The following is a 57333-nucleotide window of genomic DNA, read 5'->3' as shown; positions in this document are numbered from 1 at the left end:
TGTGGGGCGGCCTTCTGCTCAGCCTCGAGCTTGCCGTGATTTCGATTGCCATCGGCGTCGTCATCGGCCTGGTGCTGGCGGTCTGGTATGTCTCGGCCGGACGCGTGGTGCGCGCCATCATTGCGGCTTACGTCGAATTCATCCGCAACGTGCCGCTGATCCTGCTCGTCTATCTTGTCTTCTACGGCCTGCCGACGGTGATCGACGTCGCCTACGACGCGCCGACCTCGTTCGTGCTGACGCTGTCGGTCTATAGCGGCGCCTATCTGGTCGAGGTGTTCCGCTCCGGCCTGGAAGCCGTGCCGCGCGGCCAGCTCGATGCCGGCAAAGCCATCGGCCTGACGCCCTGGCAGCGGCTGGTTCATGTGCGCCTGCCGACCATGCTGCGCATCACGCTGCCGGCGCTGTCCAACACCTTCATCTCGCTGTTCAAGGACACGTCGATCGCCTCGGTGATCTCGGTGCCCGAGCTCACCTTCGGCGCCCAGTGGATCAACTTCAACACCTTCCGCATCGTCGAGGTCTATCTGGTGACGACGGCGATGTATCTGGTGACCGGTTACACCCTGCTGTTCGGACTGCGGCTGGTCGAACGCCGGTTCAGGGCTGCGCGCTGACATGCTGAGCCAGATCCTCTACGCCGTACCGTTCCTCGCCCAGGGCTTCGCCATCACTTTGTGGGTGTCGCTGCTGGTCGTGGTGCTGTCGCTGATTGCCGGCGTCGCGCTCGGCGTCAGCCTGGTCTACGGCCCGGCGCCGCTGCGCTGGGCCGTGCGCATCTTCTCCGACACCATCCGCGGCATCCCGATCCTGGTGCTGATGTTCTTCGTCTATTACGGCCTGCCGGCCATCGGCCTGCATCTGCAATCCTTCTCGGCGGCGGTGCTGGCGCTCACCTTGTTCAAGACCGCGCAGGTCATTGAGTATCTCCGCGGCGCCGTCGGCTCCATTCCCAAAGGGCAGTCCGAGGCGGCGATGGCGATTGGGCTGACCTTCCGCCAGCGGCTCACCTACGTCATCTTTCCGCAGGCCTTCCGGCGCTTCCTGCCGCCCTGGATCAACGGCGTCACCGATGCGGTCAAGGGCAGCGCCCTGGTCTCGCTGCTCGGCATCACCGACCTGATGCAGGCGATCAACCAGGTCATCGGCCGCACCTATGAGGCGATGCCGCTCTACATCCTCGGCGCCTTGATCTATTTCGCGGTCAACTATGCGCTTTCCTACGCCAGCCGGCGGCTGGAACGGCGCTTTGCCTTCATCCGGGACTAGCACGATGGCCACAAGCTCGAACGACAATGCTGCCCTTCTCGACATTGCCGGGGTCTCGAAAGCCTTTGGTTCGGTCGAGGTGCTTCGCTCGGTCAGCCTCAAGGTGGACAGGGGCGAGGTGGTCACCGTCATCGGCCCTTCCGGCAGCGGCAAGACCACCCTGCTGCGCTGCGTCAACTTTCTCGAAAGCTACGACTCAGGCTCGATCCGAATCGACGGCAAGGAGGTCGGTTTTCGTGAGGTCGGCGCGCGCCAGCGGCGCAGCGAGCGCGACCTTGCCAATATGCGCGCCGAAACCGGCATGGTGTTCCAGAGCTTCAACCTGTTTCCGCACCTCACCGCCGCCGGCAACATCATGCTCGGCCTCACCAAGGTGCGCGGCAAGAGCAAGGCCGAGGCGCGCCAGATCGCCGAGCATTGGCTGAGCCGCGTCGGCCTGGCCCACAAGGCCGACAGCCTGCCGGCGGAACTCTCCGGGGGCCAGCAGCAGCGCGTCGGCATAGCGCGGGCAGTCGCCATGGAGCCAAAGATCCTGCTGCTCGACGAGATCACCTCCGCGCTCGATCCCGAATTGGTCGGCGAGGTGCTGGCCGTTGTGCGCAGCCTGGCCGAAGACGGCATGACAATGGTGATGGTCACGCACGAGATGGCCTTTGCCCGCGACGCTTCGAGCCGCATTGTCTTCATGGCCGATGGCGGTGTCAGCGCTGTTGGCCCGCCGAAGGAGATCCTTGCCGAAGAGACCACCAATGAGCGCCTGCGCTCTTTCCTGGCGCGGTTCCGCGCCTCGCATTTCTGACATGGGCGGCCCAAAGCAATTCCAGGAAAAGTGTAAGCGGTTTTCCCGGGAAAAGCGCGAAGCGCTTTCCCTTGGGAATTGCGTAAAACAACAGGCCGGCCCAAGGAGAATTCTTCCATGACGCCTTACATCCGGCTCGCCGAGCTCGGCCTGACGCTGCCCGAGCCGCCGACGCCGATCGCCAATTTCGTCACCCATGCGGAAAGCGGCCGGCTGATCTTTCTTTCGGGTCAAGGGCCGCTGCGCGCCGACGGCACGCTGTGCACCGGCAAGGTCGGCGAGGACGTCACCGTCGAGCAGGCCTATGAGCATGCCCGCCTCACCGGCCTCAACCTGCTCGCCGTCATGCACGCCGCCGCCGGCGATCTCGGCCGCATCGTGCGCGTCGTCAAATTGCTCGGCTTCGTCAATGCGACGCCGACCTTCAGCGACCACCCGAAAGTGGTCAATGGCTGCTCGGACCTGTTCGCCAGCGTCTTCGACAAGATCGGCGGCCATGCCCGCTCGGCGATCGGGGTCGGCTCGCTGCCTGGAAACATCACCGTCGAAATCGAAGCGGTCGTCGAGATCGCCGCCTGACCGTCAAGGGATTGCTGAACATGAAAACCTATTCCGACACCGGCTCCAACACCACGATCCGTGAACGGCTGGGACTGCGGCCGATCATCAACGTCTCCGGCACGATGACGACGCTCGGCGCCTCGATCATCGTTCCCGAGGCGATCAGCGCCATGGCCGAGATCGCCTCGCAATGGGTGGAGATGGACGATCTGCAGCGCGCCGCAAGCGTGATCACCGCCCGCCTCACCGGCGGCGAGGCCGGCTTCATCACCGCCTGCTGCGCCTCAGGCATTACAATGGCGATCGCCGGGGCAATGACCGGCACCAATTTGCTGGCGATCGAACGGCTGCCCGACGACACCGAAGGCCTGAAGTCCGAAGTCGTCATCCAGCTTGGCCATATCGTCAATTACGGCGCACCGATCGACCAGTCGATCCGCGTCGCCGGCGCCAAGGTCATTCCGGCCGGCACGGTCAGCGTCACGCAGGATTATCATGTGCGCGAGGCTATCAACGAGCGCACGGCGGCGGCGCTCTACGTCGTGGCGCACCACACCGTGCAATACGGCATGCTTTCCCTTGAGGAATTCTGCGATATCTGCCACGCCAGGGGCGTGCCGGTGATCGTCGACGCGGCTTCCGAATATGACCTGCGTAGCTTCCTGGCGCGCGGCGCCGACATCGTCGTCTATAGCGGCCACAAATTCCTTTCGGGGCCGACCAGCGGCATCGTCGCCGGCCGCAAGGATCTCGTCCGCGCCGCCTATCTGCAAAACCGTGGCGTCGCCCGCGCCATGAAGGTCGGCAAGGAAAGCATCGCCGGCACGATGGCGGCGCTCGAAGCCTGGGAAAAGCGCGACCATGCCGGCATCCGCCGACGCGAGGAAGCGGCGCTCCATCTGTGGAGGGATTCGCTGCAGGGAATACCCGGCATCGTCGCAAACATCATTCCCGACCCGACCGCCAATCCGCTCGACCGGCTGCAGATCTTCGTCTCCCCCGAAAGCCGCTTCAGTGCCGCCGGCCTCGCCTCGGCATTGGCGGCCGAATCGCCGCCCATCATCGTGCGCAACCACGAGGTCGAGCGTGGCCATTTCTTCCTCGACCCCTGCAACCTGCACCCAGGCGAGGCCGAGATCGTCGCCGAACGCCTCCGCGCCGTGCTCACCGCGGCCGACAGGCCGGCGGATGCGATGAGACAGCCGCGAAAGGATTCATCCGGCGCCCTGCGCTGGCCGGACTAGGCTGCGGCGGCCGCCATCCTTGCGGGCCAGCCCGAATTCCGCTAAGGCGCGCCTTTACCGCCGGGAGCATGCGCTTGACCGACCACCGCGCCGACGTCGCCATCATCATGGGCAGCCAGTCCGACTGGGCGACGATGCGCCACGCCGCCGAAACGCTGGAGGCGCTGGGCATTCCGCACAAGCGGCTGATCGTCTCCGCCCACCGCACCCCGGACCGCCTCTATGATTTCGCCAAAGGCGCCAAGGCGGCCGGCTACAAGGTGATCATCGCCGGCGCCGGCGGCGCCGCCCACCTGCCCGGCATGACGGCGGCGATGACGCCGCTGCCGGTGTTCGGCGTGCCGGTCGAATCGAAGGCGCTGTCAGGCCAGGATTCGCTGCTCTCCATCGTCCAGATGCCGGCCGGCATTCCGGTCGGCACGCTTGCCATCGGCAAGGCGGGTGCGGCCAACGCCGCCCTTCTGGCGGCCGCCGTGCTGGCGCTGAACGACGAAGAACTTGCCGCCCGCCTGGATGCCTGGCGCACCGCCCAAACCGCCAGGGTCGCCACCGAACCGACGGACGCGCCGTGAGCCTGCCCGCGGGATCGAGCATCGGCATCATCGGCGGCGGCCAGCTCGGCCGCATGCTGGCTGTTGCCGCAGCGCGCCTCGGCTACCGCACAATTATCCTCGAGCCGCAGGCCGATTGCCCGGCGGCTCAGGTCGCCAACCGCCAGATCACCGCCGCCTATGACGATGCGGACGCCCTTGCCGAACTGGCGGCAGTCAGCGCCGTCGTCACCTACGAATTCGAGAATGTGCCGGTGGCGGCCGCCGGCGCACTTGCTGCCAAGGTCCCGGTTTATCCGCCGCCGCGAGCGCTGGAAGTTGCCCAGGATAGGGTGGCGGAGAAGCTATTCCTGAACGGCATCGGCATCAGGACAGCGGATTTCCGCTCCGTCGACAATGACGACGAGCTGACGGCGGCGCTGAGAGAGTTCGGTGGCAGCGGCATCTTGAAAACCCGCCGCATGGGCTATGACGGCAAGGGCCAGCGCGTCTTCCGCAACATGGAGACGGGCGGCTTTGCCGGCACATGCGAGACCATGGGCAATGTGCCGCTGATCCTCGAATCCTTCGTCGCTTTCGAGCGCGAAATCTCGGTCATCGCCGCGCGCGGGTTGGACGGCGCGGTCGCCGCCTACGATCCGGCTGAGAACGTCCACCGCGACGGCATCCTGCATACCTCGACCCTGCCGGCCCAGATCAGGCTGGAGACGGCGGCGACGGCACAGGGGTCGGCAGCGAAAATCCTGGCGGCCCTCGACTATGTCGGCGTCATCGGCGTCGAGTTCTTCGTTCTTGCCGATGGCACGCTGCTGGCCAACGAAATGGCGCCGCGCGTGCACAATTCCGGCCACTGGACGGAAGCCGCCTGCATCGTTTCGCAATTCGAGCAGCATATCCGCGCCATTGCCGGCCTGCCGCTGGGCAACCCTGGCCGGCATTCAAACTGCGTCATGGAAAACCTGATCGGCGACGATGTGCTGCGGGTGCCCGCTTTGCTCGCCGAGCCCGATCTGATGCTGCATCTCTACGGCAAGGCGGAAGCGCGCCCAGGCCGCAAGATGGGCCATTTCACGCGCATCAGCCGCCGTAGCTAAGCCATTCCGGCACTTTGCGCGAGGGCGTGGCTCGAGCCCTATTGCAGCTCGTCGTTCAGATCTCCGTCCTCGTCGGGGCTGGCGCAACTCGCATCGCCTTCCCTACAATTGGCGCCCGCGGTGAGCTGTTTGATGCGCTGGTCCGTCAGTTCGGTCAGGCATTGTGAAACCTCCATCGGATGGATGGAGCCGCCTTCGCTGTCTGTCGTCGTATAGGCGCATTCGGCGTCGCGGAAGGCGATCCAGGCGCGTTGCGCGACCTGCAGCAGCTTCCTGCCCTTGTCGTCGTTGCGACCGACGAGATCCTTGTAGGCCTGGTTGAGCTTGGCATCGGCCGCCTGATAGTCCTCGCCGGCGCAGATGTTCATCATCTGCTGGCTGTCGTCGTTGCGGTCGCATTCCTGCGCCTGCGCGGTGGACGCCGCTGCCACAACGGCAAGGCAGGCGGACACAAACAACAGGCGCATGGAGGTCTCCAAATCGGCTTGCGGGTGCCGCACCATTCCAGCCCGCCTTCGGCCGCGCAATGGCGTGGAGCCGAGATGGCGGATATTTGATGGCCAAAGCCATTCTCGGCCTCTATCCAGCACGCTTGCGGTTGACACGGGCAAGGCTCCTCGTTTATGAGCCACCGCAAGTTCAAAGGCGCGCTTTTCAGGCGCGCCTTAATAATTCGGCCCGGACAGGGCCCAGACCGACGGGCAAGACCATGAAGATCAAGAATTCGCTCAAGGCGCTGAAGGCGCGTCACCGCGACAACCAGCTGGTTCGCCGCAAGGGCCGCGTCTACATCATCAACAAGACCGCTCCACGCTACAAGGCGCGCCAGGGCTGAGTGTTCGGCCGGAGGCTCGTTGCCTCCGTCCATATGATGGTAATTGCCTGGTTCCAGGCACTTTCACGCTAATTTCAGTTTGACGATCCGCCGTCCGGGGTTAGATTCCGGCGATGCGGATTCTTTTTGCATTTTTGGCCACCCTGTTTCTTTTCGGCGTCGCTCCGGCGTCGGCGGACGATCCGCCGGCAAAGCCGCCGGTTGCCCTGACCAGGGAAGCCAGGCTCGACCAACTGTTTGCCGAGCTGAAGCGCGAGCGCAACGAAAAGGCGGCCGAGCGCATCGCCGGGCGCATCTGGGGCGAATGGTTCCAGTCCGGCAGCGCCTCGATCGACCTGATGATGCAATGGTCGCAAAAGGCGATGGACGACCAGAAGTTCGACGTCGCCCTCGACTTCCTCGACCAGGTCGTCATCCTTCAGCCAAAATATGCCGAAGGCTGGAACCGGCGCGCCACCGTCCATTACATGATGAAGAATTTCGGGAAATCGATGTCCGACATCGACCAGACGCTGCAGCTGGAACCACGCCATTTCGGCGCGCTTTCCGGCCTGGCCCAGATCATGGCCGCCACCGGCCACAAGCAATCGGCGCTCGAAGCCTGGCAGAAGGTGCTTACCATCTATCCGATGATGCGCAGCGCCCAGGACCAGGTCGCGGCAATTTCGGAAGAGCTTGCCGGCGAAGGAATTTGATTAGGCAGTAGGAATTAGGGATTAGTCAGTAGTCAGTAGAGAAGATTGGTTGAGACGCCACCTCCCTACTCCCTACTCCCTACTCCCTACTCCCTACTCCCTACTCCCTACTCCCTACTCCCTACTCCCTACTNACTCCCCACTCCCTACTCCCTACTCCCTACTCCCTACTCCCTACTCCCTACTCCCCACTCCCTACTCCCTACTCCCTAGAACTTATCCCCCTCCACCCCCGTATCTCCGCGCATGAACCTCATTTACGCCGCCTGTGCTTTGCTCCTCGCGCTCGTCTTTGCCTTGGCCGGTGTCACCCGCGCCGGCGCGTGGCTGATCGAGTGGCGAAACCCGCCGGCCGGCGAATTTGCCGACATCGACGCCACCCGCATCCACTATGTCCACGTGCCGGCGCCTCAAAATGCCGAGCTGCCGGCGATCGTCTTCATCCATGGCGCCAGCGCCAACCTCAGGGATCAGATGCTGCCGATCAGGCCTTTGCTCGAAGGCCGCGCCGAGATGGTCTTCCTCGACCGGCCGGGCTTCGGCTGGTCGGCGCGCGGCCCCGGCAATGAGAGCCCGTCGGGGCAGGCCGACACCATCGCCAGGCTGATGGACCGTCTCGGCGTCCACAAGGCGATCATCGTCGGCCATTCGTTTGGCGGCGTGATCACCGCCGCCTTTGGCCGCGAACACCCGGAGAAGACGCTCGGGCTGGTCTTTCTGTCGCCGGTCAGCCACCCCTGGCCGGGCGGCGCGACCGCCTGGTACTACAAGCTGACCGCCACCCCCATCATCGGCTGGCTGTTCTCGGAGACATTGACCTATCCGGCAGGCACGCTGCGGATGGACGGCGCCACGGCCTGCGTGTTTTCTCCCAACAAGGTGCCGGAAGGCTATGTCGGCAATGCCTCGATTCCGCTGGTGCTGCGTCCCGGCGCTTTCCGCGCCAACGCCATCGATGTCGCCGGCCTCTACGATTATACGCTGAACGCCGCGCCGCAATACCGCGACATCACAGCGCCAACGATCGTCATCTCGGGCGACCGCGACAAGGTGGTCTATGCCTCGATCCATTCGGTCGGCCTGGTCAGGGACATCCCCGGCGCCGAACTGATCTGGGTCCACAATCTCGGCCACAAGCCGGATTGGATCGCCTCCGACCTCGTCGTCGGCGCGATCGAGAAAGTCGCCGGCAAGGTCGTCGACCTGCAGGCAATGGTAAAAACCGTGGAAGCACGCATCGCCGGCGATGCGTACAACGATGCACAGTGCCCCGACATTACGGTGCCCGACGCGCAACTCGCCCCGACGTGACGGCCGCATGTATGTCCTGAAGCACGGAATCAAGAAAAACCCCGAAGCGTTCTGGGCGCTGCCGGATCGCATCTTCTTCGGCTACGGCGCCTGCCACATCCTTGCGGGCACCTTCCTCAGCCATCCTCCCCTGGACGGATTCTACGGCGAACGGATCATTCCGGGCGAGGATTTCTACGGCAACCATATCTACATGACGAACGGCGTGATCGCCTTCGACTATCACGGCTATTCCAGCAGAGAGCGGCTTCTGCAGCACCACGGAAGGGGATGGGCTTCGCATAGCGCAGGCTGGCACTGCACGCTGGAAAGGGTCGATTTCGACCTGCTCGACACCGCCGACCTCAACCCGCGAAAGATGCGCGGCCCGGATCAGTATCTCTATGACCCAATCCCTCGCGCACACCGCTTCCTTCAGCGTATCGATCACGCCGAAGGTGCGGCAAGAGCGCTGCGAACTGTGATGAGTTGAAGCCTCTGTCAACCTATGTTGCGGGTGGCCTGCACGTCCGACCCGACATAGGCGATGCGCAGCATGTTGGTCGAACCCGGCGTCCTCAGCGGCACGCCCGCCGTGATGATGACGCGGTCGCCCGGCTGACCGAACCCCTCTTCGAAAGCGATGCGGCAGGCGCGGTCGACCATGTCGTCGAGGTCGCTGGCGTCGGGCGAGACGACGCAATGCGTGCCCCACAAAAGCGACAGCCGCCGCGCCGTGTTGAGGATCGGCGACAGCGCGATGATCGGCACTTGCGGCCGCTCGCGCGCGGCGCGCAGGCCGGTGGTGCCCGACGCCGTATAGGTGATGATCGCCGACAGTTTCAGCGTCTCGGCAATCTCGCGGGCGGCGAGCGAAATGGCGTCGGCGCCGGTTGCTTCCGGTTCCGAGCGCTGCGCGTTGATGATGCCGGCATAGGTCGGGTCGGTTTCGACCTTGGTGGCGATGCGGTTCATCATCGCCACCGCCTCGACCGGATAGGCGCCGGCAGCGGATTCGGCTGAAAGCATGATGGCGTCGGCGCCCTCGAACACGGCGATCGACACGTCGGAGACCTCGGCGCGGGTCGGCACCGGCGCGGTGATCATCGATTCCAGCATTTGCGTGGCGACCACCACCGGCTTGCCGGCGCGGCGCGCGGCGCGCGTGATCTGCTTCTGGATGCCGGGCACGGCTTCCAGCGGCATTTCCACACCGAGATCGCCGCGGGCGACCATCAGCGCGTCGGAGAGTTCGATGATTTCGGCCAGCCGGGCGACCGCCTGCGGCTTTTCGATCTTGGCCATGATCAGCGCCCGGCCGCGCGCGATCTTGCGGGCTTCCGCCAAATCCTCCGGCCGCTGCACGAAGGACAGCGCCACCCAGTCGACGCTTTCCGCCAGCACCGCATCGAGGTCCTTGCGGTCTTTTTCGGTCAGCGCACCGACCGGCAGGTCGGTGTCGGGCAGGCTGACGCCCTTCTTGTCGGAAATGGTGGTGCCGGCGACGACGGTGCAGGTGATAGACTTGCCGTCGCTCTTCACCGCCCTGAGCTCCAGCTTGCCGTCATCGATCAACAGACGGTGGCCGGCCTCGACCGAACTCAGGATTTCGGGATGCGGCAGGTAGACCCGCATCGATGTGCCGGGCTCGGGATTGTTGTCGAGGGTGAAGGTCTGGCCCGGCGTCAGCACCTCCTTGCCGTTGGCGAACTTGCCGACGCGCAGCTTCGGTCCCTGCAAATCGGCCAGGATGCCGATCGGACGGCCAACTTTCTCCTCGACCGCGCGGATGCGGCCGACCAGCGTGCGCATCAGCTCGTGATCGGTGTGGCTCATATTGATGCGGAAGACATCGGCGCCGGCTTCGAACAGCTTCTGCAGCATCTCCTCGGACGAGGAGGCAGGACCGATGGTGGCGAGGATCTTGACCTTGCGGCTACGTCTCATTGACTGTTTGTTCCCGGGGCGGCTGGAGCGCCTCCCGTTGTGGACTCATCGGTCAGCTGGACCATCCAGCTTGCCTGCTCGCCCGTGTCATATTCCTGGAATCCGGCGCGCTGGAAGCCCCGGGCGACGCAATCGGAAACGCCTGCGATCTTGAACTCTTTTTCGGCCACGCACATGTTGATCGGGCCATCCCAGCGCCCGCCGCGCTCGGCGTCTTCTGCATAAAGATAGTAAAACCTCGATGACAGCGGACCTTCGATCAGCGTCTTGCAGCTCGATCCTTCGATGTGCCACCACCCCTCGGTGATCCAGCCTGCCTTGGCGCGGTAGCCGATGCCAACGCCGACCAGGTTCTGCGTGGCGTTGCAGACGCGGAAATCGGCGCGGGCAGGCGAAGCCGCGACCAGCGCGGTGAGCCCTAGCGTCAGGGTCAGGAGCGGCACGGCAAAGGCGGTGCGCGCACGCGGCCTGCCGGCGGAACCCATCCCGAAACCCCTCAATAACGTCATCTGCATCTCTCAACGCCCCTTTTCGGAAAAGTCCGGGCGCATGTCAACGCGCCGTTCTGTCCAATTCCAATCGATTTAGAAAGGCCCCCGACACGCGATACGCCGCGCGTCACAGGATTTTCGCAGAAACCGTGGCCAAACAACGGCATTGCGCAACAGTCCTCTTCGTGGGAATGACGATACCACCCTCCCCGGAAGCCAGCGAACAGACCTTTCCAGCCAATGACCCGATCCACAGTTTTCGCGCCTTTCGATATCGTCGAAGGCGACCGCAAGCGAGGCATCGTGCTTGTCGCCGACCATGCCCGCCGCGACCTGCCGGAGGAGTATGGCAGTCTCGGCTTGCCGGCGGCGGAACTCGATCGCCATATCGCCTACGACATCGGTGTCGAGACGGTGACGCGCGAACTGGCGGCGGCGCTCGACGTGCCGGCGGTGATCGCCAATTTTTCGCGGCTGCTGATCGATCCCAATCGCGGCGAGGACGACCCGACGTTGATCCGCCAGCTCTATGACGGCACTGTCGTGCCGGGAAACTACCCTATGGCGCCGCAAGAACGCGAAAGGCGGCTCGACGGCTTCTACCGGCCTTATCAGGACGCGGTCGGCGCCATGATCGCGTCGGTGGCGCACGCCTCAGGCAAAGCGCCGTTCATCTTCTCCGTACACTCCTTCACCCCTGTCATGCAGGGCTTCATCCGCCCTTGGCATGTCGGCATATTGTGGGACCTCGACGACCGCGTGGCGCGGCCGCTGATCGACATGCTGGCGCAGGATAAAAACCTCGTCGTCGGCGACAATGAACCCTATGACGGCGCGTTGCGCGGCGACACCATGTTCAAGCACGCCATCGTCAACGGCTTTGCCCATGCGCTGATCGAGATCCGCCAGGACCTGATATCAGACCGCAAGGGGGCGCTGGCCTGGGCGGAACGGCTGGCGCCGATCGTTGACGCCATCGACCGCCGTCCCGATATACATCAGGTGAAGATGTTCGGCTCGCGCACCGGGCCGCTGTGAGGATCCAAGGCAATGACCGAACTCAGCGATGACCAGAAACGCGATTTCGAGGCCGCGGCCTTCCGCCGGCTGGTCGAGCATCTGCGCGAGCGCAGCGATGTGCAAAACATCGACCTGATGAACCTCGCCGGCTTCTGCCGCAACTGCCTGTCGAACTGGTACCGCGAAGCGGCCGAGGCTGAGGGCGTCGATCTCGGCAAGGACCAGTCGCGCGAAATCGTCTACGGCATGCCCTATGCGCAATGGCAGGCGCTGAACCAGACCGAGGCTTCGGACGCCAAGAAAGCGGAGTTCGAGGCAAGACGGCCGAGGGATCACTGAAGTAGCGCGCGGTTCACAGGATTGACGTCGGCGGGACAGCGCCTAACGGTTTCCCCTTAGATGTGGCCCACAAGCTTTTCGCAGCCAAGCGCTTGACGAGAAATTGAATCGATCTAATTTGCCGCGCAAAGCCATTCCTTGACCGGATTCGGGCCATGAACGCGCAAGACACCATGCAGAGCGCCCTTCAGGGGCGATGGGCCGTAGCCGCGATCTTCCTCGCCAACGGATTCCTGACCGGCAGCTGGGCGCCGCAGATTCCGGTGTTCCTGACCCGGCTCGACATCTCGAAATTCACCCTCGGTCTGCTGATCCTTCTGTTCGGCGTCGGCGCGGTCGCGGCCATGAGCTGGTGCGGCCATCTGATCTCCAGGCATGGCTCGCGCACCGTGTTGCGCTGGTTCGGCCTGTGCGGCAGCCTCGGCCTGCTGATCGTGGCGCTGGCGCCCAACGTCCCGCTGGCGGCGATCGCCATGATCATCTTCGGCGGCTCGATCGGCGGCATGGATGTCGCGATGAACGCCAATGCGGTGGTGGTCGAGCGCCGGCTGTCCCGCGCCATCATGTCGTCCTCGCACGGCTTCTGGAGCCTCGGCGGTTTCGCCGGTGGCGGTCTGGGCGGTTACGCCATCCAGACTTACGGCCACCTCGCCCATGCGGCTGTAGTCACGATCATTGCTTTTGCCGTCATTGCCGTGGCGGTCGGCTACCTCATCGCCGAGGACAAGCCGCAGGCCGCCGAGCATCACAGATTAACGCTGCCGGCCAACCCGCTGGTCTATCTTGTCGGGCTGATGGCGCTGCTGACGATGATTTCCGAGGGCGCCGTGCTCGACTGGGCAGCGCTTTATCTCCGGCAGGAGCTCGGCGCCGACCTCGCCATCGCCGGCCTTGCCTACGCCGCCTTCTCCGGCGTCATGGCTGTCATGCGCTTTTTCGGTGACGGCGTGCGCAACCGCTTCGGCGCGGTGGCCACGCTGCGCGGCTCTGCCGTCGTCGCCGCCGCCGGCATGCTGGTCGCCGGCCTGTCGCCTTCGCCCTGGATCGCCATCGCGGCTTTTGCCCTCTGCGGCTTCGGCATCGCCAACATGGTGCCGATCATCTTCTCGGCCGGCGGCAACCAGGAAGGCATGTCGTCGGGCACCGGCATGAGCGTGGTCACCACCATGGGCTATTCCGGCATATTGGTAGCGCCGTCGGCGATCGGCTTCGTCGCCGAGCATTCCAGCTTCGGGCCGATCTTCGTCGCCATGTCGGGGCTGTTGATCGTCGTGCTTTTGATGGCCGGGCTCGCTCACCGCGCCGAATTCGCGGCCGCCCCCGCCGAATAGCGCTTCAGCTCCTCATAGAGGAAATCCGCGACGCGGCGGATGCGCACGCTGGTGCGCACGTCGCGATGCATGGCCAGCCACACCGGCAGGCTGGGCAGTGGCAGGCCGGGCAGCAGTTTCTCCAGCGACGGGTCGCTGTCCGCCAGCGGCTCCTGGCCAAGACCGACGCCGTTTCCCGCCCGCAGCGCTTCCCACAGAACGATCTGGTTGTCGGCCCTGAAGCGGAAGCTGCTCCGGGTGACGGGGATGCCGGCCTGGGTAAAGCCCCGGATCATCTCGTCGCTGCGGTCGAAGCCGATCAGCGGATGGTCGACAAGGTCGGCGGGCTTGAGCGGGCGGCCGTGCCTGTCGAGATAGGATTTCGCCGCGCAGCAGCAGAGTTTGATATCGCAGACCTTGCGCGCCGTCAGCTCGTTCTGCGCCGGCTTGACCATGCGGATGGCGATATCGGCATCCCTTCGCAGCAGGTTCTCGACCTGGTTCGAGGCGACGATCTCGACCTCGATGCCGGGCTCCTCGATGCCGAGCCGCGCCGTCATCCTCGGCAGCACATAGGCCGCCACCACCTCGCTGGCGGCAATGCGCACCGTGCCTTCGATGGCCTCGACCGAGCCCAATGCCAATAGTGAGAACGCGCTCGCCTGCTCGCTCACCGCCTTGCCGCGTTCGAACAGCGTGGCGCCTGCTTCCGTCAGCGCATAGCCGCGCCGCCCGCGCCGGAACAAGGTGACGCCCAACGCCTGTTCGAGCTCACCGATGTGACGCCCGAGCGTCGGTTGGCTGGCCGACAGTTTGCGCGCTGCGGCCGACAGGCTGCCGGTCTCCGCCACGGTGACGAAACTCTTGATCAGGTGCCAGTCGATGTCTTCCATTCATTTATGAATAACAAATCTGCATCCATAGTCAATTTTCATTCGCGTATGAACGCATCATATTCGCCGTGCAAACACAGACACGGAGAAGAAAAATGACCAACATCGCAATTCTAGGCGCCAATGGCCGGCTCGGCCGCGTGGTTGGGAAGGCCTTCATCGACGCCGGTTTCGACGTCCGCGCCGTCACCCGCAGCGGCAAGGTCCCAGCCGAACTCAAGGGCGCCACCGCCGTCGCCGGCGATGCGCTCGACCGCGAGGCGCTGATCCGCGCCACGCAGGGTGTCGACATCGTCTTCAACGGTCTCAACCCGATCTACACCGACTGGGGCAAATGCCTGCCGATGGCGGAGAACGTCATGGCCGCCTGCCATGCCAACGGCGCGCTGCATCTTTTCCCCGGCACTGTCTACAACTACGGCTCGCCGATGCCTGAGGTGGTCACCGAAGACACGCCATTTCGTCCGACCACCGAGAAGGGCCGCATCCGCTCCGCCATGGAAGCGCTGTTTCGCCGCGAGGCCGATGCCGGTCGCGTCCGCACCATCATCCTGCGCGCCGGCGATTTCTTCGGCGGCACCGGCAGCGGATCATGGTTCGACCTCGTCGTCGCCGCCAAGATGAACAAGGGCGTCTACACCGCGCCTGGCCCTGCCAACCTCGTGCACGAATGGGCCTATTTGCCGGACTTCGCCATCGGCTTCGTCGGCCTGGCGCGCAATCAGGGCAAGCTCGGCTTCTTTGAGGCGCTCAACTTCCCCGGCCACGCCGTCACCGACATGGACATCAAGGCCGCGGCCGAGAAAGCGTTGGGACGTCCGCTGAAACTGACCTTCATGCCTTGGTGGGTGCTGCGCGCCGGCAGCCCGTTCGTGGCGATGTGGCGCGAGATCGTCTCGATGTCCTATCTGCGCTTCGAACCGCACCGGCTCGTGTCCGACCGGCTGGAAGGCATCATCGGCGAAGTCCCGCACACCCCGCTGGACGAGGCCGTGGCCGAGGCCTTGAAGGACATCGGCATCAGCCTCGACCGTGCAAAAGACGCCGCTTAAATGCATGTCGCCCAGAAGTGTGCGCGGTTCTGGGACAACGACATGCATCAAAACAAAGACTTTAGACAAAAATCTCTCTCGCGGTGCTGGCCCAATCGCTGGAAATCAGCAACCGGATGGTCATTATGAGGAGACTGTTTATAACGGTCGGCGAGATCACCATCACCAAGGGGAGACGATGCGTTACATACGTCCGCTTTCAATCGAAGACGCCGTTGGCCTGCTGGCCGACGCTTCCGGCACATCAGCCATTCTCGCTGGAGGCAGTGACCTCCTCGTTCGGATGAAGGGCGGGTTTGTCGATCCCGACCTGATCGTCGACATCAAGGCGATCGAGGGCTTGAGCGAGATCAGGGAGACGGCCGACGGCTTCAGCATCGGCGCCACCGTCCCCTGCGCCGTCCTGGGCGAGAGCTCGGTTCTGAAGAAGGCCTGGCCCGGTGTCGTCGAAGCGTCGAAGCTGATCGGCTCGAAACAGGTCCAGGGCCGCTGCACCATCGTTGGCAATCTGTGCAACGCATCGCCGGCCGCCGACAGCGTCCCGGCCTTGGTGGCCGCCGCCGCAAAGGCCGTGGTTGCCGGTCCGTCGGGCAAGCGCACCATTCCGGTCGAGGCTGTGCCGATCGGGCCTGGCAAGACCTCGCTCACCAAGGGTGAGATCGTCGAGGCGATCCTGCTCGACAAGCGCGCGCCGCGTTCGGGCGACGCCTACCTCAGATTCATCCCGCGCACCGAGATGGACATCGCGGTGGTCAGCGCCGGCGTGAACCTGACGCTCGACGAGCATGGCGTCATAACAGCCGCCCGCGTCGCGCTGGGCGCCGCGGCCCCGACCGTGCTTCTGGTGGAAGAAGCAGCCGAGGCTCTCATCGGCAGGAAGCTGGATGAGGCGGCACTTGAGCGGCTCGCCAAGATCTGCGCTGGGGCCTGCCGCCCCATCGACGACAAGCGCGGTACCATCGAGTTCAGACGAAAAGTTGCGGGCGTGCTGGCCGGACGGGCCGCGACGACCGCCTACGCACGCGCAGGAGGCAAATGATGGCCGGTGTAGCAGTTTCAACGACAATCAACGGCGATCACGTCGAATACCTTTGCCAGCCCGACGAGACGTTGCTCGACGTCCTGCGCGACCGGCTCGGGCTGACCGGCGCCAAGGAAGGCTGCGGCACGGGCGACTGCGGCGCCTGCTCGATCATTCTCGACAATCGGCTGGTCTGCTCCTGCCTTGTGCTTGGCGCTGAAGCCGAAGGCCGGCATATCGAGACCGTCGAAGGCATGGCGCATGGCGATCAGTTGCATCCGCTGCAGCAGAAATTCCTCGAGCATGCAGCGCTGCAATGCGGCATCTGCACGCCGGGCTTCCTCATCGCGGCGAAGGACCTTTTGGCCAAGAACCCCGATCCGACCGAGGAAGAAATCCGCTTCGGCCTCGCCGGCAACCTCTGCCGCTGCACCGGCTACGACAAGATCGTGCGCGCGGTCCAGGATGCGGCCAATGTGATGAAGGGAGCGCACGCATGAACTTCGATCCACGCTTTTCGGGCCGCAAATTCTCCTCCGTCGGCACGCGGCCTATCCGTCCCGACGGCGTCGACAAGGTGACCGGACGCGCCCGTTACGGCGCCGACTTCAACATGGCGGGACAGCTGGTCGGGCGTGTCCTGCGCAGCCCGCATGCGCATGCCAGGATCCTCAAGATCGACACTTCGAAAGCGGAAAAGCTGGCCGGCGTGAAAGCGGTGATCACCGCCGCCGACCTGCCCGATCTCACCGATGGCGATGCCGCCATGTACGACGTCCTCGACAATTGCATGGCGCGCGGCAAGGCGCTCTATGACGGCCACGCCGTGGCCGCGGTCGCCGCCGTCGATGCCCGCACGGCCAGGCAGGCGCTGAAGCTCATCGAGGTCGAATACGAGCTGTTGCCGCATGTGACCGATGTCGACGAGGCGATGAAGCACACCGCGCCGTTGATCAACGACACGATCTTCACCGAGGGTCTCGAGGAAAAGCCGGCAAAACCCTCCAACGTCACCAAGCGCAGCCAGTTCGGCCATGGCGATGTCCATCAGGGCTTTGGGCACGCCGATGTCATCGTCGAGCGCTCCTTCAAGACCGAACAGACGCATCAGGGCTATATCGAGCCGCACGCCTGCGTTGCGAGCGTCTCGTCCGACGGCACCGCCGACCTCTGGGTCTGCACGCAGGGCCATTTCGTCTACCGCCAGCATTGTGCGCAACTGCTCGGGCTGGAAGCCTCGAAGCTGCGCGTCACCTCCTCGGAGATCGGCGGCGGCTTCGGCGGCAAGACCCATGTCTGGGCCGAGCCGGTGGCACTCGCTCTGTCGCGCAAGGCAGGACGGCCGGTGAAGCTGGTGATGACTCGCGACGAGGTGTTCCGCGCCTCAGGCCCGACCAGCGCCACCTCGATCGACGTGAAGATCGGCGCTCGCAAAGACGGCACCATCACTGCCGCCGAAGCGACGCTGCGCTACACCAGCGGTCCCTATGCCGGCACATGGGCCGAGATCGGCGCCATGACGGCATTCGCCTGCTACAAGCTCGACAACGTCAAGACGGTCGGCTTCGAAGTGCTGGTCAACCGGCCGAAGACCGCGGCCTACCGCGCGCCCTCCGCACCGATGGCGGCTTTCGCGGTGGAAAGTGCCGTCGACGAGCTGGCCAAGGAGCTCGGCATCGATCCGGTCGAGTTCCGGATCAAGAACGCCGCGCAGGAAGGCACCCGCTCGTCCTACGGTCCGGTCTACGGCCCGATCGGCATCGGCCCGACGCTGGAAGCGGCGAAGACACATCCGCACATGAAGGCGCCGCTCGGCAAGAACCAGGGCCGCGGCATGGCTTGCGGCTTCTGGTTCAACTTCGGTGGCCAGACCTGCGTGGACCTGAACATCGGCATGGACGGCTCGGTGTCGCTGGCTGTCGGCACGGTGGACGTTGGCGGTTCGCGCGCGTCGCTGTCGCTGGTGGCGGCGGAGGAGCTCGGCATCGACTATGCCCAGCTCAAGGCGGTGGTCGCCGACACATCCTCGCTTGGCTACAACGACATGACCGACGGCAGCAGGGGCACCTTCTCGTCCTCGATGGCGACCATCTCGGCCGCCCGCAACGCGATCAAGATCCTGCGTGAGCGCGCCGCCCAGACGTGGGACATCCCCGTCGACGACGTGGTCTGGGAAAACGGCCACGCCATGGCCAAGGGCGAAAAATACGGCAATCTTGCAGCCCTGTCGCTGAAGGAGATCGCCGCCGCTTCCGGCAAGACCGGCGGGCCGATCGCCGGCCACAGCGAACTCGTCGCCGACGGCGCCGGCGTCTCCTTCGCCACCCATATATGCGACATCGAGGTCGACCCCGATACCGGCTCGACCAGGGTGATCCGCTACACAGTGATCCAGGATGCCGGCAAGGCGGTGCACCCCACCTATGTCGAGGGCCAGTACCAGGGCGGCGCCGCGCAAGGCATCGGCTGGGCGCTCAACGAGGAGTATATCTACGGCAAGGACGGGCGCCTCCAGAACGCCGGCTTCCTCGACTACCGCATCCCGGTCTGCTCGGACCTGCCGATGATCGACACGCAGATCCTCGAGATACCCAACCCCAACCACCCCTATGGCGTGCGCGGCGTCGGCGAAACCTCGATCGTGCCGCCGCTGGCGGCGATCGCCAACGCCGTCTCGAACGCCGCCGGCGTGCGCATGACCCACATCCCGATGTCGCCGCCAAGGGTTCTCGCCGCGATCGAGGCGGAACGGGGAGGCTAAGGCCGAAATGAGGTTCTTGCCCTAATGGTCGAAGTCACGCTCTGGGGCGCGCTGGGCCAGCTCGCCGGCGGCCAGAGCAAGGTCGAGGTCGAGGCCAAGGACATAAGGGAGCTGTTCAGGAAACTGGCTGAACAGTATCCCGGCATCGAGCCCTGGATCGAGAAGGGCATCGCGGTGGCCATCGACGGGACGATCTATCGCGATACGTGGTCGAAGGAACTGCCGCAAGGGGCGGAGATTTTTCTGCTGCCGAGATTGGCTGGGGGGTGACGGGGGGGCGACCTTCGCGAGGATTAGCTTGCGTGAGCGTCGCCATTACAAGACGAAGCTGGCGGTCTCCCGTGCGGCCGGGATGCGAAAGTACGACGCGTCCCGGTTTCTGTAGTCGATCTTTAATGAGGAACGCGACGTGAGCCGGTTTCTAATGCCGTTGAGCGAGTACAACCGCATTCATCAGGTTGCGCATGGCGTCCTGAAGGACATCGGTCGTCCCGAAAAGGCCTGCAAGTTCTTTGCCTGTTTCGGTGCGATGGTGCTGAACAAGCACTACAAGATTCCCGCCCGTGCTGTGGCTGGTGGCTTTGCGCTCTGCGTCGACGCCGAACCGGAAGTGGTGTTCTTCGGCCAAGCCGAGAACGGGCATATCTCGAGCTCGCCAGAAGGCTTCCATATGTGGGTACAAACCGAGACCCACGTTATTGACTTCATGGCTCCGATCTTTCCAGAAGCATTCGCCGACACAGGGCTAACAGCGACTATACCGCGCCAGATGTTGCAACGTCCGCTGACAACGGAAGCCCGCTCTTTGGACGAGCTGAATACGCGGGGCGCGTTTTATACGTTGCCTGACCCTGACATGACGGACGCGATGATCGGAGAATTCCTGAGCCACCCCCATAATACCGATCTCCTGCTGGTCGCTGACGGTTGGTACGGGGGCCGCCGCAGCAAGCAAAAGCACGCTCTGACCATGCAAGACAATCTTGGTGAGAGGATCGAACTGCGACTGCCCGCCACGACGGCGATTGGGGCTTGGTAATGTTGGAAGAAAACTCCTCATGGGTCGATGTCACAACGTGGAAAGATCGCTGGGAGGCCGTTGCCAAACTGGCCGGCGGTGGCCAGGGCGAAGCTTTTCGTGTCACCCGGAAAAGCGACGGACAGGTGGGCTTCCTGAAGATCATTAAGTCCAAAAACGACCCCGAGCGTCGGGCGCGGTTTTCACGCGAAGCGAATGCCTACGACACATTTCGGATCGCGAATGTGCCGCGCCTGCTGGAGAGCAACGCGCATCGGCACGCTGACGCGGGCTATGTCCCCTTCCTCGTCACGGACTTTATTGAGGGATCGACCCTTGCTGAGTGGCGGGCGCAACAAACGCAAGTCACGCTCGCAACGGGCGTTGAACTGACCTGTCGATTGCTCGACATACTCGCCGCCTGTCACGCTAAATCCCTGGTGCATCGGGACGTGAAGCCGGACAATATTATCCTAGAGAATAATGATCCGGCTCGCCCGTGGCTACTCGACTTCGGCCTAAACCATCATGAAATGCCGGACGCGGACTTCACGACGGAAGACGGCCAGGAGGTCGGCAACCGCTTTCTTCGACTGCCGGAGCTATCTGCAGGCAGCCGTCTGAAACAGGACCCACGATCGGATGTCTCATTCGCGGGTGGCATCCTGTTCTACGTCCTGACGGGACACCACCCTAACGTGCCCCAAGACGGCGAAGGCAAGCTACCGCATCAACGGTCGGTTGATCATGCCTTGCTTCAAGCTGGGACCGGCGATCGCTATCAGCGCCTTGCCGCGATTTTCGACCACACCTTCGCGCCGCGTCTCGAAGACCGGTACACCGACGCGGAAACACTCCGCGATCGTTTGATGCGTCTCATGCGGGATCAGCCGTCCGCTGGCTCGCTCGAAGACGACATCTCCGAATTGGCGGCGCTATTCGACACGCCAATCGAGCGGAGGCGTGTTCAGGCCGATGCGGTTATCCGGAACGGCCTTCATGAAGTCCAGCGCGTCTACAACCAACTTCTCGCAAGGATCGCGCAGTCACTCACTCTGACTCAGACCAATTTCAATGTGGGCGATGAGGTCGGGGCGAATACACTCTACCTCACTAAACGTGGGTCGATCGACTACCTCCTCACAACAACGTACGAGATCCGAGTCGTCGGTGATGAACTGGTGCTTCAGATGTCCGGCGACGACATATACCGAACGAATCTCGCGAACCCGTCTTGGGACGGCGATTTCGACTCCATTGTGAGCAAGTGGCTCTCGGGGCAGATAAAGATCGCCCTAAGCCCCAACGCGATGCCGCCGGAAGTGTCCCACTTCAAGGATGTGCCACCCTTTGGCACGCTCGAATTGGCGGCTGAAGAAGCTCGGCGCAGCAATCGCAAAATACTTGCCTTCGCATACGACCCTACCCAGGAGAAGCGCGGGCGGCTCGACTACGCGCTCAGCAACTTCCTGCAAAATCGCAAAACCCGAGATCTCATGAACGGCGCGTTTGTGACAGCGCTCGTGCCGCTGTCACAGATCAGGCAAATCTCGGAAATTCTGAACGGCGCTTCGATGGAAACCTCGCGTTGGGTGCTACTCGATACCGATTTCAATGCGCTCAAAGAAGCGGTAATCTATCCGAACCCCCAAGAGGCAGAGCGCATCGTAGGTGATCTGGCAAAGGAGCATGGCCCGGATTAGTGGTCATCCAAGCGGTTGAATATCGATTTCTCGGCGAACGGCCAATGTCCGCACCTTAGCTGTGAATGCGAATTTTAAACGCACAGATATGTGCCGCCTGCATATAATGGGCGAAAGCGATCCTTGTGTCCCAGCCTAAAGGTACAAGGTCTTGCCAATCGGACATGATCTTCAATGCTCCTGAGCCACCAGAGGTGATGTCGTGACCGGTCCTGTGGAAATCCCGCTCTCTTTCGAGCCGCCCGTCGATAGCGACGAAGCCGAGTACTTGATCTATGAGGATGTGGATGGCGGCAAGCACATCTCTTGGCCAACCATCCGAGAGCGCCTGTTCGCTCCCGATTATAACTACTGGCCGGATGTCAAACAAATCGAGGCCAGTAATGGCGAGCGTTTCAAGACCTATGGTACGTCTGGGTTTAGCCTCGGCAGATACCACGAGTTCATAATTAACCCTGGCCGAGAGACTCTTTATGGCTGGGAGCCTGCGCTCTTCCGCGTCCAACTTGGATCTTCGGTCGAAGCGTCTTTCGGATATGCAACCCCTTTGATGGCTTTCCTATTTGAGAGCGCTCGAGAAAAACACTCAGGGCCATGGTCAGAGCTTCCAACCGTCCGCATCATCGGCCCTACTCAGTCTGGCGTCGAGGCGGCACTGATCAGCGCTTTCCGGGCTCACTTCCAGCACGCCGGAACCTGGCCGCGGCCGGCCGAGTTGCAATCGTGGTGGGAAGAAGAAGAGGAGTTGGTGGAGCCATCTGAAGCTGCACCACCACATTTGCTAAGCGCCGATCTTGAGCCATTGAGATTCCTCAACTCCGCTATGGTTCAACGGGACAGCACGGCGGCATGCGTCTATCTTTACCGGATCATTGAGTATTACGCATTCTTCGCGAACGCCGGGCAAATGAGTACGTTGCGACACGACAAAAGTGTGAGCGATACAGAATTCTCTAGGAAGATGCTGGATATGGTGTTCAAGGACGAGCGCGCACCTATCTACCGTCTAGTGAATACACTCGCGGATCGACCATTGTTGGACCGAGGAGTGACGTTACGCGTGATCGCCGCGCCAACGGCCAGTAGTTTGGGCGAAGCGATATACTCGTTTCGAAACGCAATCGTTCACGGCAAGTATGGTTCGGGCTTTGCCATGCATTCCGACCCGGTACTCGAGCCCAACGAGCTGTCTTTGCGATGGCGTCCTGTGTTGCTAGAACTGGCTAACCGCGCCATCGACCACTTCGGCACGCGAAGCTGAGATAGGCTCTCCCTCACGCCCCCAGCGTCGGCTCGGTGTTCACCTCCAGCGCCTCTTCCGCTTCATCCTCTTCACCCAGCACCTCGCCATGAACCCCCAGCGGCCGCCCGATCCAGATCGGATCGACCAGATGGTCGCGCTTGGGGTTGGTGGTGTTGGGGTGGATGAGGATGCTGAGGCCGCCATGGTTCAGCATCAGCCAGGGAACGAGCGTCGCGAAGATCTCGGTGGCGAAGGAGACCTGGTACATGGCCCGCTCATGCGGGCCGACCGGCTCGTCGCGCCAGTTGCCCAGTCGCACGCGGAAGCGTTCGCCGATGCGCAGGCGCAGCCATTCGGCCTGCTGCCGTTCGGCTTGCCCGTCATAGTAGATGTGGGCGTGATAGCTGGCGATCTCGGCGAGAGGCCTTGGCGGGCTGGCGGTGTTCACCTTGATGGCTCCCTCGGTGATTGTGGTGCGGGCAGCGTATACGCAAGCGGGCGGGGTGGCCAAGGGGGACCCAGCGTGTGCTCGTCATCTCGATTTCGGGCCAATCGCATATGGAGCTCCCCCACTCCGTCTCGGCTTCGCCCAGCCACCTCTACCCCCACATTCGTGGGGGAGAGGAAATGCTAATCGCCGAGGTCGCTGCCTTGAAAAGCTTGGCATTTCCTCTCCCCCATGGACATGTGGGAGAGGTGGCCGCGAAGCGGACGGAGTGGGGGCGGGCGCCGCCGTATGCCTATTGCCAGCACTTCATCGGGCGAGGACCCGCTGATCGCAGAGGTCTCTTGCCCCAATCAAACCCTGCCCATCAGCACCAGGATCAGCAGCACCACCAGCACAGCGCCGACTATTCCGGACGGCCCATAACCCCAGGAGCGCGAGTGTGGCCAGGCCGGGACGGCGCCGATCAGGATCAGGATCAAGACAATGATGAGGATGGTGCTGACGGTCATTAAGAGTCCCTCGCCTTGCTGGTCGGATACGGGGGGACAATGCAAAAGGCCGCCTGGTTGTTCCGGACGGCCTTTCGTCTGACTGGTCGAATGCAGCTATTCCGCGGCTTTCGGGAAGGCGATTGCCGGCTCATCGAGCGGACCCGGCTTCGGCCCCGTGGACGCATCCCTTTTCTTGTCGCGGCCGAACAGCCGGCGGAAGAAGGCATAGAAGCGGCTGTTCTTGCTGCGCGTGAAGATCATCAGCATCGACGGCGTCACCACAAGCGTCAGCAGGGTGGCGAACGACAGGCCGAAGACGATGGCCGAGGACAGCGAAATCCACCATTGCGTCGACGGTGCGTTGATCGTCGTCTCGTGATGGAAGATTTCGAGGCCGAGACCAAAGGCGATCGGCAGCACGCCGAGGATGGCCGATACCGCCGTCAGCACCACCGGGCGGGCACGTTCGCGGCAGGTCTGCAGCACCGCTTCCATCTTGTCCCAGCCCTCTTCGCGCAACCGGTCATAAGTGTCGATCAAGACGATGTTGTTGTTCACCACCACACCGGCCAGCGCGATGACGCCGATGCCCGACATGACGATGCCGAACGCTTCGCCTGTCAGCAGCAGCCCCAGGAACACACCGATCGTCGCCATGACCACGCAGGACAGCACCAGAAGCACGCTGGTGAACTTGTTGAACTGCATCAGCAGCACCAGGAAGATCAGGAAGATCGCCGCGCCGAAGGCCTTGCCGAGGAAGGCGCTGGCTTCGGCGCTGTCCTCGTTGGAGCCGGCGAGCTTCCAGCGTATGCCGTTGTCGAGCTTCATGTCGGTGACCGCCTTGGTCACCTCCGCCTGCACCGCCGCAACCTGGTTACCGGCGGCGACGTTGGCCTGGACGACCACGGTGCGGGCGCCGTCGATGCGGTTGAGGATGCCGACGGTCGGCTCCGGCTTGCGCACGACGAAGTTCGAGATCGGCACCGAGCCTTGCGCAGTCTGCACCCGGAGCTCGTCGAGCGTCGACAGCGTGCGCCGGTCTTCGGGCAGGCGCAGGCGGATATCGACGGCATCGTCGGCGCCGGCCGGCCGGTACTCGGACAGCTTCAACCCATTGGTCACCAATTGCACCACGGTGCCGACGGCGGTCGGGCTGATGCCGTACTGCGCCGCCTTGGCGCGGTCGACCTCGAGCGCCCAGTCCACGCCGGGCGGCGGCAGGCCGTCGGAAACGTCGATGACACCGGGCACCTTGGCAATGCGCGCCGCAACGGCACGGGCCTGGTCGTCGAGCCCTTTGGGATCGATGGCCGAAAGCCGGAGCTGGACCGCCTTGCCGGTGGGAGGACCGGCCTCCGGCACGCGCACCTCGACATCGACGCCGGGAATGCCGGCCATGACGGTGCGCAGCTCATCCAGGATATTGTTCGCCGATTTGCGCTCGCGCCAGTCGATGAACTCATACTGGATGACGCCGACGACGTCCTCCGGCACGTCCTGTCCGCCCCCTTGCGTCTTGCCGACGCGGGTGTAGACCGATTTGACGCCGGGCCAGCCGAGCAGCCGGTTTTCGGCGATCCTGGTCGCCGTATCCATTTCGGCCAGCGAAAGATTGCCGCGGGCATGCACATAGAGCAGGCCGTAGTCGGGCTCGACGCTGGGGAAGAACTCGACGCCGGCGCCGTATTTGGAATAGGCGAAGCCAACGCCGGTCAAAAGCACGGCGGTAAGCACCAGCACGGTGATGGGGAAGCGCACCGCCTGCTTGACCAGCGCCATGTACCAGCCGTCGCGATTGTGTTCCTCGTGATGCTCCGGCGCCTTGGCGAAGAGCGCGCCCAGCGTCGGCGCGAACACCAGCGCATAAAGCATCGAGGCCGACAGCGTGACGATCAGCGTGATCGGCATGTATTTCATGAAGTCGCCGATGATGCCGGGCCAGAACAGCAGCGGCGAAAACGCCGCGATGCGCGTCATCGTCGCGGCGATGACCGGACCGGCCATGCGCTTGGCGGCCAGCGTGAAGGCTTCCGCCTTCGGCATGCCTTCGCCCATGCGCCTTTCGGCGAATTCGGTGACGATGATGGCGTCGTCGACCAGCATGCCGACCGCCAGGATAAGGCTGAACAGCACGATCATGTTGATCGTGTAGCCCATCATCGCAAGCAGCAGGATGCCGATGAGGAAGGATGACGGAATGGCAAGCCCGATCAGCAGCGAGGCGCGTCCCGACAGTGCATAGAGGATGACGATGAACACCAGGATGACGGCGATCATCACGTGGTTCTGCAGATCGCCCAGAAGCTGGTTGACGAAGACCGACTTGTCCTGCGTGTAGGTGATGTTCATGCCTTCCGGCATGGTCTTGACATAGGCGTCGGACACTTCCCGCACCTTGGCCAGCGTGTCGATCAGATTGGCGCCGATGCGCTTCTTGACTTCGATGGCGATGGCCGGCTTACCGTTGAGGCGGGTGATGGTCTCGGCGTCGGCGAAGGTCGAACGCACCGTGGCGATGTCCTTCGCCTGCACGACGGCATTGGGGCCGGCGACCACCGGCAAGGACGCGACATCCTCGGGTGTCTCGATCAGCGACGGCACCTTGACCGCGTATTTGCCTTCCGAACCCTCGATGTTGCCGGCGGCGACCAGGCTGTTGGAAGCGCCGACCGCGCCGATCAACTGGTCGAGCTGCAGGCCGTAGGAGGACAGCTTCATCGGGTCGATGACGACTTCGACAAGATCGTCGCGCGCGCCTTGTATGGTGCCCTCAAGAACGCCCGGTACTTCCTCGATGCGGTCGCGCAGTTCGCGCGCCGCCGCCGTAAGCACACGCTCGGGCACATCGCCGGACAGCGTGACGACCAGGACGGGAAACTCGGAAATGTTGACCTCGGTAACAACCGGTTCTTCTGCCGCTTGGGGCAGGTCAGCCTTCGCGTCCTGAACCTTCGAGCGTGTATCTGTCACCGCGGTGTCGACTTTTATAGACGGCAGAAACTCAAGGAAGACAAAGGCGCCGCCCTGATAGGCGGATGATTTCATCTCCTTTAACCCCTTAAGGCTCTTAAGCTTTGCCTCCAGCGGCCTAAGCAGAAGTCTTTCAGCGTCTTCGGGCGCGATGCCTTGATAGGCGACATTTATATAAACATAAGGGGTAGGAACGTCGGGTTCCGCTTCCTTCGGCGTCGACTGATAGGCGACCCAGCCCGCCAGCAGCAGGAAGACCAGCACCGCAATGGTCAGCCGGGCATTGTTGATCGCGAGTTTGACGATATCCATGGCCTGTTCTCAAAATTTCAGGAGCCGCATTGCGGCCGGTTGCCCCCGTCCGGGGCCACCCGGCGCTACTGCGTTGTCGCTTCGCCCAACAGTTTCTGGATGGTCGCCTGGTCGGCCTCGACCGGCTTGACTACGTCGCCTTCCTTCACGAGTTCCTGGCCGGCGACGATGACGCGGGCATCGGCGGGAATGCCGCCAAGCACGAGGCCCTTCGGCGAGTCGTCAACGAGGTCGATCGGGAAGAATACCACCTTGTTGTCCTTGTCGACGGCGCGGATGCCGAGGTCTCCCTTGTCGCCCAGCGTCACCACGGAGCGCGGCAACATGACGGCGTCGGTCGGCTGCGCGCTGAGCGCAATCTCTGCCGTCATGCCGGCCGGCACCGAGCCGTCGGCATTGGGGACGGCGATCTCGACGCGGAAGGTTCGGGTGGCCGACGAGGCGTCGCGGCTGATGTAGCGCACGGTGCCTTCGACGGTCTGGCCGCTGACCAGCCGGACAGTGGCCTTGTCGCCAAGCTTGAGATAGCCGAGGTCGCGTTCGCTGACTTCGCCGCGCGCAATCACCGGATCGAGCTTGAGGATGGTTGCCACCTCGCCGCCCTGCATGATGGAACTGCCGAGCTCCACCGGCACCCGGTCGATGACGCCGTCGAAGGGCGCCTTGACCAGATTGCGCTCGAGTTCGGCCTGCGCCGTTTCCAGCTGCGACTGCGCAGCGGTCAGATTCGAACGCGCCGTGTCGAGCTGCAGCTTGGGCAGATTGCCGGTCTTCATGAGCCGCAGCGATGCGTCGAGTTCAGCCTGGCGCTGCACGACGAGCTGCTTGGCATTGTCGACCATCGAGATCTTTTCTTCCGCCGCAAGCATCAGCACCAGATCGCCGGTCTTGACGTGATCGCCCTGCTTGACCGGCAGCTTTTCGATGACGCCGGCGACGCGCGTCGCCAGCACGGCGCGCTTGTCGGCCTCGGTCAGCCCGGAAATGCGGATGGCGCGGGCATAGGTCTTGCGCGGCGGCGTCACCACAGCGACGGTGCGCAGCGGCGCCTTCGGTTCGGCCTCGGCCGCCTTGGCTGCATCCGGCGCCTTGGCCTGATCGCCCGGCTTGGCCTGATCGCCTGCCTTGCCAGCACCTTCGACAGCGGCGCTGCCGACGGACGAGAACGCGCCTGTTCCCATCCAGGCCGCGAAGCCGATGAGCACAACAATAGCGGCAAGCTTGTGAAACCTGATCTTCGGCATCATTTTTTTCCACTGCGGGGTTCGGCCAAGTCGTTATCCAACAGGGTGTCCGTCGTCTAACAGCTACCGTGTCTTCCAACTCGGGCGCGTCGCCGATATGGGTGCGCGCCAGGCCGTGTTCAATTTGCCGTGAACGGCGAAGCCGCGCTTCTACATCAAAGTTGCATCGCAATACAGTCGAAAAGTTGCAGGAACATTGTGACAGGCGATGTAGTGTGGCCAACGAAAACGGTTTTATCGGCGCCCCGTCAGGCGGCGGAACCACAGTCTCGGAACCATACGGATGTTGGAGGCGCTTTGTTTTCAAGGCGTTTTGAGCACTGACACCCCCCTGTGCCTTGACGCTAAAATGTGGGCGCGACCTGCGTAGCCACTCAGTGAATGGCAGCAGGCGTCAGTATGATTTTGTATACCGTCACACGCAACGGTTGTTCCGGGACGGAAAGTCATCGGCGCTACTCCGATTTGCCGAACACTTCGCTGATCGTCTTGATCGATCCGGGCGGACTCAGGCCCGCCGGCGTTCCGCCTCCGGCTTCTTGCGGGCGGCTAGAAATTCCTTCACCCGCCGTCCCGGTGCCGGCCCGCGCACCGGTTTGAAGCCGTCATCGAGTTCGCCGGAAAGATCGAGCGTCGGCCGCTTGCCGACGGCGTCGTAATTCTCCTCCAGCCAGTCGCTCGCCGCTATGCGGCCAAGGTCGCGAAAATAGGTCAAAAAAGCCCATTCGGCGTTGACCTTGGATGACGCCGACAGATCCTTGAACGCTTCGTCGGCATCGATGCGGTGCATGCGGATGTCGCGGTATTCGCCAGGCGGCAGCCCGGCCGGCGGCGATCAGCTCCTTGACGAAGGCGATCGAGCGGAATTCGTTCAGCAGCCCGGCATTGAAGGTGATCTCGTCGATGCGGTTCTGGATTTCGTTGGCGCTTTTCGGCGTGCCCTCGCGCACCACCGGATTGATCTGCACCAGCAGCACATCCTCCGTCGCCGCCGTCTTGAAGAACGGAAACAGCGCCGGATTGCCGCCATAGCCGCCATCCCAATAGGGCACGCCCTTGATCTCGACGGCGCGGAACAATTGCGGCAGGCAGGCCGAGGCCATCACCGTGTCGAGGTCGATCTCGCCGTCGGAAAAGACGCGCAGCTGGCCGGTCTCGACATTGGTCGCCGAAATGAACAGCTCCATCGACTTGCAGGCGTGAACATTTTTGAAATCGATCTCCTGCTCGACCACGTCGCGCAGCGGGTTCAAGCCCAGCGGATTGGCGACATAGGGCGAAAACACTCGGGACATGGTGTCGAAGAAGAAATAGCCGGGCGTGTTCTCGATCGACCAGTTGCCCCAGGCGACGTCCCACGGCATGCGCTGCACCGGGCTGAAGCGGCCCTTGGCCGCCACCGCGCGCCAGAAGTCGTCGAGCTTTTGCCGTGCACCCTCGACGCCGCCGCGCACAAAACCATCGGCCAGCGCCACCGCATTCATCGCGCCGGCGCTGGTGCCGGACACGGCTGAAATGTCGAGCCTGCCATCCTCCAGCAGCCGGTCGAGTACACCCCAGGAGAAAGCCCCGTGCGAGCCGCCGCCCTGCAGCGCGATGTTGATCTTCTTCGTTTCCTCCGCCTTGCCGTTTTTGGTCATGGCGTTCCTGTTCGGTTTGGTCGCTGCTGCCTCATTCCGCCCGGAAATCGGGCGGGTTCGACGGCAGCGGACTTATATTGCAGTGCAGCATATAAGGGATGACCAAGGCAAGAACACGAACACGGTCGCGTGATCACATGAAATTTCGGTCATGAAGAAAGCCCCGCTTTGAAGGGGCTGCTCCACCGAAACAGGCGGGCCTCAGGCCACGAGGTCCGGCACCGGCCCGACATAGCGCGACTGTGGACGGATCAGCCGCCCCGTCGTCTGCTGTTCGCGCGCATGCGCGATCCAGCCGGCGACACGTCCGGCGGCAAAGACATTGCTGAACGCCTGTGGCGGAAAGCCAGCCGCCTCAAGCACAAGCGCTGTGTAAAACTCGACATTGGTCTGCAGCGAGCGCTGCGGCTTGGCGATCCGCAGCACTTCGAGCGCCGTGTGCTCGACCTGTTCGGCGAAGGCCAGGCGGCGGCCGGCTTCACCCTCGCTGCCGAGCTGCCGCACGACGGCTTTCAGTACATCGGCGCGCGGATCGCGCACGCGGTAGATACGATGGCCGAAACCCATGATGCGCTCGCCATGCGCGACCTTCTCGCGCAGCCAACCGGCCGCGTCGCCATGCGCCTGGATTGCATCGAGCATCTCGATCACCGGGCCGGGCGCGCCGCCGTGCAGCGGCCCCTTGAGCGCGCCGAGCCCGGCCAGCACCGACGATGTCAGCCCTGCCAGCGTCGATGCGACGACGCGGGTGGCAAAGGTCGAGGCGTTGAGGCCGTGATCGCACACGGTCACCAGATAGGTGTCGAGTGCCCTTGCCANCCCTTGCCAGCGCCGGCGACGGGACGGATCCCTCGAGCATCCTCAGCATGTCGGCGGCATGATCGGCCTTGGCGTCAGGTGCGGTCGGCTGCTCGCCGCGCGCCAGCCGCAGCAGAGCCGGCGTCAGCACGGCGGGCGCCGCGATCAGCCGCAAGGCGTCCGTCAGCGTCTCGCCATCCGGCAGCAGCGCCATGCCGGCGCGCATGGCGCTATAGATCTCAAGCGGTGCGAGCAGCGGCAGCGAGGGCGCAAGCCGCTCGAACACCTCGACGCGAGCCTTGCCCAGCCTCGCTGCCAGTTCGGCATCGCCGGGAAGGCCGTCGAAGAAGCCGTCGAGCAACAGGCGAACCACTTGCGCATAGCGCCAGCGTCCCGCCAATTCCGGCAGCGAATGACCGCGGATCGTCAGGCGGCCGCCAAGGCCATCGACATCGGAGAGCACGGTCTCCGCCGCCACCACATCATCGAGCCCGTTCGCCATATCTCATCTCCTTGCAGCTTTTCTGCATGGGAGATAAGGGTTAGGCTGCGCCTCGATCAATCTTGACCAATATAATCAATGTATGGGCTGAAAATGTCCGAATGGCTGTCGCGGGAAGAGGCGCTGGAAAGGCTCAAGGTCCGGCCGCAGACGCTCTACGCCTATGTCAGCCGTGGCCGCATCGGCATGCGGCCGGATGAGAGCGACCCGCGCCGCAGCCAGTACCGCGCCGACGACATCGCCGCACTGGCGACCCGCCGGGCGCGCGGCCGCAGTCCGTCGGCCATCGCCGAAAGTGCGATTGCCTGGGGCGAACCCTCGATTATCACCGCGATTTCGACTGTGCTGCACGGTCGACTGATCTATCGAGGGCAAGACGCCGTTGCGCTCTCCAAAGCGGCGACGCTGGAGGAAACCGCTGCTGTGCTCTGGGCCTCGCCTGAACCGGTGGCTTTCAAAGCTCCGTCATCTGAAGCGCCTCATCCAGTCGGCCGCGCCTCGGCCTTTGCGCAGCTTGCCATGCTTGCAGGCCACGGGCGGCCTTCGCTAGGACGCAGCGCCGCCTCGCTGTGCACCGAGGCCGCGCGCACAGTCGGAGCGCTGGCGCAGTCGCTGGGCGCCGAAACCGGCACAGCGCCCGTCCATAAGCGCCTGGCGCAGGGCTGGTCGGTGGATGATGCCGGCGCGGAAGCGATCCGCTGCGCCCTCGTCCTGCTCGCCGATCATGAACTCAACGCATCGACCTTCGCCGCCCGCGNCCGCCCGCGTCGCAGCGTCCACAGGCGCCTCGCCTGCCGCATGCCTGCTGGCCGGCCTGGCAACGCTGTCCGGTCCGCGCCACGGTGGCGCCGGCGAAGCGGTGATGCAACTGGCTGAAGATGCAGCAGCCCACGGCGCGGATGCGGCGATCCGGCGCTGGCTCGGCCATGATCGGCCCTTGCCGGCGTTCGGCCATCCGCTCTATCCCGACGGCGATCCCCGTGCCACCGCACTTCTGGAAGTCATCCCTGTCGACGAGACGCTGCAACAGCTGCAAAAAGGCGCCATGGCGGCGGCCGGTGCCCAGCCCAACATCGACTTCGCCCTGGCCGCACTAACGCGCGGCCTTGGCTTGCCGCGCGATGCACCGTTCAGTTTGTTCGCGCTTGGACGCAGCGTCGGCTGGGCCGCGCATATGGTCGAACAGATTGCGAGCGGCAGCATCATCAGGCCGCGTGGCCGCTATGAGGGACGCGTGACTTAAGCCGACCTGGCCGTGTTCTCGAACCGCGCACGGTACGCGACGGGCGTCGTGGCGAACTGCTGACGAAAATGATGCCGCAGCGTGCCTGCCGCGCCAAAGCCGGCGGTCTCGGCAATCCGTTCGATCGGCATGGCGGTGTCTTCCAGTAGCGTGCGCGCCCGCGAAAGCCGTTCCGACAGCAGCCAGCGCGCCGGCGTGACGCCGGTCGCGGCCGCGAACCGGCGCAGGAATGTCCGCTCGCTCATCCCGGCAAGCTCGGCCAAGATGGCGACGGGATAGTCGGCAGAAATATCGGCGCGCATCCTGTCGATCAACGGTCCAAGCCGGCTGCGCTCATGTGGCTCGGGAACGGAACTCTCGACATACTGCGCCTGGCCGCCGTCGCGATGTGGCGGCACGACCAGACGGCGCGCCACCATGTTTGCAGCCTTGGTGCCGAAGTCGCGCCGAACCAGATGCAGGCAGAGGTCGATGCCTGCGGCACTGCCTGCCGATGTCAGCACATTGCCCTCATCGATGTACAAAACGTCCGGAATCACGGTGATGTCGGGGTACATCTCCGTCAGCTTCTCGCTGTAGCGCCAGTGCGTCGTCGCTCTTTTGCCCGCAAGCAGGCCGGCCGCCGCAAGCACGAACACGCCCGAACAGATCGAAAGAATGCGAGCGCCGCGCTCGCTCGCCTTCCGCAGCGCCTCGATCAGCGCCGGCGGCACCGGAGCCTCCGTTCCGCGCCATCCCGGTACGATCACCGTGCCGGCCTGGCCGATCAGATCGATCCCGCCGTCGGCAACAATACGCACGCCGCCCAGCGCGCGCATTTCACCGCCATCGATCCCGGCAACGGCAAAACGGTACCAATCCTCACCCATTTCCGGCCGGGGCAAGGCGAAGATCTCAACCGCCACGCCAAACTCGAACGTGCACAGCCCGTCATAGGCAACGGCAACGACAAGAGGGTTGGCAGGGCGCGGATTCGCAGAGGATGGCATGATCTTAACGATATATGGCAAAGCTGCCAGCTGCAATCGCCCTGCTTCCTGTCTTATCTCTCCGTCGCATCAGCAATGGAGATACGAGGATGAGCCACGTGACAGACATTCCGGCGGCATCGCCGGATATCGCCCGCGACCATTTTCTGCGCCGGCTTTCCGTCGAGACCGACTGTTCCGACGTCGCCGCCGCACTGCGTGCCGGAGAGCCGGACTTTGTTCTCCTGCATGTGGTCGGTTCGCCGGAAGCCTATGGACGCCGCCATGTGCCGGGCGCGCTGCATCTGCCCCACCGCGAAATATCGGCCGGGCGGATGGTGCAATGGCCCGAAAGGACGCTGTTCGTCGTCTATTGCGCGGGACCGCATTGCAATGGCGCGGATCAGGCGGCCTTCAAGCTGGCCAGCCTCGGTCGTCCCGTGAAGATCATGATCGGCGGCATAACCGGTTGGCAGGACGAGGACCTTCCTTTCGCTTCAGGCAAGGAGCCCGGTGTCTTGCACGCGTGAGGCCACGCGATATGGTCGGCCTTGAAGACTGAGCAAGCATGCAGAAGGCGATGGTTAGAATTCGTCCATTCGAGCGCCAGGATGTCGGTGCGGTGCTCGCCCTCATGCGGGCGCTAGCTGTCTTCGAGGGTTATGACGACAAGCTTCGCGTCACCGAAGCGAACCTCATCGAGCACGGGCTGGGGCCATCGCCCCGGTTCGGCGTGTTGGTGGCGGAGCGAGAGGGCGTGATCGTCGGCATCGCCGTCCACTACCTCATCCCCTGGACCTACGACCTGAAGCCGGTTGTCTGGCTGAAGGAACTCTACGTCACTGAAGCGACGCGCGGCATGGGGGTCGGCCATGCGCTTGTTGAACAGCTTCGCCAACACGCTTTGAGCATTGGCGCCTCCGCCATCAAATGGACGGTGCTGAAATCCAACTCGCCGGCCAAAGCCTTCTACCGCTCGCTCGACGGCCAGCCCGACGATATCTGGGAACCGTGGCAGCTGAAAATCGACCCGTAACGGCCGCCTCGACCAACTGAGGGCGGTCGACCATGCGGCGGTCGCTTACGACATGGTGTCGAGCTTGCGCTGCATGGCGGCGATCTGTTGCTTCAGTTCCTGAAGGTCGTCGCCGCTCTTTTCCGGGACGTCCTTGCGGGCCGGCTCGGGTGCAGCCGCGGCCGCAGCATTTGTGGCGGCGGTCGGGAAGGGCGTGAACAGGCGCATCGCGTTCTGGAACATTTCCATGTTGCGGCGTGTCTGCTCTTCCAGCGCCTTGATCGGCGTGGCGATCTTCATCACATCCAGCGGCGACTTGCCGATCGCGCCCTTCATCTGCTCGCGGAACCGCTCCTGTTCCTTGGAGAAGGCCATCATCGACTGTTCGAGGAAGCTCGGCACGATCTGCTGCATCTGGTCGCCATAGAAAGCGATCAACTGGCGCAGGAACGGGATCGGCAGCATGTTCTGCCCATCCTTGTTCTCCAGTTCGAAGATGATCTGCGTCAGCACCGGATGGGTAATGTCGTCACCGGTCTTGGCGTCCTGGACGGTGAACTCCTCGCCCTTCTTGACCATCTCGGCCAGATCCTCGAGCGTGACATAGGTGCTGGTGCCGGTGTTGTAGAGCCGGCGATTGGCATATTTCTTGATAATGATAGGGTCGTCTTTCGCGGCCATCAGCATCCTCCCGGGACACCGGCGCGCCTGAGTAAGCCGCCGGTAACGATTGCGCCATTTTTAAGGATATGCGCAAAAGCTCTATAATTCCAAGCGCTTTGTGCAGTGCGGCATCATTTATTGCTGCATGGCCGGCCAATTATGCTGCGCAGCAAAGGTTGGGCGATCCCGCCGGCCGCTCACGCCCTGCTTGCGGCGCTTGGCCGGCATGCCCATTTCCGGTTTGACTTGGGGTGTGGAACGGGCAAGAAAAGTCCCAACAAGCCCCCAAGAACACGACACCTCGAAGTCTGGAGAGAAAAATGTCCGCTTCCAATTCAATCGTCGTTGCCAGCGCCGCACGCACGGCTGTCGGCTCTTTCAACGGCGCCTTCGCCGCCACCCCGGCGCATGAACTTGGCGCCGTCGTCATCAGGGAGCTTTTGGCGCGCGCCGGCGTCGAGCCGGGTGAAGTCGACGAGGTCATTCTCGGCCAGGTGCTGACAGCCGCGCAGGGCCAGAACCCCGCCCGCCAGGCGTCGATCAATGCCGGCCTGCCCAAGGAGACCACCGCCTGGGGGCTCAACCAGGTTTGCGGCTCTGGCCTGCGCGCCATCGCGCTCGGCATGCAGCAGATCGCCGCCGGCGACGCCACTGTGATCATCGCCGGCGGCCAGGAATCGATGTCGCTGTCGCCGCACGCCGAGCACCTGCGCGCCGGCGTCAAGATGGGCGACTACAAGATGATCGACACCATGATCAAGGACGGGTTGTGGGACGCCTTCAACGGCTACCACATGGGCAACACCGCCGAGAACGTCGCCCGCCAGTTCCAGATCACCCGCGACGACCAGGACCAGTTTGCGCTGGCCTCGCAAAACAAGGCCGAGGCCGCGCAGAAGGCCGGCAAGTTCAAGGACGAGATCGTCGCCTTCACGATCAAGGGCAGGAAAGGCGACACTGTCGTCGACCAGGACGAGTACATCCGCCACGGCGCCACCATCGACGCCATGTCCAAGCTGAAGCCGGCTTTCGACAAGGACGGCACCGTGACCGCCGCCAACGCGTCGGGCATCAATGACGGCGCCGCCGGCGCGCTGCTGATGAGCGAGGCTGAAGCCACAAGGCGCGGCATCACCCCGCTGGTGCGCATCGCATCCTGGGCGACGGCCGGCGTCGATCCGGCGATCATGGGCACCGGACCTATTCCCGCCTCGAAGCGGGCGCTCGAGAAGGCCGGCTGGTCGGTCAAGGACCTCGACCTTGTCGAGGCCAATGAAGCCTTCGCCGCGCAGGCCTGCGCCGTCAACAAGGGCATGGGCTGGGATACGTCGATCGTCAACGTCAATGGCGGCGCCATCGCCATCGGCCATCCGATCGGCGCGTCGGGCGCCCGCGTCTTCAACACGCTGGTTTTCGAGATGCGCCGCCGCGGCGCCAAGAAGGGCCTCGCCACGCTCTGCATCGGCGGCGGCATGGGCGTGGCTCTGTGCGTGGAAGCGCTGTGAAAGAGAAGTGAGTAGTGAATAGGGAGTAGTGAATGGGGAAGAAGGAGCAGCGCGGCGGGATATCGATCCCTACTCGCTATTCCCTACTCCCTATTCCCTTCTTCCGACCAAAGGGAGGAAGAACTTTCAATGACCAAAGTAGCGCTCGTCACCGGTGGATCGCGCGGCATCGGCGCCGCCATATCGATCGGCCTGAAGAATGCCGGTTACACCGTTGCAGCCAACTATGCCGGCAATGACGAGGCAGCGGGGAAGTTCAGCGCACAAACCGGCATCAAGGCCTACAAATGGTCGGTCGCCGACTACGACGCCTGTGCCGCCGGAATCAAACAGGTCGAGGCCGATCTCGGCCCGGTCTCGGTGCTGGTCAACAATGCCGGCATTACCCGCGACGCCATGTTCCACAAGCTGACGCGCGAGCAGTGGAAGGAAGTCATCGACACCAATCTGTCTGGGGTCTTCAACATGACGCATCCGCTGTGGGGCGGCATGCGCGACCGCAAATTCGGCCGCGTCATCACCATTTCCTCCATCAACGGCCAGAAAGGCCAGGCCGGCCAGGTCAACTATTCCGCCGCAAAGGCCGGCGACATCGGCTTCTCGAAGGCGCTGGCGCAGGAGGGCGCGCGCGCGGGCATCACAGTCAATGTCATCTGCCCCGGCTACATCGCCACCGAGATGGTCAAGGCGATCGACGAGAAGGTGCTGAATGAACGCATCATTCCGCAGATCCCGGTCGGCCGCCTCGGCGAACCGGAAGAGATCGCGCGTTGCGTCGTCTTCCTCGCCTCTGAGGACGCCGGTTTCATCACCGGCTCGACCATCACAGCCAATGGCGGCCAGTATTTCGCCTGAACGACAGCATTTCGCCCGGTAGGACGGGCCGGCTTATGGCCCGTTTTTTCATCGCCGGCCGGCGATGTTCCGGGCTGCGCGCTAGACATTGACCCGTTCCGGCACGCAAAGATTAACGATTTCCAGGCGCCCTGTGCAAAACCCGGTTCGCAAGCTGTGAATTCTCGGTGGACAAGCTGTGGATAACACAACATGTTGGGGTGAACAAACCAGGAAAATCCCGCCATCGCTGATTGATCGCCGATTCGTTCCGGCTTTGAGCGCAACGTTAACGACCAACGCCGAAAATCACCGGCAAATGGTTAAGGCCGATTAAGAAAATTCAACAATTTCATAATGTTGGCCGAGGCGTATCGGATCACGACGATGCCCCGCCGGCAAAGGTTAACGCCAATGGTCGCCTTGCAGGAATCGGGCCAGTTTCCGCGATTCAGCATATGGTGAGACTCAGCCTCGCAAAATCCACATGTAGCCGTGAACAAAAGCTGAATCTGCCGGAGTCACTGATTCGTCGCCGATTCGTTCCAGACTCGTTCCAACTGTTAATTGAGACCTCAAAGACGAACCGTGGGATTGCCGGCCGGAACATTCCGCTTTCGCTTCGCGCCTGAAATCCCTATGTGTCGCCTGTCATACGCGCCACGCGAGGCGCGCTCCCGACAACACGATGCAGAAAGCCTCATCTCCAGGCCGATGAACATCCAGCCGAAACACACCGAGCCGCTGATCCTGTCGGGCCGCGACGTGACTGCCGTGCTGGGTCCGACCAACACCGGCAAGACCCATCTCGCCATCGAGCGCATGGTGGCGCATGAGAGCGGCATTATCGGCCTGCCGCTCCGCCTTCTGGCGCGCGAGGTCTATGCCCGCGTCTGCGAAAAGGTCGGCGCCCACAAGGTGGCGCTCATCACCGGCGAGGAAAAAATCCAGCCGCCCGGCGCGAAATATTCGGTCTGCACCGTCGAAGCCATGCCGCGCGAGACCGACGTTGCCTTCGTCGCCATCGACGAGGTGCAGCTCGCCGGCGACCTCGAGCGCGGCCATATCTTCACCGACCGAATCCTGCACCTGCGCGGGCGCCAGGAAACGCTGCTGCTCGGCGCGGCCACCATGCATGGCATCCTGCAAAAGCTGCTGAGAGGCGTCTCGGTGGTGACGCGCCCTCGCCTGTCGCACCTGGCCTATGCCGGTTCGAAGAAATTGACCCGCCTGCCGCGGCGTACGGCGATCGTCGCTTTCTCCGCCGACGAGGTCTATGCCATCGCTGAGCTGATCCGCCGCCAGCAAGGAGGAGCGGCGGTCGTGCTAGGCGCGCTGTCGCCCCGCACCCGCAATGCCCAGGTGGCAATGTTCCAGGCAGGGGACGTCGACTATCTCGTCGCCACCGACGCCATCGGCATGGGGCTCAACCTTGATCTCGATCATGTCGCCTTCGCCCAGAACCGCAAATTCGACGGCTACCAGTACCGCAACCTGACGGCGGCCGAGCTCGGCCAGATCGCCGGCCGCGCCGGCCGGCATCTGCGCGACGGCACCTTCGGCGTCACCGGCCAGGTCGATCCGCTGGACGAGGAACTGGTCAAGCGCATCGAGGGGCACGAGTTCGATCCGGTGAAGGTGCTGCAATGGCGCACCGCGCATTTCGACTTCGCCAGCCTCGACGCGCTGAAGCGCTCGATCGAGGCCAACGCGCCGGTCGAAGGCCTGACGCGCGCGCTGCCGGCGGTCGATGCGCAGGCGCTCGAACATCTCTCCCGCGACGAGGACATCCGCGCGCTGGCTACCAATGCCAAGCGCGTCGCGCTGCTGTGGGAAGCCTGCGCGTTGCCGGACTACCGCAAGATCGCGCCGGCCCAGCACTCCGACCTGATCGCTTCTATCTACACCGACCTCGCCAAACACGGCCATGTCGACGAGAACTACATGGCCGAGCAGGTGCGCCGCGCCGATACGACCGAGGGGGACATCGACACGCTGTCGCACCGCATTGCGCAGATCCGCACCTGGACATTCGTGTCCAACCGGCCGGGCTGGCTGGCCGATCAGGCACACTGGCGGGAAAAGACGCGCGAAATCGAAGACAGATTGTCGGATGCGCTGCATGAGCGGTTGACGAAACGGTTTGTAGACCGCAGGACTTCCGTCCTCATGCGGCGCCTTAGAGAAAATACAATGCCTGAAGCCGAAATCAGTCCTACCGGAACCGTCCTTGTCGAAGGCCATCATGTCGGCGAGTTGCAAGGGTTCCGCTTCACCGCCGACCAGAGCGCCGGCGGCGAAGACGCCAAGGCCGTGCGTACGGCAGCGCAAAAAGCGCTGGCCGCCGAGTTCGAGGCGCGTGCCGAACGCTTCGGCGCCTGCGCCAATGGCGACCTTGCGCTCGGCTCCGACGGCACGCTGCGCTGGATCGGCGCGCCGATCGGCACGCTGGTTGCCGGCGAGGACGCGCTGAAGCCGCGCCTGGTGCTTTTGGCCGACGAGCAGTTGACCGGCCCCGCCCGAGACAAGGTCGCCGCGCGCGCCGAGCGTTTCGTCAATTTCCAGATCGAATCCTTGCTGAAGCCGCTGGTCGACTTGAAGAATGCCGAGCAGATCGCCGGCATCGGCCGTGGCATCGCCTTCCAGCTCGTCGAGCATTTCGGCCTCATCAACCGCCGCGACATCGCCGAGGAAATGAAGTCGCTCGACCAGGAGGGTCGCGCCGCCTTGCGCCGGCTCGGTGTGCGCTTCGGCGCCTACCACGTCTTCGTGCCGGCGCTGATCAAGCCGGCGCCCGCCGGACTGATTACGCTGTTGTGGGCGCTGAAGAACGACGGCAAGGACAAGCCCGGCTTTGGCGACGTGGTGCACGCGCTGGCCTCCGGCCGCACATCGGTGGTCATCGACCCGGCCTTCGACAAGAGCTTCTACAGGCTCGCCGGCTACCGCAATCTCGGGCGCCGCGCCGTGCGCATCGACATTCTGGAACGGCTGGCCGACCTGATCCGGCCTGCGACCAACTGGAAGCCCGGTCTGGGACAGCGCCCCGACGGCGCTTATGACGGCCAGTCCTTCATGGTGACGCCGCCGATGATGTCCATCCTCGGCGCCACCGCCGACGACATGGAAGAGATCCTGAAAGGTCTCGGCTATCGCGCCGAGCCGAAGCCGCCCGCAGAGGTGAAGGCGCGGCTGGAAGCGCAGGACAATGCCGCGCGCGAAGCCGCGGCGGCAAAGCTGGCGGAAGCGGCAGCGAAGGCCGAGCAGGCCCAGACGGCGGAAGCCGCTGCAGGCGAAGCTGTCGCTGAAGCGCCGACCGACAGTTCGGAGCCGGATGCGGCTTCCGCCACTGAGGTTGCGGCTGAGGAGCCCGTTGCCGAAGTCGCATCGGAGGCTGTTGCAGACGCTCAGCCGGAAGCGCCTGCCGAGGGTTCGGAGCCAGCTGCGGCCGTTGAAGCTACCGCCGAGGTCCCAGCCATCGACGAAACAACTGCAGAGCCTGCAGCGCAAGAACACGCTCCGGCCGTTGCAGAGGCTGACGACACTGTCACCGAAAGCGCCGACGCTTTTACCTCCCCCTCGATGGGGGAGGTCGCGGCGCGAAGCGACGCGGGTGGGGGTGACAGCGCTGACGAAACCGATAGTGCAGACCGCGTAGCCGATGCAGGCGCAACCGCCGACGCCGGCGCTGCCCCCACCCCGGCGCTGCGCGCCGACCCTCCCCACGAGGGGGAGGGTGGAAGCGCTGAGCCTGTCCCCGAGGCCGAAGCGCCAAAGCCCATCTTGCTGTGGCGGCAGGGTCGTTTCGAGCAGCGCCCGCGCCATCGTCAAGGCCGGGACAATCGCCCGCGTAACGGCCAGGCTGCCCGCGCCGATGCGCCGGCCGACGCTGCCGGCGGACAGCCGGCAACGGGCGAGCGGCCGGCCTATCAGGGCCGGCGCGACCAGCGCGACGGTGCCGCCAAGCCACGTTTCGACCGTTCGAAGTTCAAGCCCAAGCCGCAGGCCGAGGGCGAACAGCGCCGCGACGGCAAGCCGCAAGGCGAGCGTCCGCGCGAGGGCCGGCCTGACTGGAAAGGCGGCAGGCCGGAAGGCAAAGGCGGACCGCAAGGCGCCAAGCCGGCCTTCCAGGCCAACCCACGCGAAGAACGGCCGGTGCGCTTCGATCCGGACTCGCCCTTCGCCAAGCTCGCCGCCTTGCGCGACCAGCTGAAGAAGTAAGCTCTGAGCATGATCCCGAAAAGTGGAACCGGTTTTCGGACAAGATCATGCTCCAACAAGAAATAACTCGCTGCGATGGTTGCTGAAGGTCGTCAGCGCATCGACAAGTGGCTGTTCTTTTCGCGCGCGATAAAATCGCGCTCGCTGGCGGCCAAGCTGGTTGTCGCGGGACGCGTCCGCATCAACAGCGACAAAGCAGCGCAGGCCTCCGATCTGGTCAAGCCTGGCGACGTTTTGACCATTACGCACGAGCGCCGTATTTTCATTTGGAAGGTGCTTGGCACCGGCGTGCGGCGCGGTCCGGCCGAGGAAGCGCGCACGCTCTACGAGGACATGTCCCCGCCGCCGGTCCCAAAAGGCGAGGCTGTTGCCGATGCCATTCCGGCGCTGCGCGACGCCGGCAGCGGCCGGCCGACCAAGAAAGAGCGCAGGCAAACCGACCGGCTGTTCGGCGAAGACTGAAGCCTTGGCCGTCTGCGCCATGCCGGCGGTCTGGAATTTCATTCCGGACACGCGGGCCCCGCCTGCAATGGCTGCCCTTGCAAGCGGCAGGCAAAGGCGTTACCTCACCAAAAAAGCCGCCGCATCGGCGCGAAAATCGGAAATCGATTTTTCGGAAGGCACGATGCGCAGATTCAAAGTGTTAGAGCGTACTTTGTGCGTCCAAGTGGACGCACGTCGCTCTAGCAAGAACGGGACGTCCCGGAGCCGACCAATGACCTATGTCGTGACCGACAACTGCATCAAATGCAAGTACATGGACTGCATCGAGGTCTGTCCGGTCGACTGCTTTTACGAGGGCGAGAACATGCTTGTCATACATCCCGACGAGTGCATCGACTGCGGCGTCTGCGAACCGGAATGCCCGGCCGATGCAATCAAGCCCGACACCGAGCCGGGCCTCGACAAATGGCTGCAGGTCAACACCGAATACGCCGAGAAATGGCCCAACATCACCGCCAAGAAGGAGCCTCCGGCAGATGCCAAGAGCTTCGACGGCGAGGCCGGCAAGTTCGAGAAATATTTCTCCGCCGAGCCCGGCGAAGGCGATTGAGCGCATGACCCTGGAATCGGAATCGATTTCGGAAAGGGTGATGCGCAAAGCAAAAAAGTGTGGCCTATTGGATCGTCATAACGCTGCGTAACGCGCATCATACATTAACTGCCTTGACAGGCGGCGATGGCGCTCGACCTTCGCGTTTGCAGCAAAACCTTGATTCTTCCGACTTTTTGTGCTACACCAGTTGAAACATGCCGGTGACACAACGTCGATTTATGGCGCAAGCGCCCCAAATCACTGAAAGGTGAAATCCCCAATCGGACCAGAGCGATCTGGGCCAGGCAGTCGCTATGTATGCGGTTTGCCGGTCCCGGCTTTTTCCGATGGGTTCATCTGTTGTGCGGCTAACGATCGGTGTCCCCGGTCGCATGCGTTCGGACCGGCAGGCCGCCGGTGCCACAACAAGGAGTTCAGGGCGTAATGGCAACGATCACCCCGCAGAAGAAGTCCACCTCGGCACGCCACGGTTTCAAGACCGGCGAGTACATCGTCTATCCGGCACACGGCGTCGGCCAGATCGTCTCGATCGACGAGCAGGAAGTTGCGGGCCACAAGCTGGAACTGTTCGTCATCGACTTCCAGAAGGACAAGATGCGCCTGAAGGTTCCGGTCGCCAAGGCGACCTCCATCGGCATGCGCAAGCTGTCGGAAGAGGATTATGTCGAGCGCGCGCTGAAGGTCGTGCAGGGCCGCGCCCGCGTCAAGCGCACCATGTGGTCGCGCCGTGCGCAGGAATATGATGCCAAGATCAATTCGGGCGACCTGATCTCGATCTCGGAAGTCGTGCGCGACCTCTACCGTGCCGACAACCAGCCGGAACAGTCCTATTCCGAGCGTCAGCTCTATGAGGCGGCACTCGACCGCATGGCGCGCGAGATCGCGGCAGTCAACCGCATGTCGGAAACCGAAGCCGTGCGCCTGATCGAGGTCAACCTCAACAAGGGCCCGAAGCGCGGCGCCAAGGCCGACAATGAGGAAGCCGAGCAGGAAGAAGCTGCCTGATCGCTTTCACCGTCGAAATCATGAAAAACCCGGCCTTGTGCCGGGTTTTTGTTTTTACCCCCTTGTGGGGTTCCAAGGACGGGCGAGACCCGTGGCTCGCCCAGGCAGGGTCGCTGCGAAGCAGCGAGGATGGGGACGACACCAGACCGCACCCGGACCTTCCGTCCGACCTCCCCACAAGGGGAACGTAGAAGGCTCAGCCGCCGGCTTCCTTCTCCGCCTCCTGCTTCAGCGTCGCAATAAAACGCTTGGTCCGTTCCCGCTCCGGATTGCTGAACACCACGGTGGACGGCCCCTTCTCGACGACGACACCAGCATCGAGGAACACCACCTCCTGCGCGATCTTGGAGGCAAGGCGAAGGTCGTGCGTGGCCATCACCATGGTGGTGCCTTCGCTGGCGAGTTTTCCGAGCACGTCGACCACTTCCTGCGCCAGTTCCGGATCGAGCGCCGAGGTCGGCTCGTCGCAAAGCAGAACCTTGGGCGACGGCGCCAGGGCGCGGGCGATGGCCACACGCTGCTGCTGGCCGCCCGACAGCGTTGCCGGCCAATCGTCCGCCTTGTGCGCCATGCCGACCTTCTCGAGCAGCGCCAGTGCCCGCTCGCGCGCCTTTGCCGTCGGCCATTTGAGCACCGTCACCAGGCCTTCCATGACGTTCTCGATCGCGGTGCGATGCGGGAACAGCTGGAAGTTCTGGAACACCATGCCGGTCTGCAGCCGCAGGCGCTGGATGTCGCGGCTGGGGATCTTGATGCCGGGACGGAATTCCAGTGTCTCGTCGCCGATGCGCACCATGCCCGAGGTCGGGATCTCCAACAGGTTGATGCAGCGCAGCAGTGTGCTCTTGCCGCCGCCGGAGGGGCCGACAAGCGCGGTGACGCTGCCTTCGGCAATGGTGACCGTCACGCCCTTCAGCACCAGATTGTCGCCGAAGCGCTTTTCGATGTCGGTGAGGCCGATCATGAGCGCGCCTCCAGGAAGCCGCCATAGCGGTTGAGCCGCTCCTCCAGCCGCGTCTGCAAGGCCGAAAGCACCGAGCTCATCGCCAGATAAAGGATCGCCGCCTCGACATAGAGGATCAGCGGTTCATAGGTGGTGGCGACGATGCGCTGCGCCGCCTGGAACATCTCCGGCACGGTGATGGCGGCGGCGAGCGACGTGTCCTTGACCAGCGAGATGAAGGTGTTGGACAGCGGCGGCACGGCGACGCGGCCGGCTTGCGGCAGGATGGTGCGCCGCATCGCCTGGCTCCAGGTCATGCCGATCGAATAGGCCGCCTCCCACTGGCCCTTCGGCACCGAGCCGATCACGGCGCGGATAATTTCCGAACTGTAGGCGCCTATGTTGAGGGTGAAGCCAATCAGCGCCGCCGGAAAAGCGTCCAGCAATATGCCGACCGAAGGCAGGCCGTAAAAGATCAGGAACAGCTGCACCAGAAGCGGCGTGCCGCGAAAGATCCAGACATAGAAGCGGACCACGGCAACCAGAGGCTTGGGGCCGAACAGCCGCACCAGGGCGACAACCAGGCCGACGAACAGGCCGAGTGCGAACGACAGCAATGTCAGCGGTACGGTGAAGATCAACGCCGCCCACAGCAGTGTCGGCAACGAGTCCAGCATCAGGTGTAGCCAGTGCGGCACGAACGGGTCCTCCCTCACAGACCGCCGCGGTGTCGGCAGTGCGATTGTGTGCTTCTCATATCATGCGAAAAACGGCGAGCCGTCAAAGACGGCCCGCCGCTATTGGTCATTGCCGGCAAACCGCCGGGAGATGGTCTTTACTGCGAGACATCCTGGCCGAAATAAGTATCGGCGATCCTCTTGTAGGTGCCGTCGGCCTTGATGTCGGCCAGCGCCTTGTTGATCGCCGCGACCAGCTCCGGATCACCCTTGCGCACGATGACGCCGGAATAGTCGGCGTTCTCTTCCTGCGCGGCGATCTTCACATTGGCGTCCGGCTTGTGCTTCTTGAAGTCGAGGAAAGACAGGCTGTCATTGATGGTGGCGTCGGCGCGGCCGGTGAGCAGCAGCTGGATCGACTGGTCGAAGCCGTCGGTGCCGACGAGTTCGGCGCCGTTGGTCTCGGCGAGCTTGCCGAAATTCGATGTCAACGACTGTGCCGACTTCTTGCCCTTGAGGTCGGCGAAGGTCTTGATGTCGGTATTGTCGCCGCGCACGATCAGCACGGCCTTGGAGGCGATGTAAGGATCGGAGAAATCGTACTTGGCCTTGCGCGCGTCGGTGATGCCGACCTCGTTGATCACGGCGTCGTAGCGGTTGGCGTCGAGGCCGGCGATCAGCCCGTCCCATTTGCCTTCGAGGAACTCGACCTTGACGCCGAGCTTGTCGCCGATCGCCTTGGCGATCTCGACGTCGAAGCCGACCAGCGCGCCGGAAGCATCATGATAGGTGAAGGGCGCATAGGTGCCTTCGGTGCCGACCTTGAGGGTGCCGGCCTGCTTGATCTGGTCAAGATTGGCGCCGGCATAGCCTGATGTAACAGCCAGAACCTGAAGCGTTCCGGCGACGATGAGCGAATTGAGCCATTTCATTTCTATGTGATCCCGTCCTTGGCCGGTGTCCGGCGCTTGTGAGAGCCGGAAACTGACAGATACAGCGCAGCAAAATAAGGAACCAGATTTCAAAAAAACGGCGATCCAGAAATCAGATTCTCAAAGCAGCTCCGATCGGTGCCAATAGTCCCGATCTGCGGTGTCGATGCGCCCTGTCGGACCGCACAAAACAACCGCCCTCGGCGGCGGAACCAATCCCCGGTATGGCACGTTCATGGCTTGTTGTAGGGCGCCGCGTTTCCATTTCAAGAACCCTTGGCTGCGCTAGGCCCGAAGCAATTCCAGGAAAGTGGGAAAGCGGTTTCCTTCGGAATTGCGTCAAACAGAGATAACGGCCGCCAGGCCGTCCGAAAATGTCCGGGAGCAGGAGCGCGGCATGATCGAAGACACGGCAGGACGGACCATGGTCCGCACGGCAATGAAAGCCCCCTACCTCGAGCGCGATGAGGAACATGTTCTCGCCTTGCGCTGGAAGGAGGACCAGGATCAGCAGGCGCTGCATCAGATCACCGTCGCCCATATGCGGCTGGTCATCTCCATGGCTTCGAAGTTCCGACATTACGGCCTGCCGCTCGGAGATCTGGTCCAAGAGGGCCATGTCGGGCTGCTGGAAGCAGCCGCGCGTTTCGAGCCGGAGCGCGAGGTGCGCTTCTCGACCTATGCGACATGGTGGATCCGCGCTTCGATGCAGGACTATATCCTGCGCAACTGGTCGATCGTTCGCGGCGGCACCTCTTCGGCGCAAAAGGCGCTGTTCTTCAACCTGCGGCGCCTGCGCGCCCGTCTTGCCAATGGCGCCGAGCCGATCTCCAACGCCACGCTCTACCGCGAAGTCTCGGTAGCCCTAGGCGTCTCCGAGGCCGATGTCGCGAAGATGGATTCCAGGCTTTCAGCACCTGACTCTTCGCTCAACGCACCGCTCGCCGACGAAGCTGGCACCACCGAGCGGATGGACTTCCTGATTTCGGACGATCCATTGCCTGACGAGGTCGCCGGCGACACCATCGACGTCGAACGGCGCCTGATGTGGCTGAAGACGGCGCTCCGCGCGCTCAATGCCCGCGAACTCAGGATCATCGAGGAGCGCCGGCTGAGCGACGAAGGTGCGACGCTTGAGGCGCTTGGCGAGACGCTCGGCATTTCCAAGGAGCGTGTCCGGCAGATCGAGGCCCGCGCCATGGAAAAGCTCAAGCTCGCGCTGGTGAAGCAGAATCCGGAGTTCATGGCGGCCTGAGATTGCCAGGAACGGGGTACCCCGAGTTATCTCAGAAAAGTTATCTCAGAAAAAAGCACTACGAAGGCTGGGGTTTCTGACGAAGACCGGCGCTATCTGTCCGTGACGATCTTGACCTTGTCGCCGGCCGAAACCGAGGCGCCCGGCGACATCGCGTTGAGCACGCGGAACAGATCGAGCTTGCGGTCGACGCCGACCATCTGCGCCGAAAGTGTGCCCATCGTCTGCCCGGCCTGTACCGTGACGACGCGGATATGCAGCGGCTTCAGTGCCGCCTTCTCGGCGGGGCTGAGCACGCGGAACGAACCGCTGACCGAGCGTGCCACCGGATCGAGTGTCGTGCTGGCCGAGGGGGCCGCTGTCAAAAGCCGGTAGACCTGACCGCCGGCGCGGATCACCGCAATGTCGAACTGCCAGCCATCGGCGCCGGCGTGCGCGGTCGCCGCCTGGTTGCCGTCGATCGTCTCCTGGCGCACACTGGTCTCGTCGAGACCGGCCACCCAGCCGCTTCTGATGTAGTCGGTCAGCGCACGATCCTTGTCGATCGACACACCGTCGAAGCGGATCGCCATGTCGCCGGGACCGGTCGCCGTCACCGCCGCCGCCGAATTGTCGATGATGAAGCCGTCGGGCACCGTGAACGAAACGCCGAGGCCCGGATGCAGGAAGGTCTGGCCGCGCACATAGCCCTCTTCCGGCGTGTCGCCATAGAGCAGGCCGTCTATCCCGGCCAGGAAGGAATCGCGGTCGCGGGTGCCGATGCCCGGCGCGCCGAACTGGCGGGCGTGGCGCTGCGCCAGATCAATTCGCTGCGGCGTGTTGGGGTGCGTGGCCAGGAAGTCGAGGCTGGCGTCGGTGGCGCCGCTGATCGAGCGGAAATCGGTGTAGGCCGACATCGACTGCAGGAAACGCCCGGCGGCATAGGGATCGTAACCCGCCTCGCCGATCGACTTGATGCCGATGGCGTCTGCCTCCAGCTCCTGGTTGCGCGAGAACTGCGCCAGCCTCAGCTTGCCGCGGATCAATGCCTGCTTGGCGGTCGGGCTGTCGCCCAGCACATCGGAGACCACCTTGGTCGCCAGGCCTTCCTCGGCCTCGAGCTGCTGTCGCTGCAGACCGTGATTGGCGGTGACGTGGCCCATCTCATGCGCGATGACGGCGGCGAGTTCGGCCGAATCATTGGCCAGCGCCAGCAGGCCGCGGGTGACGTAGAGATAGCCACCCGGCAGCGCGAAAGCGTTGACGTTGGGCGAATTGAGGATGGTGATGCGATAGGTCTGGGTCGGATTGGCCGACACCACGGTCAGGCTGCCGACAACCTTGGCCACCATGCGCTCGAGCTTGGGATCGGAATATTCGCCGCCATAGGTGGCAAGGATGCGCGGATGCTGTGCCTTCGCCAGTTCGGCAAGCTTGCTGTTGGCGGCGACATTGTCGACCGTGATCGGCTTGTCGGAAGGCTGGAAGCCGGATTCCTGCACTTCGGGAGGCGTGAACATCTGGCAGCTGGCCAGCGCCACGGCAAGGCCGGCCAGCGCGAGGAAGCGCACCAGCGGTCTGCGTTTCAAAGTGTCAGTGCCGGTCGGCAGCACGGCGTTCCTTCAGCTCTCGGCGCATGATTTGGAACCGGGGTCCGCGCCAGCGAAAAATCGGTTTCGTTGGCAATCCTGCACACATCAAAAAACCTACAGCGTTTACGCATCCGGCCGGGTGCGGCGCTGTAGGGGCAAATCACGGCTCGTGCCGGACCAGTACTAAGCGGACCTAGCCACATCGACTGGACCATGGCAAGCAAGCGCCACATCACCTGTAGCCGGTTTGGTCGTAAATTATGTCCGCTTCCGGGCAATATCGCGTGATCCGCCCGAACTTGCGCCGATATAGCGCCGAAACGCTTCAGGGCCAGTGCCGTCGAAAAAATCGCCGGCAGGTCCCGTCGCGGCAACCCTGCCATTGTCCAGAAAAACCATCTGCTCGCCGATACGGCGAGCGTCTTCCGGCTGATGCGTGACGAACAGCACCGTCATCGCCCGCTCGGCATGAACGCCGGCCACCAGGTCGAGCATGTCGTCGCGCAGTGCTGGCCCGAGCGAAGCGAACGGCTCGTCGAGCAGCAGCACTGGCCGGTCGCGCACCAGAACGCGGGCGAGCGCCACGCGCTGCCTTTCGCCGCCGGAGAGTTCGCGCGGCAGGCGCATTTCCTTGCCGGCCAGGCCGACGCGGTCAAGCGCCTCGGCGATTGCGGCGCGATCGGCGTCGGTCAGGTTGAGCGATGGCGAGCGGCCGAGCCCGACATTCTTCTCCACCGAGAGATGAGCAAACAGATTGTTTTCCTGGAATACCATCGACACCGGCCGCGCCGAAGGCGGCTCGGCGCCGACATCGGCGGCGCCGATCAGCACACGACCGGACTCCGGCGTCTCGAAACCAGCCACCAGATTGAGCAAGGTCGATTTGCCCGAACCGCTTGCCCCCATGATGGCGGTGATCTTAGATGTATCGAATTCGACATCGAACAGGAATGGCGTTTCGCCATAGCTGAACGAGACCTTGTCCAGCCGGACAGTCGTGCCTTTCTCCACAGCGGACGTCACGATCTCTCTCCCCGTCCCAGCCAGTCTGCCGCGACCACCAATGCAAGGCAGACCGCCCCGAGCAGCAAAGCCAGCCCGGCAGCATCGGCCGTGCGATAGCTGCCCATGCGCGCCAGCAGGAGATAGGGCAAGGTCTGCACCGAATCGCTGCCGAACAGCGCGATGACGCCGAGATCGCCGAGCGACAGTGCCATGGCGAAGGCAAAGCCGGTGGCCAGCGGCCGCCGGAGCGATGGCCAGTCGACCAGAAGCAGCCGGTTCCAGCCCGCAATGCCGAGCTGCGCGCACAGCTTTTCATGGCGCTCGCTCGCCGCATCATAGGCCGGGCGCATCGCGCGGATGGCAAAGGGCATCGCCATCACCGCATTGACGGTGACGACCATGACCGGCGCGATGGCAAAGACATCGCTGACCGTGCGCAGCAGGAGAAACCAGCCGGCGCCGATGACGATGGGCGGCACGATGAGGACGAAGCCGGCGCCGGTGTCGGTGGCATGTTCGAGCAATGAACGGGCACTGGACCGGCGGCGCAGCGACAGTGCCCGCCGCGCCATGATCAGCGACAGTGCCAGCGCCACCGAAAGTAGCGCCGCCGAGAAGGCGAGACCGGCGCTGGTCAGCGTCGCCTGACGCACGGCACTCTCGCCCGCCAGCCGGCCGAGATCGGCGCCGAGGCCGGACGCGACGGTGGCCGCCATCGGTCCGGCGACGAACAGCAAGGCGAGCACGATCAGGACGGCGTTGAACGCTGTTTCTGCTTTGCCGGCCAAGTGATAGCGGCGCGGCGCGACAGGCAAATTGGCGTCGCCGGTCACATTGGCGCCGAGCCGCGTCAGCGCCAGCATGACGGCGAAAGTCAGCGCGATCTGTAGCACCGTCAGCGTCACCGCTCGCGCCGGATCGAAGTCGAAACGCAGCGCCTGATAGATGGCGACTTCCAGCGTCGTCGCCGCCGGCCCGCCGCCGAGGATCAGGACGATGGTGAAGGAGGTGATGCAAAGCATGAAGACAAGCCCGGCGACGCCCGGCAGCGCGGCGCGCAGCACCGGCCACTCGATCAGCCGGAAGGCTGGCCTCGCCCCCATGCCGAGCTGGCTCGCCAGCCGCCATTGATCGGCCGGCACCGTTCCCAGCGCTTCGAGGAACAGCCGGGTGGCCAGCGGCAGGTTGAAGAAGACGTGGGCGACGAGGATGCCCGACAGCCCATAGATGTCGGGCCAGCTCTGGCCACCGATCGCGGCGAAATAACCGGCGCGGCCATAGAGCGCCAGTATTCCCAGCGCTCCGACAATTGCCGGCAAGGCAAGGGGCACAGTGAATAGCTGCAGGATGAAGCCGCGTCCGAAGAAGCGCGGATGCCGCGACAGCGCCCGGGCGACGAAGAGCGCCGGTACGGCGGAAAGCAGAGTCGAGAGCGCAGCCTGCCAGAGCGTGAAGCGGACCACGCGCAGGAGATAGAGGTCAAAGGCGGACGCGGCGCCGGAAAGGTCGTGCGCGCCTTCGCGGATAAGGCCGGCGAAGGCGCCACCGATCAGCAGCGCGATTGCCGCAAGCGCGACAATGCCGGCCGTGATGCGGGGGTCAGAGCGTTGCACTCTTTACCGGGCGTCGCGTTCCTTCGCGCCCCCCTCTGTCCTGCCGGACATCTCCCCCACGAGGGGGGAGATTGGCGGTTTTAGCGCTCCGCTCATTCCTGCAGCTTCGGAGATTGGCGAAAGTCAACGTAAAGGCCAATCTCCCCCCTCGTGGGGGAGATGTCCGGCAGGACAGAGGGGGGCGCCGTAGAGCACTCATCTTTTGACTATACAGCCAAAGCTACTTGCTCATCACCGCCAGCCATTCATCCACCCAGGCCTTGCGATTTGCCGCGACCTCTTCCGGGCTGAACAGCAAGGTCTTCGCCGGCTTGACCAGCCTATCAAAAGCCGGATTGAGCGGCTTGTCGGTTTTCCCGGCCGGGAACATCCAGTTGGTCTCCGGAATGACATCCTGGAATTTCGGCCCGGTCATGAAGGCCAGGAACTTCGCCGCCAGCGGATTCTTCGCGCCCGTGGTGGTGATGCCGGCGACCTCGATCTGCAGATACTCGCCTTCCTCGAACGAGGCCGCCTGGTAGCGCCCGGTGTTCTCCGCCACCATGTGGTAGGCCGGCGACGTCGTATAGGAAAGCACCATCGGCGCCTCGCCCTTGGTGAACAGGCCGTAGGCCTCGCTCCAGCCCGGCGTCACCGTCAGCACTTTGCCCTTGAGTTTCGCCCAGGCTTCCGGCGCCTTGTCGCCATAGACCGACTTGACCCACAGCAGCAGGCCGAGGCCCGGCGTCGACGTCCTCGGATCCTGGATGACGATCTTGTCGGCGGCATCGCCCTCGACCAATTTCTTCAGGCTCTTCGGTGGGTTCTTCAGCTTCTCGGTGTCGTAGACGACGGCGAAATAGCCATAATCGTAGGGCACGAAAGTGTCGTCGCTCCAGCCGCCCGGCACGTTGTTTTCAGCCACCGCGCCATGTCGGACAAACAGGCCGGAAGCCTTGGCTTCCGCGGTGAGGTTGGTGTCGAGGCCAAGCACGATATCGGCTTTGGTCGACGCACCTTCGAGCTTGACGCGATTGAGCAGCGCGACGCCGTCGGCCACCGAGACGAAGTCGACGCTGCAGCCGCACTCGGCCTCGAATTCCTTCTTCACCTGGGGGCCTGGACCCCAGTCGGCAGTGAAACTCTCATAGGTATAGATCGTGAGTTTTTCCTGCGCGCACGCAGGGCTTGCCAGTAGCGAAACAGCAAGCCCAAGCGCTGGGACAAGACGGGACAAAAAAATGCGCATCGGCGCCTCCTTCATTCGTGTTGAAAGGAATTGAGGCGTCGGGCTGTCCGAAGCGTCTAATCCCTCCGCCGGTACAAACCGGATCAGGTTCAGCGGGTTGGCGAGACTGCCTCTCAGCCGGTCCGCGAAGATCGCGTCCGGCACCCCGTTAGAGCGTTTCGACACATAGGCCCGGCCAAGGTGCCACGCAAGTGGAAGTTTGCCCGAGCGTGATCCCGGAAAGTGGAATCCGTTTCCGGAAAAAGATCATGCTCCAACAAAGAGTGACGGTGCCGCTCGGCCTTCCGTTTCGTCGGCGGGGCTGGTAAGGGCCAGCGGATATGAGCACATTCACCATCCTGCTTGGCGGCGATCTCGTCCGCACGCCGCGGCTCGACCGCCAGGTCGCGGGCACGCGCGTCATCGCCGCCGACGCCGGCATCGATCATGCCCGCCTGCTCGGCGTGATGCCGGAGCTGTGGGTCGGCGATTTCGATTCCGTGCCGGCGGACCTGCCTGCCGATCTCGCCGCCGTGCCGCGGGAGGTGTTTCCTCCCGAAAAGGACAAGACCGATGGCGAACTGGCGATCGCGGCGGCATTGGAACGCGGCGCCACCAGCCTGGTGCTGGCCGGCGCTTTCGGCGGCAAGCGCGCCGACCACGCCTTCCTCCATCTGGCGCTCAGCCTGCGGCTGGCCGAGGCCGGCACAAAATTGCTGTTGACCAGCGGAGCGCAGGAAGGCGCCCCTCTGCTGCCTGGCAAGGCCGGCTTCGACTATGCCGACGGAACGCTGTTTTCGGTGCTCGGCTTTTCCGATCTTTCGGGCCTCACCGTGTCCGGCGCGAAGTGGCCGCTCGACCATGTCGAGGTCGTGTTCGGCTCGTCGCTGACCATCTCGAACGAGGTCAAGTCCAACACGACCGGGGGCGGCCTCGAAATCGCGCTCGGCCATGGCCGCGCGCTGCTGCTCGCCCACCCCTACCCCTTGCCTGAAAGCTGACATGGCCCCGCCCCTTCTCAACCTCGACGGCATAAGACTGACCTTTGGCGGCACGCCGCTGCTCGATGGCGCCGAACTGACGGCGTCCGCCGGTGACAAGATCGCGCTCGTCGGCCGCAACGGCTCCGGCAAGTCGACGCTCCTGAAGATTGCTGCTGGTCTGATCGAGCCGCAAGACGGCGAGGTCTTCCGCCAGCCTTCGGCAACGGTGCGCTATCTCCCGCAAATGCCCGACATGGACGGCTTTGCCAATGTGCGCGCCTATGTCGAGGCCGGGCTTGGGCCTGCCGACGATCCCTACCGCGCCACATATCTGATGGAGCATCTCGGCCTCGCCGGCACGGAGAACCCCAACGATCTCTCCGGCGGCGAGGCGCGCCGCGCAGCACTTGCCCGCGTCATGGCGCCCGAACCCGATATTCTGCTGCTTGATGAGCCGACGAACCATCTCGATTTGTCGGTCATCGAATGGCTGGAAGAAGAGCTTGTCCGGACGTCTTCGGCGCTGATCGTCATCTCGCACGACCGTCGCTTCCTCGAACGCGTCTCGCGCGCCACTGTCTGGCTCGACCGTGGCCAGACCCGCCGCCTCGACAAGGGCTTTGGCCATTTCGAGGAATGGCGCGACCTTGTGCTGGAAGAGGAAGAGCGCGAACAGCACAAGCTCGGCCGCCAGATCGTGCGCGAGGAGCATTGGCTGCGCTATGGCGTGACGGCTCGCCGCAAACGCAACATGCGCCGCCTGGGCGAACTGCAGACCATGCGCCAGCGTTTTCGCGGCCATCGCGGCGCCGAGGGCTCGGCGACCATGGTGGCCAGCGACGCCGCCGAATCCGGCAAGCTGGTGATCGAGGCCAAGAACATCGAGAAGAGTTTTGGCGACCTGACCGTGGTCAAGGGCTTCTCGACCCGCATCCAGCGCGGCGATCGCGTCGGCCTTGTCGGGCCGAACGGCGCCGGCAAGACGACGCTGGTGAAGATGCTCACCGGCGAGATGAAGCCCGATGCCGGCTCGGTGCGGCTCGGCACCAATCTGGAAATCGCCACGCTCGACCAGAAGCGCGAGGCGGTCGATCCGGCCGAGACCCTGGCGCAGTATCTCACGGACGGGCGCGGCGAAAACCTCGTCATCAATGGCGAGCAGCGCCATGTCGTGTCCTACATGAAGGATTTCCTGTTCAAGCCGGAACAGGCGCGCACCCCGGTGCGCGAGCTGTCCGGCGGCGAACGGGCGCGGCTGCTCCTGGCGCGTGTTCTGGCGCGGCCGGCCAACCTTCTGGTGCTCGACGAGCCGACCAACGATCTCGACATGGAGACGCTGGAACTGTTGCAGGAACTTGTCGCCGGCTTTGCCGGCACGGTCATCCTGGTCAGCCACGACCGCGACTTCCTCGACCGCACCGTCACCAGCATCATCGCCCCGGACGGAGGCGGCCGCTGGATCGAATATGCCGGTGGCTATTCCGACATGCTGGCGCAGCGCGGCGGCACCCGGCTCGACGACCGCAAGGCGCGCGCCAAGGCCGAAGCCAGCGATGCGCCGGCGCCGGGCAAGAGCGAGCCGGCAGCGCCAAAAGGGCCGTCGAAGAAACTGTCGTTCAAGCAGAAATTCGCCCTGGAATCGCTGCCCAAGAAGATCGAGGCGGTAATGGCCTCGATCTCGCGTTTGGAAAACAACATCGCCGATCCCGCCTATTACGAGCGCGACCCGGCCTCGTTCCAAAAGACCATCGCCGCCCTCGACAAGGAACGCGCCACGCTGGCCGCACTCGAGGAAGAGTGGCTGGAACTGGAAATGCTGCGTGAGGAGATGGAGGGGTAGCATTGCCTGCGGTCTTTTATGCGCGTATATTGTGCGCATGAAAGGAGGCATCTCCGTGCTTCAATCGACGCCAAAAACTCAGCGGACCTCTGTCAACACGTCCATTGACTCTCAGTTGATCAAGGACGCCAAAGCGTTGGGCATCAACATCTCCCGCGCTGCCGAAGCAGGGATCGCGAAAGCGATTGCGGCGGAGAAAACGCGTCGATGGCAAGAAGAAAACAGGGAAGCCATCGAAAGCTCCAACGAATATGTCCGAAAGAACGGACTGCCATTGGCTAAACACCGGCCGTTCTGATGGCGCGTTACGATTTCTATCGGAGTACCGAGAGCGACGGTTATCTTCTCGACGTGCAGTCAGATATGCTTGAAGGGCTGAGCACCAGGGTGGTCGTTCCTTTGATGCCGCCCGAGATTGCCCCGCTTCCTGGCCGCCGCCTGAACCCGACCTTCGCTATAAACGGCAAAGATCTTGTGATGGTCACACAGTTTGTGTCGGCCTTCAGCGCGTCCGAATTGCGGATGCCAGAGGGAAACCTTTCTAGACATCACGACGACATCGTCGCCGCCCTCGACATGCTGTTCCAGGGCTTCTGAGCGAAGGCAGCCGCTACTGCCGCCCGTCAACCTGCCGTCTTGGCCTGCCAGGCCTTCAGCGCCTCGTCGAACACCTTCTCGCCCGGAATGCCCTTTTCCATGGTCAGCAGCGCCCGGCGTCCGGTCTTGTAGACCACCGGCACGTCGATCCAGTCCTGGCCTCGAAGCAAGGTCATATTGGCGTCCTCGTCGGCCTTGGTGTCGTTGAGCGCCACCAGGAAGAAGCCGTCGGCGATCTTGGCCGGAATGCCGATCAGCGGGCTGCCGGCATCCTGTTCCGAACTCTTCATGGCGACGCGCAGGATGTTGTCGACGCCACCGCCGTCAAAGCCCTCGGGCGTCAGGAAGATCATCTCGATGATGTGGCTGGCCGGCAGCGTCTGGTCGGTATTGCGGCGGATGGTCATGCGCAGCTGGATGTCCTTGCCGGGAATGGTCGCCTCGGCGCGGATCGCCGGCTCGGGCGGCAGGTCGCCGCCGGGCGATTCCTGCACCAGCGACCAGACGATGCTGCCGGGTTCGGCCGAACCTTGCGCGGTCGAGGTGCGTTCCTCGTAGAAGATCGCCTTCTGGCCGACCGCAACGGTCGGCGCGGGAGCGGCGGCCGCCGGCGCAGCGGGCGGCGTGGCGGCGGCATCAGCCGGTGCTGCCCCAT

The 57333-nt window shown here is 63.7% G+C and carries 52 protein-coding genes, 4 pseudogenes and 1 riboswitch (1 of these 57 only partly in view); of the genes and pseudogenes, 36 read left to right on the top strand and 20 right to left on the bottom strand.

What is annotated here, in order from left to right; translation table 11 throughout:
- The 7 genes from X751_RS140910 to X751_RS140940 all read left to right on the top strand — a co-directional run.
- Positions 1–617, top strand: the 3' portion of a protein-coding gene (locus X751_RS140910; RefSeq protein ID WP_023693641.1) for an amino acid ABC transporter permease. Its footprint begins 49 nt before the window's first position; only the last 617 of its 666 coding nucleotides appear in the window; its start codon lies off the left edge, out of view; the stop codon is at positions 615–617.
- A gap of 1 nt (position 618) precedes the next feature.
- A complete protein-coding gene (locus X751_RS140915) occupies positions 619–1269 on the top strand; it encodes an amino acid ABC transporter permease (RefSeq protein ID WP_023673107.1) in 651 nt (216 codons plus the stop codon).
- A gap of 4 nt (positions 1270–1273) precedes the next feature.
- Positions 1274–2068, top strand: a complete 795-nt coding sequence (locus X751_RS140920) for an amino acid ABC transporter ATP-binding protein (protein ID WP_023690058.1) — start codon at positions 1274–1276, stop codon at positions 2066–2068.
- 117 nt (positions 2069–2185) lie between these two features.
- The gene (locus tag X751_RS140925; RefSeq protein WP_023673109.1) at positions 2186–2647 is read left to right on the top strand and encodes a RidA family protein; all 462 of its coding nucleotides are present in this window, start codon (positions 2186–2188) and stop codon (positions 2645–2647) included.
- Positions 2648–2667: 20 nt separating this feature from the next.
- The gene (locus X751_RS140930) at positions 2668–3873 is read left to right on the top strand and encodes an aminotransferase class V-fold PLP-dependent enzyme (protein ID WP_027050794.1); all 1206 of its coding nucleotides are present in this window, start codon (positions 2668–2670) and stop codon (positions 3871–3873) included.
- Positions 3874–3947: 74 nt separating this feature from the next.
- Positions 3948–4445, top strand: coding sequence for a 5-(carboxyamino)imidazole ribonucleotide mutase (gene purE / locus X751_RS140935; protein WP_023745755.1), 498 nt, complete (start codon positions 3948–3950; stop codon positions 4443–4445).
- On the top strand, positions 4442–5518 hold the full coding sequence (locus tag X751_RS140940) for a 5-(carboxyamino)imidazole ribonucleotide synthase (protein ID WP_023745754.1): 1077 nt from the start codon (positions 4442–4444) through the stop codon (positions 5516–5518). The genes purE and X751_RS140940 overlap by 4 nt, the downstream gene beginning before the upstream one ends.
- A gap of 38 nt (positions 5519–5556) precedes the next feature.
- Here the strand turns inward: X751_RS140940 and X751_RS140945 are convergent, their stop codons facing one another.
- Positions 5557–5985, bottom strand: a complete 429-nt coding sequence (locus X751_RS140945; protein WP_023745753.1) for a lysozyme inhibitor LprI family protein — start codon at positions 5983–5985, stop codon at positions 5557–5559.
- 242 nt (positions 5986–6227) lie between these two features.
- On the opposite strand from X751_RS140945, the gene ykgO reads away from it, so the two are divergent.
- The 4 genes from ykgO (at position 6228) to X751_RS140965 (ending at position 8831) form a co-directional block, all read left to right on the top strand.
- A complete protein-coding gene (gene ykgO, locus X751_RS140950) occupies positions 6228–6353 on the top strand; it encodes a type B 50S ribosomal protein L36 (protein ID WP_006327841.1) in 126 nt (41 codons plus the stop codon).
- A gap of 113 nt (positions 6354–6466) precedes the next feature.
- The gene (locus tag X751_RS140955; protein ID WP_023684032.1) at positions 6467–7048 is read left to right on the top strand and encodes a hypothetical protein; all 582 of its coding nucleotides are present in this window, start codon (positions 6467–6469) and stop codon (positions 7046–7048) included.
- Between the two features lie 246 nt (positions 7049–7294).
- Positions 7295–8359, top strand: a complete 1065-nt coding sequence (locus X751_RS140960) for an alpha/beta hydrolase (RefSeq protein ID WP_023745752.1) — start codon at positions 7295–7297, stop codon at positions 8357–8359.
- A 7-nt stretch (positions 8360–8366) separates the two neighbouring features.
- Entirely contained in the window at positions 8367–8831 is a 465-nt protein-coding gene (locus tag X751_RS140965) for a hypothetical protein (RefSeq protein ID WP_023745751.1), read from the top strand.
- Positions 8832–8839: 8 nt separating this feature from the next.
- Here the strand turns inward: X751_RS140965 and pyk are convergent, their stop codons facing one another.
- Both pyk and X751_RS140975 read right to left on the bottom strand, forming a co-directional pair.
- Entirely contained in the window at positions 8840–10285 is a 1446-nt protein-coding gene (pyk, locus tag X751_RS140970; protein WP_023745750.1) for a pyruvate kinase, read from the bottom strand.
- Positions 10282–10770: a DUF1036 domain-containing protein gene (locus X751_RS140975; RefSeq protein WP_023745749.1), complete on the bottom strand. Its 489-nt coding sequence runs from the start codon at positions 10768–10770 to the stop codon at positions 10282–10284. Before X751_RS140975 ends, pyk begins: the two co-directional genes overlap by 4 nt.
- Before the next feature lie 246 nt (positions 10771–11016).
- On the opposite strand from X751_RS140975, the gene X751_RS140980 reads away from it, so the two are divergent.
- The 3 genes from X751_RS140980 to X751_RS140990 all read left to right on the top strand — a co-directional run bounded on the left by X751_RS140980 (position 11017) and on the right by X751_RS140990 (position 13466).
- Positions 11017–11814 carry an N-formylglutamate amidohydrolase gene (locus tag X751_RS140980; RefSeq protein ID WP_023673119.1) on the top strand — a complete coding sequence of 266 codons (798 nt, stop codon included), beginning with the start codon at positions 11017–11019 and terminating at the stop codon, positions 11812–11814.
- A gap of 12 nt (positions 11815–11826) precedes the next feature.
- On the top strand, positions 11827–12135 hold the full coding sequence (locus X751_RS140985) for a DUF1244 domain-containing protein (protein WP_023690051.1): 309 nt from the start codon (positions 11827–11829) through the stop codon (positions 12133–12135).
- A 155-nt stretch (positions 12136–12290) separates the two neighbouring features.
- Positions 12291–13466, top strand: coding sequence for an MFS transporter (locus tag X751_RS140990; protein WP_023745748.1), 1176 nt, complete (start codon positions 12291–12293; stop codon positions 13464–13466).
- Here X751_RS140990 and X751_RS140995 read toward each other — a convergent pair.
- Positions 13430–14338: a LysR family transcriptional regulator gene (locus X751_RS140995; protein ID WP_023745747.1), complete on the bottom strand. Its 909-nt coding sequence runs from the start codon at positions 14336–14338 to the stop codon at positions 13430–13432. The two genes, X751_RS140990 and X751_RS140995, sit on opposite strands and share 37 nt — an antisense overlap.
- Positions 14339–14433: 95 nt before the next feature.
- Here X751_RS140995 and X751_RS141000 point away from each other — a divergent pair, with 95 nt between their 5' ends.
- From X751_RS141000 to X751_RS141030, 8 genes are all read left to right on the top strand, one after another.
- Positions 14434–15390 carry an SDR family oxidoreductase gene (locus tag X751_RS141000; RefSeq protein ID WP_023745746.1) on the top strand — a complete coding sequence of 319 codons (957 nt, stop codon included), beginning with the start codon at positions 14434–14436 and terminating at the stop codon, positions 15388–15390.
- Between the two features lie 178 nt (positions 15391–15568).
- Positions 15569–16429: a xanthine dehydrogenase family protein subunit M gene (locus tag X751_RS141005; RefSeq protein WP_023693632.1), complete on the top strand. Its 861-nt coding sequence runs from the start codon at positions 15569–15571 to the stop codon at positions 16427–16429.
- The gene (locus X751_RS141010; RefSeq protein ID WP_023684040.1) at positions 16429–16911 is read left to right on the top strand and encodes a (2Fe-2S)-binding protein; all 483 of its coding nucleotides are present in this window, start codon (positions 16429–16431) and stop codon (positions 16909–16911) included. Before X751_RS141005 ends, X751_RS141010 begins: the two co-directional genes overlap by 1 nt.
- On the top strand, positions 16908–19172 hold the full coding sequence (locus X751_RS141015; protein ID WP_023745745.1) for a xanthine dehydrogenase family protein molybdopterin-binding subunit: 2265 nt from the start codon (positions 16908–16910) through the stop codon (positions 19170–19172). The genes X751_RS141010 and X751_RS141015 overlap by 4 nt, the downstream gene beginning before the upstream one ends.
- Before the next feature lie 24 nt (positions 19173–19196).
- Positions 19197–19442 carry a MoaD/ThiS family protein gene (locus X751_RS141020; RefSeq protein ID WP_023712829.1) on the top strand — a complete coding sequence of 82 codons (246 nt, stop codon included), beginning with the start codon at positions 19197–19199 and terminating at the stop codon, positions 19440–19442.
- A gap of 139 nt (positions 19443–19581) precedes the next feature.
- Positions 19582–20211, top strand: coding sequence for a DUF2026 family protein (locus X751_RS1000000164840; RefSeq protein WP_023745744.1), 630 nt, complete (start codon positions 19582–19584; stop codon positions 20209–20211).
- On the top strand, positions 20211–21893 hold the full coding sequence (locus tag X751_RS141025; protein ID WP_023745743.1) for a protein kinase: 1683 nt from the start codon (positions 20211–20213) through the stop codon (positions 21891–21893). Before X751_RS1000000164840 ends, X751_RS141025 begins: the two co-directional genes overlap by 1 nt.
- 202 nt (positions 21894–22095) lie before the next feature.
- On the top strand, positions 22096–23154 hold the full coding sequence (locus tag X751_RS141030) for a hypothetical protein (RefSeq protein WP_023745742.1): 1059 nt from the start codon (positions 22096–22098) through the stop codon (positions 23152–23154).
- 13 nt (positions 23155–23167) lie between these two features.
- On the opposite strand, the gene X751_RS141035 is transcribed toward X751_RS141030, so the two are convergent.
- The 6 genes and pseudogenes from X751_RS141035 to X751_RS01000000164105 all read right to left on the bottom strand — a co-directional run bounded on the left by X751_RS141035 (position 23168) and on the right by X751_RS01000000164105 (position 31544).
- On the bottom strand, positions 23168–23584 hold the full coding sequence (locus tag X751_RS141035; protein WP_155923330.1) for a DOPA 4,5-dioxygenase family protein: 417 nt from the start codon (positions 23582–23584) through the stop codon (positions 23168–23170).
- 350 nt (positions 23585–23934) lie between these two features.
- The gene (locus X751_RS1000000166020) at positions 23935–24093 is read right to left on the bottom strand and encodes a DUF3309 family protein (RefSeq protein WP_023707271.1); all 159 of its coding nucleotides are present in this window, start codon (positions 24091–24093) and stop codon (positions 23935–23937) included.
- A 96-nt stretch (positions 24094–24189) separates the two neighbouring features.
- Complete coding sequence (locus tag X751_RS141040) at positions 24190–27360, bottom strand: efflux RND transporter permease subunit (protein ID WP_023745740.1); 3171 nt, start codon at positions 27358–27360, stop codon at positions 24190–24192.
- Between the two features lie 65 nt (positions 27361–27425).
- Positions 27426–28604 carry an efflux RND transporter periplasmic adaptor subunit gene (locus tag X751_RS141045; RefSeq protein ID WP_023715055.1) on the bottom strand — a complete coding sequence of 393 codons (1179 nt, stop codon included), beginning with the start codon at positions 28602–28604 and terminating at the stop codon, positions 27426–27428.
- A 508-nt stretch (positions 28605–29112) separates the two neighbouring features.
- Positions 29113–30244, bottom strand: a pseudogene (locus X751_RS01000000164110) (patatin-like phospholipase family protein).
- A gap of 201 nt (positions 30245–30445) precedes the next feature.
- Positions 30446–31544: pseudogene (locus X751_RS01000000164105) on the bottom strand (citrate synthase/methylcitrate synthase).
- A 93-nt stretch (positions 31545–31637) separates the two neighbouring features.
- Between X751_RS01000000164105 and X751_RS01000000164100 the strand changes: the two are divergent.
- A pseudogene (locus tag X751_RS01000000164100) lies at positions 31638–32787 on the top strand (citrate synthase).
- Here X751_RS01000000164100 and ftrA read toward each other — a convergent pair.
- Complete coding sequence (gene ftrA, locus X751_RS141050) at positions 32784–33776, bottom strand: transcriptional regulator FtrA (RefSeq protein ID WP_023745739.1); 993 nt, start codon at positions 33774–33776, stop codon at positions 32784–32786. The pseudogene X751_RS01000000164100 and the gene ftrA overlap by 4 nt on opposite strands.
- Positions 33777–33865: 89 nt before the next feature.
- Here ftrA and X751_RS141055 point away from each other — a divergent pair, with 89 nt between their 5' ends.
- Positions 33866–34285: a rhodanese-like domain-containing protein gene (locus X751_RS141055; protein ID WP_023702797.1), complete on the top strand. Its 420-nt coding sequence runs from the start codon at positions 33866–33868 to the stop codon at positions 34283–34285.
- A 50-nt stretch (positions 34286–34335) separates the two neighbouring features.
- Positions 34336–34791 carry a GNAT family N-acetyltransferase gene (locus X751_RS141060; RefSeq protein WP_031194243.1) on the top strand — a complete coding sequence of 152 codons (456 nt, stop codon included), beginning with the start codon at positions 34336–34338 and terminating at the stop codon, positions 34789–34791.
- 45 nt (positions 34792–34836) lie between these two features.
- On the opposite strand, the gene phaR is transcribed toward X751_RS141060, so the two are convergent.
- Complete coding sequence (phaR, locus tag X751_RS141065; protein ID WP_023685813.1) at positions 34837–35451, bottom strand: polyhydroxyalkanoate synthesis repressor PhaR; 615 nt, start codon at positions 35449–35451, stop codon at positions 34837–34839.
- 302 nt (positions 35452–35753) lie between these two features.
- Between phaR and X751_RS141070 the strand changes: the two genes are divergently transcribed.
- The 6 genes from X751_RS141070 (at position 35754) to X751_RS141095 (ending at position 44055) form a co-directional block, all read left to right on the top strand.
- Positions 35754–36938 (top strand): acetyl-CoA C-acetyltransferase, encoded by a 1185-nt coding sequence (locus X751_RS141070; protein WP_023673832.1) that lies wholly within the window; start codon positions 35754–35756, stop codon positions 36936–36938.
- Between the two features lie 129 nt (positions 36939–37067).
- Positions 37068–37793, top strand: a complete 726-nt coding sequence (gene phbB / locus X751_RS141075) for an acetoacetyl-CoA reductase (protein WP_023698448.1) — start codon at positions 37068–37070, stop codon at positions 37791–37793.
- A gap of 693 nt (positions 37794–38486) precedes the next feature.
- On the top strand, positions 38487–41993 hold the full coding sequence (locus X751_RS141080; protein WP_023745737.1) for a helicase-related protein: 3507 nt from the start codon (positions 38487–38489) through the stop codon (positions 41991–41993).
- A 75-nt stretch (positions 41994–42068) separates the two neighbouring features.
- Positions 42069–42455, top strand: a complete 387-nt coding sequence (locus X751_RS141085; protein WP_023699303.1) for an RNA-binding S4 domain-containing protein — start codon at positions 42069–42071, stop codon at positions 42453–42455.
- A gap of 253 nt (positions 42456–42708) precedes the next feature.
- A complete protein-coding gene (gene fdxA / locus X751_RS141090) occupies positions 42709–43047 on the top strand; it encodes a ferredoxin FdxA (RefSeq protein WP_013529180.1) in 339 nt (112 codons plus the stop codon).
- A gap of 426 nt (positions 43048–43473) precedes the next feature.
- Positions 43474–44055: a CarD family transcriptional regulator gene (locus X751_RS141095; RefSeq protein ID WP_023673664.1), complete on the top strand. Its 582-nt coding sequence runs from the start codon at positions 43474–43476 to the stop codon at positions 44053–44055.
- Positions 44056–44251: 196 nt separating this feature from the next.
- Here X751_RS141095 and X751_RS141100 read toward each other — a convergent pair whose 3' ends face one another.
- The 3 genes from X751_RS141100 to X751_RS141110 form a co-directional block, all read right to left on the bottom strand.
- Positions 44252–45019, bottom strand: a complete 768-nt coding sequence (locus tag X751_RS141100) for an amino acid ABC transporter ATP-binding protein (RefSeq protein ID WP_023673665.1) — start codon at positions 45017–45019, stop codon at positions 44252–44254.
- Complete coding sequence (locus X751_RS141105) at positions 45016–45696, bottom strand: ABC transporter permease subunit (protein ID WP_023693608.1); 681 nt, start codon at positions 45694–45696, stop codon at positions 45016–45018. Before X751_RS141105 ends, X751_RS141100 begins: the two co-directional genes overlap by 4 nt.
- A gap of 137 nt (positions 45697–45833) precedes the next feature.
- Positions 45834–46607: an amino acid ABC transporter substrate-binding protein gene (locus X751_RS141110; protein ID WP_023699299.1), complete on the bottom strand. Its 774-nt coding sequence runs from the start codon at positions 46605–46607 to the stop codon at positions 45834–45836.
- A gap of 397 nt (positions 46608–47004) precedes the next feature.
- Here X751_RS141110 and X751_RS141115 point away from each other — a divergent pair, with 397 nt between their 5' ends.
- A complete protein-coding gene (locus X751_RS141115; protein WP_023685806.1) occupies positions 47005–47862 on the top strand; it encodes an RNA polymerase factor sigma-32 in 858 nt (285 codons plus the stop codon).
- 92 nt (positions 47863–47954) lie between these two features.
- Here X751_RS141115 and X751_RS141120 read toward each other — a convergent pair whose 3' ends face one another.
- The 4 genes from X751_RS141120 to thiB all read right to left on the bottom strand — a co-directional run bounded on the left by X751_RS141120 (position 47955) and on the right by thiB (position 53279).
- A complete protein-coding gene (locus X751_RS141120) occupies positions 47955–49361 on the bottom strand; it encodes a M48 family metalloprotease (RefSeq protein ID WP_245260137.1) in 1407 nt (468 codons plus the stop codon).
- A gap of 330 nt (positions 49362–49691) precedes the next feature.
- Positions 49692–50456 carry a thiamine ABC transporter ATP-binding protein gene (gene thiQ / locus X751_RS141125; RefSeq protein WP_023707251.1) on the bottom strand — a complete coding sequence of 255 codons (765 nt, stop codon included), beginning with the start codon at positions 50454–50456 and terminating at the stop codon, positions 49692–49694.
- A complete protein-coding gene (gene thiP, locus X751_RS141130; protein WP_023745736.1) occupies positions 50453–52051 on the bottom strand; it encodes a thiamine/thiamine pyrophosphate ABC transporter permease in 1599 nt (532 codons plus the stop codon). The genes thiQ and thiP overlap by 4 nt, the downstream gene beginning before the upstream one ends.
- A 220-nt stretch (positions 52052–52271) precedes the next feature.
- The gene (gene thiB, locus X751_RS141135; protein WP_023745735.1) at positions 52272–53279 is read right to left on the bottom strand and encodes a thiamine ABC transporter substrate binding subunit; all 1008 of its coding nucleotides are present in this window, start codon (positions 53277–53279) and stop codon (positions 52272–52274) included.
- 43 nt (positions 53280–53322) lie between these two features.
- A riboswitch (TPP riboswitch) is annotated at positions 53323–53437 on the bottom strand.
- A gap of 162 nt (positions 53438–53599) precedes the next feature.
- Between thiB and X751_RS141140 the strand changes: the two genes are divergently transcribed.
- Genes X751_RS141140 through X751_RS141155 form a run of 4 tightly spaced genes read left to right on the top strand, consistent with a single transcriptional unit; the run spans position 53600 to position 56678 of the window.
- Complete coding sequence (locus X751_RS141140) at positions 53600–54259, top strand: thiamine diphosphokinase (protein ID WP_023690494.1); 660 nt, start codon at positions 53600–53602, stop codon at positions 54257–54259.
- Position 54260: 1 nt separating this feature from the next.
- Positions 54261–56081 (top strand): ABC-F family ATP-binding cassette domain-containing protein, encoded by a 1821-nt coding sequence (locus tag X751_RS141145; RefSeq protein WP_023745734.1) that lies wholly within the window; start codon positions 54261–54263, stop codon positions 56079–56081.
- Positions 56082–56136: 55 nt separating this feature from the next.
- On the top strand, positions 56137–56379 hold the full coding sequence (locus tag X751_RS141150) for a type II toxin-antitoxin system CcdA family antitoxin (RefSeq protein WP_023693600.1): 243 nt from the start codon (positions 56137–56139) through the stop codon (positions 56377–56379).
- Entirely contained in the window at positions 56379–56678 is a 300-nt protein-coding gene (locus X751_RS141155; protein ID WP_023673676.1) for a CcdB family protein, read from the top strand. Before X751_RS141150 ends, X751_RS141155 begins: the two co-directional genes overlap by 1 nt.
- A gap of 26 nt (positions 56679–56704) precedes the next feature.
- Here the strand turns inward: X751_RS141155 and X751_RS141160 are convergent.
- A pseudogene (locus tag X751_RS141160) lies at positions 56705–57333 on the bottom strand (hypothetical protein); the annotation flags it as partial.

The sequence above is a fragment of the Mesorhizobium sp. LNJC394B00 genome, assembly GCF_000502555.1.
GTDB lineage: Bacteria > Pseudomonadota > Alphaproteobacteria > Rhizobiales > Rhizobiaceae > Mesorhizobium.
Note: the sequence above shows the minus strand (reverse complement) of the source record. Positions and strands in the feature narration are given on the sequence as shown.

Bases quoted from the DNA above. Each gene is read 5' to 3' on its own strand.
- X751_RS140915 (WP_023673107.1), top strand. From the start codon at position 619: ATGCTGAGCCAGATCCTCTACGCCGTACCGTTCCTCGCCCAGGGCTTC.
- X751_RS140920 (WP_023690058.1), top strand. From the start codon at position 1,274: ATGGCCACAAGCTCGAACGACAATGCTGCCCTTCTCGACATTGCCGGG.
- X751_RS140925 (WP_023673109.1), top strand. From the start codon at position 2,186: ATGACGCCTTACATCCGGCTCGCCGAGCTCGGCCTGACGCTGCCCGAG.
- X751_RS140930 (WP_027050794.1), top strand. From the start codon at position 2,668: ATGAAAACCTATTCCGACACCGGCTCCAACACCACGATCCGTGAACGG.
- X751_RS140945 (WP_023745753.1), bottom strand. From the start codon at position 5,985: ATGCGCCTGTTGTTTGTGTCCGCCTGCCTTGCCGTTGTGGCAGCGGCG.
- ykgO (WP_006327841.1), top strand. From the start codon at position 6,228: ATGAAGATCAAGAATTCGCTCAAGGCGCTGAAGGCGCGTCACCGCGAC.
- X751_RS140955 (WP_023684032.1), top strand. From the start codon at position 6,467: ATGCGGATTCTTTTTGCATTTTTGGCCACCCTGTTTCTTTTCGGCGTC.
- X751_RS140960 (WP_023745752.1), top strand. From the start codon at position 7,295: ATGAACCTCATTTACGCCGCCTGTGCTTTGCTCCTCGCGCTCGTCTTT.
- X751_RS140965 (WP_023745751.1), top strand. From the start codon at position 8,367: ATGTATGTCCTGAAGCACGGAATCAAGAAAAACCCCGAAGCGTTCTGG.
- pyk (WP_023745750.1), bottom strand. From the start codon at position 10,285: ATGAGACGTAGCCGCAAGGTCAAGATCCTCGCCACCATCGGTCCTGCC.
- X751_RS140975 (WP_023745749.1), bottom strand. From the start codon at position 10,770: ATGGGTTCCGCCGGCAGGCCGCGTGCGCGCACCGCCTTTGCCGTGCCG.
- X751_RS140980 (WP_023673119.1), top strand. From the start codon at position 11,017: ATGACCCGATCCACAGTTTTCGCGCCTTTCGATATCGTCGAAGGCGAC.
- X751_RS140985 (WP_023690051.1), top strand. From the start codon at position 11,827: ATGACCGAACTCAGCGATGACCAGAAACGCGATTTCGAGGCCGCGGCC.
- X751_RS140990 (WP_023745748.1), top strand. From the start codon at position 12,291: ATGAACGCGCAAGACACCATGCAGAGCGCCCTTCAGGGGCGATGGGCC.
- X751_RS140995 (WP_023745747.1), bottom strand. From the start codon at position 14,338: ATGGAAGACATCGACTGGCACCTGATCAAGAGTTTCGTCACCGTGGCG.
- X751_RS141000 (WP_023745746.1), top strand. From the start codon at position 14,434: ATGACCAACATCGCAATTCTAGGCGCCAATGGCCGGCTCGGCCGCGTG.
- X751_RS141005 (WP_023693632.1), top strand. From the start codon at position 15,569: ATGCGTTACATACGTCCGCTTTCAATCGAAGACGCCGTTGGCCTGCTG.
- X751_RS141010 (WP_023684040.1), top strand. From the start codon at position 16,429: ATGGCCGGTGTAGCAGTTTCAACGACAATCAACGGCGATCACGTCGAA.
- X751_RS141015 (WP_023745745.1), top strand. From the start codon at position 16,908: ATGAACTTCGATCCACGCTTTTCGGGCCGCAAATTCTCCTCCGTCGGC.
- X751_RS141020 (WP_023712829.1), top strand. From the start codon at position 19,197: ATGGTCGAAGTCACGCTCTGGGGCGCGCTGGGCCAGCTCGCCGGCGGC.
- X751_RS141025 (WP_023745743.1), top strand. From the start codon at position 20,211: ATGTTGGAAGAAAACTCCTCATGGGTCGATGTCACAACGTGGAAAGAT.
- X751_RS1000000166020 (WP_023707271.1), bottom strand. From the start codon at position 24,093: ATGACCGTCAGCACCATCCTCATCATTGTCTTGATCCTGATCCTGATC.
- X751_RS141040 (WP_023745740.1), bottom strand. From the start codon at position 27,360: ATGGATATCGTCAAACTCGCGATCAACAATGCCCGGCTGACCATTGCG.
- X751_RS141045 (WP_023715055.1), bottom strand. From the start codon at position 28,604: ATGCCGAAGATCAGGTTTCACAAGCTTGCCGCTATTGTTGTGCTCATC.
- ftrA (WP_023745739.1), bottom strand. From the start codon at position 33,776: ATGCCATCCTCTGCGAATCCGCGCCCTGCCAACCCTCTTGTCGTTGCC.
- X751_RS141055 (WP_023702797.1), top strand. From the start codon at position 33,866: ATGAGCCACGTGACAGACATTCCGGCGGCATCGCCGGATATCGCCCGC.
- X751_RS141060 (WP_031194243.1), top strand. From the start codon at position 34,336: ATGGTTAGAATTCGTCCATTCGAGCGCCAGGATGTCGGTGCGGTGCTC.
- phaR (WP_023685813.1), bottom strand. From the start codon at position 35,451: ATGGCCGCGAAAGACGACCCTATCATTATCAAGAAATATGCCAATCGC.
- X751_RS141070 (WP_023673832.1), top strand. From the start codon at position 35,754: ATGTCCGCTTCCAATTCAATCGTCGTTGCCAGCGCCGCACGCACGGCT.
- phbB (WP_023698448.1), top strand. From the start codon at position 37,068: ATGACCAAAGTAGCGCTCGTCACCGGTGGATCGCGCGGCATCGGCGCC.
- X751_RS141080 (WP_023745737.1), top strand. From the start codon at position 38,487: ATGAACATCCAGCCGAAACACACCGAGCCGCTGATCCTGTCGGGCCGC.
- X751_RS141085 (WP_023699303.1), top strand. From the start codon at position 42,069: ATGGTTGCTGAAGGTCGTCAGCGCATCGACAAGTGGCTGTTCTTTTCG.
- fdxA (WP_013529180.1), top strand. From the start codon at position 42,709: ATGACCTATGTCGTGACCGACAACTGCATCAAATGCAAGTACATGGAC.
- X751_RS141095 (WP_023673664.1), top strand. From the start codon at position 43,474: ATGGCAACGATCACCCCGCAGAAGAAGTCCACCTCGGCACGCCACGGT.
- X751_RS141100 (WP_023673665.1), bottom strand. From the start codon at position 45,019: ATGATCGGCCTCACCGACATCGAAAAGCGCTTCGGCGACAATCTGGTG.
- X751_RS141110 (WP_023699299.1), bottom strand. From the start codon at position 46,607: ATGAAATGGCTCAATTCGCTCATCGTCGCCGGAACGCTTCAGGTTCTG.
- X751_RS141115 (WP_023685806.1), top strand. From the start codon at position 47,005: ATGATCGAAGACACGGCAGGACGGACCATGGTCCGCACGGCAATGAAA.
- X751_RS141120 (WP_245260137.1), bottom strand. From the start codon at position 49,361: ATGTTCACGCCTCCCGAAGTGCAGGAATCCGGCTTCCAGCCTTCCGAC.
- thiB (WP_023745735.1), bottom strand. From the start codon at position 53,279: ATGCGCATTTTTTTGTCCCGTCTTGTCCCAGCGCTTGGGCTTGCTGTT.
- X751_RS141140 (WP_023690494.1), top strand. From the start codon at position 53,600: ATGAGCACATTCACCATCCTGCTTGGCGGCGATCTCGTCCGCACGCCG.
- X751_RS141145 (WP_023745734.1), top strand. From the start codon at position 54,261: ATGGCCCCGCCCCTTCTCAACCTCGACGGCATAAGACTGACCTTTGGC.
- X751_RS141155 (WP_023673676.1), top strand. From the start codon at position 56,379: ATGGCGCGTTACGATTTCTATCGGAGTACCGAGAGCGACGGTTATCTT.